General features: G+C 60.5%; 49 protein-coding genes (2 of these 49 cut by a window edge). 35 read left to right on the forward strand and 14 right to left on the reverse strand.

Annotated elements, in window-relative coordinates:
- Both ACNO8S_RS02395 and ACNO8S_RS02400 read right to left on the reverse strand, forming a co-directional pair.
- Positions 1-320: the beginning of a DUF106 domain-containing protein gene (locus tag ACNO8S_RS02395; protein WP_014039551.1), read on the reverse strand. 571 nt of this gene lie to the left of the window's left edge; only the first 320 of its 891 coding nucleotides appear in the window; it begins with the start codon at positions 318-320; its stop codon lies off the left edge, out of view.
- 87 nt (positions 321-407) lie between these two features.
- Positions 408-1058, reverse strand: coding sequence for an adenylate kinase (locus tag ACNO8S_RS02400; RefSeq protein WP_050037558.1), 651 nt, complete (start codon positions 1056-1058; stop codon positions 408-410).
- A gap of 104 nt (positions 1059-1162) precedes the next feature.
- Here ACNO8S_RS02400 and ACNO8S_RS02405 point away from each other — a divergent pair, with 104 nt between their 5' ends.
- On the forward strand, positions 1163-1615 hold the full coding sequence (locus ACNO8S_RS02405) for a peroxiredoxin (protein WP_050037559.1): 453 nt from the start codon (positions 1163-1165) through the stop codon (positions 1613-1615).
- A gap of 45 nt (positions 1616-1660) precedes the next feature.
- Here ACNO8S_RS02405 and ACNO8S_RS02410 read toward each other — a convergent pair whose 3' ends face one another.
- A complete protein-coding gene (locus ACNO8S_RS02410; RefSeq protein WP_129756039.1) occupies positions 1661-2536 on the reverse strand; it encodes a homoserine kinase in 876 nt (291 codons plus the stop codon).
- Positions 2537-2659: 123 nt separating this feature from the next.
- On the opposite strand from ACNO8S_RS02410, the gene ACNO8S_RS02415 reads away from it, so the two are divergent.
- Positions 2660-4891 carry a histidine kinase N-terminal 7TM domain-containing protein gene (locus ACNO8S_RS02415; protein ID WP_050037561.1) on the forward strand — a complete coding sequence of 744 codons (2232 nt, stop codon included), beginning with the start codon at positions 2660-2662 and terminating at the stop codon, positions 4889-4891.
- Positions 4892-4902: 11 nt separating this feature from the next.
- Entirely contained in the window at positions 4903-6261 is a 1359-nt protein-coding gene (locus ACNO8S_RS02420) for an NAD(P)/FAD-dependent oxidoreductase (RefSeq protein ID WP_420182413.1), read from the forward strand.
- A gap of 39 nt (positions 6262-6300) precedes the next feature.
- On the opposite strand, the gene ACNO8S_RS02425 is transcribed toward ACNO8S_RS02420, so the two are convergent.
- A complete protein-coding gene (locus ACNO8S_RS02425; RefSeq protein WP_050007778.1) occupies positions 6301-6909 on the reverse strand; it encodes a DUF6149 family protein in 609 nt (202 codons plus the stop codon).
- A gap of 131 nt (positions 6910-7040) precedes the next feature.
- Between ACNO8S_RS02425 and ACNO8S_RS02430 the strand changes: the two genes are divergently transcribed.
- The 10 genes from ACNO8S_RS02430 (at position 7041) to ACNO8S_RS02475 (ending at position 19134) form a co-directional block, all read left to right on the forward strand.
- Positions 7041-8291, forward strand: coding sequence for an NAD(P)/FAD-dependent oxidoreductase (locus tag ACNO8S_RS02430; protein WP_420182414.1), 1251 nt, complete (start codon positions 7041-7043; stop codon positions 8289-8291).
- A gap of 49 nt (positions 8292-8340) precedes the next feature.
- Positions 8341-8565 (forward strand): hypothetical protein, encoded by a 225-nt coding sequence (locus tag ACNO8S_RS02435; protein WP_420182415.1) that lies wholly within the window; start codon positions 8341-8343, stop codon positions 8563-8565.
- A 52-nt stretch (positions 8566-8617) separates the two neighbouring features.
- Complete coding sequence (locus tag ACNO8S_RS02440; RefSeq protein WP_151102919.1) at positions 8618-9034, forward strand: DUF7124 domain-containing protein; 417 nt, start codon at positions 8618-8620, stop codon at positions 9032-9034.
- A 74-nt stretch (positions 9035-9108) separates the two neighbouring features.
- On the forward strand, positions 9109-9957 hold the full coding sequence (locus tag ACNO8S_RS02445; RefSeq protein WP_420182416.1) for a hypothetical protein: 849 nt from the start codon (positions 9109-9111) through the stop codon (positions 9955-9957).
- 125 nt (positions 9958-10082) lie between these two features.
- Positions 10083-10616 (forward strand): DUF5815 family protein, encoded by a 534-nt coding sequence (locus tag ACNO8S_RS02450; protein WP_420182417.1) that lies wholly within the window; start codon positions 10083-10085, stop codon positions 10614-10616.
- 49 nt (positions 10617-10665) lie between these two features.
- Entirely contained in the window at positions 10666-11427 is a 762-nt protein-coding gene (locus tag ACNO8S_RS02455) for a hypothetical protein (RefSeq protein WP_420182418.1), read from the forward strand.
- Positions 11428-11514: 87 nt separating this feature from the next.
- Complete coding sequence (locus ACNO8S_RS02460; protein WP_014039561.1) at positions 11515-11745, forward strand: hypothetical protein; 231 nt, start codon at positions 11515-11517, stop codon at positions 11743-11745.
- A gap of 156 nt (positions 11746-11901) precedes the next feature.
- Positions 11902-15153, forward strand: a complete 3252-nt coding sequence (carB, locus tag ACNO8S_RS02465) for a carbamoyl-phosphate synthase large subunit (protein ID WP_420182419.1) — start codon at positions 11902-11904, stop codon at positions 15151-15153.
- Positions 15154-15260: 107 nt separating this feature from the next.
- Positions 15261-18281: a PAS domain S-box protein gene (locus ACNO8S_RS02470; RefSeq protein ID WP_420182420.1), complete on the forward strand. Its 3021-nt coding sequence runs from the start codon at positions 15261-15263 to the stop codon at positions 18279-18281.
- Positions 18282-18507: 226 nt separating this feature from the next.
- A complete protein-coding gene (locus ACNO8S_RS02475) occupies positions 18508-19134 on the forward strand; it encodes a hypothetical protein (protein ID WP_420182421.1) in 627 nt (208 codons plus the stop codon).
- A 293-nt stretch (positions 19135-19427) separates the two neighbouring features.
- On the opposite strand, the gene carA is transcribed toward ACNO8S_RS02475, so the two are convergent.
- Positions 19428-20474, reverse strand: a complete 1047-nt coding sequence (gene carA, locus ACNO8S_RS02480) for a glutamine-hydrolyzing carbamoyl-phosphate synthase small subunit (RefSeq protein ID WP_050037568.1) — start codon at positions 20472-20474, stop codon at positions 19428-19430.
- 102 nt (positions 20475-20576) lie between these two features.
- Here carA and ACNO8S_RS02485 point away from each other — a divergent pair, with 102 nt between their 5' ends.
- The 4 genes from ACNO8S_RS02485 (at position 20577) to ACNO8S_RS02500 (ending at position 24473) form a co-directional block, all read left to right on the forward strand.
- Positions 20577-20990: an Lrp/AsnC family transcriptional regulator gene (locus tag ACNO8S_RS02485; RefSeq protein ID WP_008310783.1), complete on the forward strand. Its 414-nt coding sequence runs from the start codon at positions 20577-20579 to the stop codon at positions 20988-20990.
- A gap of 96 nt (positions 20991-21086) precedes the next feature.
- Entirely contained in the window at positions 21087-21962 is an 876-nt protein-coding gene (locus ACNO8S_RS02490; RefSeq protein WP_014039566.1) for a mechanosensitive ion channel family protein, read from the forward strand.
- Positions 21963-22050: 88 nt separating this feature from the next.
- Positions 22051-23151 (forward strand): AI-2E family transporter, encoded by a 1101-nt coding sequence (locus ACNO8S_RS02495; RefSeq protein WP_151102926.1) that lies wholly within the window; start codon positions 22051-22053, stop codon positions 23149-23151.
- 134 nt (positions 23152-23285) lie between these two features.
- Positions 23286-24473: a sensor histidine kinase gene (locus ACNO8S_RS02500; protein ID WP_420182422.1), complete on the forward strand. Its 1188-nt coding sequence runs from the start codon at positions 23286-23288 to the stop codon at positions 24471-24473.
- Between the two features lie 26 nt (positions 24474-24499).
- On the opposite strand, the gene ACNO8S_RS02505 is transcribed toward ACNO8S_RS02500, so the two are convergent.
- The 3 genes from ACNO8S_RS02505 to btuC form a co-directional block, all read right to left on the reverse strand.
- Positions 24500-26962, reverse strand: a complete 2463-nt coding sequence (locus ACNO8S_RS02505; RefSeq protein WP_014039569.1) for a DEAD/DEAH box helicase — start codon at positions 26960-26962, stop codon at positions 24500-24502.
- A gap of 70 nt (positions 26963-27032) precedes the next feature.
- Positions 27033-28247, reverse strand: a complete 1215-nt coding sequence (locus tag ACNO8S_RS02510) for an ATP-binding cassette domain-containing protein (protein ID WP_420182782.1) — start codon at positions 28245-28247, stop codon at positions 27033-27035.
- A 53-nt stretch (positions 28248-28300) separates the two neighbouring features.
- Complete coding sequence (gene btuC, locus ACNO8S_RS02515; protein ID WP_420182423.1) at positions 28301-29371, reverse strand: vitamin B12 ABC transporter permease BtuC; 1071 nt, start codon at positions 29369-29371, stop codon at positions 28301-28303.
- A gap of 58 nt (positions 29372-29429) precedes the next feature.
- On the opposite strand from btuC, the gene ACNO8S_RS02520 reads away from it, so the two are divergent.
- From ACNO8S_RS02520 to ACNO8S_RS02545, 6 genes are all read left to right on the forward strand, one after another.
- The gene (locus ACNO8S_RS02520; RefSeq protein WP_420182424.1) at positions 29430-30524 is read left to right on the forward strand and encodes a PGF-CTERM-anchored ABC transporter substrate-binding protein; all 1095 of its coding nucleotides are present in this window, start codon (positions 29430-29432) and stop codon (positions 30522-30524) included.
- A gap of 123 nt (positions 30525-30647) precedes the next feature.
- Positions 30648-31355 carry a 5-formyltetrahydrofolate cyclo-ligase gene (locus tag ACNO8S_RS02525; RefSeq protein WP_420182425.1) on the forward strand — a complete coding sequence of 236 codons (708 nt, stop codon included), beginning with the start codon at positions 30648-30650 and terminating at the stop codon, positions 31353-31355.
- Positions 31356-31569: 214 nt separating this feature from the next.
- A complete protein-coding gene (locus ACNO8S_RS02530; protein WP_420182426.1) occupies positions 31570-35232 on the forward strand; it encodes an Eco57I restriction-modification methylase domain-containing protein in 3663 nt (1220 codons plus the stop codon).
- 205 nt (positions 35233-35437) lie between these two features.
- Entirely contained in the window at positions 35438-36838 is a 1401-nt protein-coding gene (locus ACNO8S_RS02535) for a hypothetical protein (RefSeq protein ID WP_420182427.1), read from the forward strand.
- Positions 36839-36894: 56 nt separating this feature from the next.
- The gene (locus ACNO8S_RS02540; protein WP_420182428.1) at positions 36895-37716 is read left to right on the forward strand and encodes a hypothetical protein; all 822 of its coding nucleotides are present in this window, start codon (positions 36895-36897) and stop codon (positions 37714-37716) included.
- Between the two features lie 63 nt (positions 37717-37779).
- Positions 37780-38343, forward strand: coding sequence for a hypothetical protein (locus tag ACNO8S_RS02545; protein ID WP_420182429.1), 564 nt, complete (start codon positions 37780-37782; stop codon positions 38341-38343).
- Between the two features lie 41 nt (positions 38344-38384).
- On the opposite strand, the gene ACNO8S_RS02550 is transcribed toward ACNO8S_RS02545, so the two are convergent.
- Positions 38385-42173 carry a helicase-related protein gene (locus ACNO8S_RS02550; RefSeq protein ID WP_420182430.1) on the reverse strand — a complete coding sequence of 1263 codons (3789 nt, stop codon included), beginning with the start codon at positions 42171-42173 and terminating at the stop codon, positions 38385-38387.
- A gap of 116 nt (positions 42174-42289) precedes the next feature.
- On the opposite strand from ACNO8S_RS02550, the gene ACNO8S_RS02555 reads away from it, so the two are divergent.
- The 9 genes from ACNO8S_RS02555 (at position 42290) to ACNO8S_RS02595 (ending at position 48878) form a co-directional block, all read left to right on the forward strand.
- Entirely contained in the window at positions 42290-42640 is a 351-nt protein-coding gene (locus ACNO8S_RS02555) for a hypothetical protein (protein WP_420182431.1), read from the forward strand.
- A gap of 573 nt (positions 42641-43213) precedes the next feature.
- Positions 43214-43432 (forward strand): ribbon-helix-helix protein, CopG family, encoded by a 219-nt coding sequence (locus ACNO8S_RS02560; RefSeq protein WP_420182432.1) that lies wholly within the window; start codon positions 43214-43216, stop codon positions 43430-43432.
- The gene (locus ACNO8S_RS02565; protein WP_420182433.1) at positions 43425-43646 is read left to right on the forward strand and encodes a hypothetical protein; all 222 of its coding nucleotides are present in this window, start codon (positions 43425-43427) and stop codon (positions 43644-43646) included. The genes ACNO8S_RS02560 and ACNO8S_RS02565 overlap by 8 nt, the downstream gene beginning before the upstream one ends.
- 131 nt (positions 43647-43777) lie before the next feature.
- Positions 43778-44002 carry a hypothetical protein gene (locus ACNO8S_RS02570; RefSeq protein ID WP_420182434.1) on the forward strand — a complete coding sequence of 75 codons (225 nt, stop codon included), beginning with the start codon at positions 43778-43780 and terminating at the stop codon, positions 44000-44002.
- Positions 43995-44444, forward strand: a complete 450-nt coding sequence (locus ACNO8S_RS02575; RefSeq protein WP_420182435.1) for a hypothetical protein — start codon at positions 43995-43997, stop codon at positions 44442-44444. Before ACNO8S_RS02570 ends, ACNO8S_RS02575 begins: the two co-directional genes overlap by 8 nt.
- Before the next feature lie 9 nt (positions 44445-44453).
- Positions 44454-44918 (forward strand): hypothetical protein, encoded by a 465-nt coding sequence (locus ACNO8S_RS02580; protein ID WP_420182436.1) that lies wholly within the window; start codon positions 44454-44456, stop codon positions 44916-44918.
- A complete protein-coding gene (locus ACNO8S_RS02585; RefSeq protein WP_420182437.1) occupies positions 44911-46020 on the forward strand; it encodes a tyrosine-type recombinase/integrase in 1110 nt (369 codons plus the stop codon). Before ACNO8S_RS02580 ends, ACNO8S_RS02585 begins: the two co-directional genes overlap by 8 nt.
- A gap of 89 nt (positions 46021-46109) precedes the next feature.
- Entirely contained in the window at positions 46110-46793 is a 684-nt protein-coding gene (locus tag ACNO8S_RS02590) for a 5-formyltetrahydrofolate cyclo-ligase (RefSeq protein WP_420182438.1), read from the forward strand.
- Between the two features lie 87 nt (positions 46794-46880).
- Positions 46881-48878, forward strand: a complete 1998-nt coding sequence (locus ACNO8S_RS02595; RefSeq protein ID WP_420182439.1) for an ATP-binding protein — start codon at positions 46881-46883, stop codon at positions 48876-48878.
- On the opposite strand, the gene ACNO8S_RS02600 is transcribed toward ACNO8S_RS02595, so the two are convergent.
- The 3 genes from ACNO8S_RS02600 to ACNO8S_RS02610 form a co-directional block, all read right to left on the reverse strand.
- Positions 48879-50279, reverse strand: a complete 1401-nt coding sequence (locus ACNO8S_RS02600; protein WP_014039575.1) for a dihydrolipoyl dehydrogenase family protein — start codon at positions 50277-50279, stop codon at positions 48879-48881. It lies immediately after the preceding gene.
- A gap of 93 nt (positions 50280-50372) precedes the next feature.
- Complete coding sequence (locus ACNO8S_RS02605; protein WP_420182440.1) at positions 50373-52889, reverse strand: efflux RND transporter permease subunit; 2517 nt, start codon at positions 52887-52889, stop codon at positions 50373-50375.
- A gap of 3 nt (positions 52890-52892) precedes the next feature.
- Positions 52893-54818 carry a COG1361 S-layer family protein gene (locus ACNO8S_RS02610; RefSeq protein ID WP_050037578.1) on the reverse strand — a complete coding sequence of 642 codons (1926 nt, stop codon included), beginning with the start codon at positions 54816-54818 and terminating at the stop codon, positions 52893-52895.
- Positions 54819-55022: 204 nt separating this feature from the next.
- Between ACNO8S_RS02610 and ACNO8S_RS02615 the strand changes: the two genes are divergently transcribed.
- The gene (locus tag ACNO8S_RS02615; RefSeq protein WP_014039578.1) at positions 55023-55655 is read left to right on the forward strand and encodes a TetR/AcrR family transcriptional regulator; all 633 of its coding nucleotides are present in this window, start codon (positions 55023-55025) and stop codon (positions 55653-55655) included.
- A gap of 54 nt (positions 55656-55709) precedes the next feature.
- Here ACNO8S_RS02615 and ACNO8S_RS02620 read toward each other — a convergent pair whose 3' ends face one another.
- Entirely contained in the window at positions 55710-56264 is a 555-nt protein-coding gene (locus tag ACNO8S_RS02620) for a response regulator (RefSeq protein WP_014039579.1), read from the reverse strand.
- Between the two features lie 124 nt (positions 56265-56388).
- Between ACNO8S_RS02620 and ACNO8S_RS02625 the strand changes: the two genes are divergently transcribed.
- A complete protein-coding gene (locus ACNO8S_RS02625; RefSeq protein ID WP_023843132.1) occupies positions 56389-56997 on the forward strand; it encodes a hypothetical protein in 609 nt (202 codons plus the stop codon).
- A gap of 76 nt (positions 56998-57073) precedes the next feature.
- Positions 57074-57361, forward strand: a complete 288-nt coding sequence (locus ACNO8S_RS02630) for a hypothetical protein (protein WP_008310747.1) — start codon at positions 57074-57076, stop codon at positions 57359-57361.
- Here the strand turns inward: ACNO8S_RS02630 and ACNO8S_RS02635 are convergent.
- A protein-coding gene (locus ACNO8S_RS02635) for an NAD(+)/NADH kinase (RefSeq protein ID WP_050007553.1) crosses the window boundary here: on the reverse strand, positions 57358-57671 show its final stretch. 538 nt of this gene lie beyond the right edge of the window; 314 of the gene's 852 nt are visible here — the last part of the coding sequence; the start codon falls outside the window, past its right edge; the stop codon is at positions 57358-57360. The two genes, ACNO8S_RS02630 and ACNO8S_RS02635, sit on opposite strands and share 4 nt — an antisense overlap.

The following is a 57671-nucleotide window of genomic DNA, read 5'->3' on the forward strand; positions in this document are numbered from 1 at the left end:
CCGAGCGTCCCGAGGCCGGCGAGCTTGTCCCACTTCGACCAGCCGCTGTCGTCGTCATCGTCGCTGGGCTCGGCGTCGGACTCTTCAAGCGCCTCGCGGACGCCCTCGGGATCGTCGATGACGAACCCCTCGCCGTCGGCGTCGATGAGCAGGCCGGATTCGATGAGCCGGCCCCACTCGCCGCTCGTGAGGTCGTCGCTCACGTCGCTCCAGGTAACGGTCCCGTTCTCTTCGGCCGCAGCGAGTACCGTCGAGAGCGCATCAGTCATTGCCTCGCCGTCTTCGGCGAGTCGTTCTACCTTCGGCGCGGTACGTGCCATTGTGTGTGCTTGAGGTGCGACGGCATATCAACGTTTTACTCTGACTGTCTCGACGATATCGGCCTCGAACGGCGGTTCCGTCGCGTCTCAGGCCGTCTGTGCGTCGACGGCGTCCTGAATGTCGCTCCAGACCTCGTCGGGCGTCTGTTCGCCATCGACGGCGACGAAGCCGTCGTGGTCCCCGTAGTGGTCGATGACCGGTGCGGTGTTGTCGTCGAACACGTCCAGTCGGTTGCGGACGGACTCCTCGTTGTCGTCGTCGCGCTGGATGAGGTCGCCGCCACAGTCGTCACAGACACCGTCCTCTTCGGGCTGATTGAACTCGACGTGGTAGTTCGTTCCGCAGTCGTCACAGACCCGCCGGCCCGTGAGCCGGTCGACCAGCTCCTCTCGCGAGACATCGAGCGAGAGAATCACGTCGAGGTCGGTCATCCCTTCCAGCTCCTCGGCCTGTTCGAGATTGCGCGGGTAGCCGTCGAGGACGAACCCGTCGGCCTGGGACAGCGCTTCGTCGACGATAGCGTTGACCACCGCGTCCGGCACGAGGTCGCCCGCTTCCATGTACTCGCGGGGCGTGTCGTACTCGGTGTCCATGTCGCTGATGTCCATGTCCTTGTTCGCCCGGAGCGCGTCACCGGTCGTGATGTGTTCGACGCCGTACTCTTCGGCGAGGTTGGCGCTCTGGGTCCCTTTGCCGGCTCCCGGCGGCCCGAGAATCAGGATTCGCGGATTCGACATAGGAACGGTTTCCGAGGGGTCAGTTAAATGGTTGTCCAAATCCTGCCGTCGGGTCGTGCTGCCGCCACCCAAAGGTGTGTAGGCCCCGCCGACCAACCGACGGTATGCTCGAACCCGGAGCGCCAGCGCCCGACGTCAGCGCCCAGAACCAGTTCGGCGAACCCGTCTCGCCCGACTTCGAGGAGCCGACGGTGGTGTACTTCTATCCCGAAGATTTCACCGGCGGCTGTACCATCGAAGCCCGCGACTTTCAGGAACACCTCCCGCAGTTCCGCGAGGGCGGTATCACCGTCTACGGCGTCTCGATGGACGACGTGGCGACCCACGACGAGTTCGCCGAGGAGGAGGGCCTGCTGTACGACCTGCTGGCCGACTCCGACGGGACCGTGGCCGAAGCGTTCGGCCTGGACACCAGTGGCGGCCGGACGGACCGCCGGACGTTCGTGCTGGCCGACGGTGAAGTCAAGTCCGTCTACGACCCAGCCCCCTCGAACCCCGAGGGCCACGCCGAGGAAGTGCTCCATGACGTTCGCAACGAGTACGTCCAGGGTGGATAGACGGCTGTAGCCTGTTTTGCCGCGACAGCATACCGACCACCAGTCTCAGAACACTTCAGCGCCGCCGCCGATTCGGGTCTGGTACACGCGGGCATCGACGCCGCGGTCGCCGAAGGCATCGAGCATCGTGCTCGCGATTTTCCGGCGGTCTTCCTCGGCGCAGGCGGCGATAACGGTCGGACCAGCCCCGGAGATGGTGACACCGGTCGCACCGGCCGCCAGCGCGGCCTCGCGGACCTGTTCGTAGCCGTCGATGAGTTTCGCGCGGGCCGGCGTCACCACGGTGTCGTGCATCCCCTGACCGACGAGTTCGGGGTCGTCGCGGTGCATCCCCGTCGTCAGCGACGCGGCGTTGCCGACCGTCTCTACCATCTGATCGACGCGGGCGGTCTCGGGGACGACGTTGCGCGCGTCCCGCGTGGAAACGACGATGTCGGGGAGACAGGCGACGAGGGGGATGTCGGCATCGACCTGCGTGACGCCCTTCTCGGTCGCGATGGTGAACCCGCCCATGATGGAGGGGGCCACGTTGTCGTCGTGGGCGTCCCCTGAGACGACGGCCTCGCCCTTGGCGGCGATGGGAACCAGCTCCTCGCGGGAGTAGCCGCGGTCGTACAGTTCGTTCAGCCCGACGGCCGCCGCGGCGGCGCTGGCCGCGGAGGAGCCCAGCCCCGATGCGGGACGGACGCCCTTGTCTATCTGAATACGTGCCGGCGCATCGAGCGCCTCGGCGACCGCGCCGACGGTGTTTTTGTCGGGGTCCTCAGGGATATACTGGCTGCCAGCGCCAGTCATTTCGATGGTGACCCGGTCGGCCTTCTCCAGACGGACGACATCGGCCGGACGCTCCAGTGCGACGCCGAACACGTCGAAGCCGCTCCCGAGGTTCGCACTGGTAGCCGGCGCCCGGACTGTCAGCATGCCTGCGAATTTCAGCAGTGTAGGCAAAAAGGTAGCGAACCGACACTGTGGCCGTTTCGCAGTACTGAGAACGCGGCCCAAAGGCATAATACAGGGAAACCTGACGTTGGAATAGGTATCGATATGGATGTCGACATCGCCACGGTCGCCATCCTCGGGAACGCGGGTGGGGCGCTCATCGGTTTCGCAATCGCTGTCGTCGCCGCCCGAAACCAGGATGTCCCCGGCGCTCGCCAGTACGGCTGGCTCGCGGTCGCTGGGGGCTGCTGGTGTGCTCTCTCGATATGGCAGATACTAGTTTCGGACCCCGCCGCTGTCAGGACAGTGTACCTGCTGTCGCGAACCGCCGCTATGCAGGTCATCGGACTCTGGGTCGTCTTCGCGCTCGTCTACACCGGCCGACAGTCGTGGCTTCGGCCATCGTCTCTCGTCCCGCTGTTTCTCGTGGTGAACGCGGACGTGCTGTTACTGCTGACGGACCAGGCACACGACCTCGTCGAAGTGGTGGCCGTGCCTGTCACTCAGCTCGGTACGACGCTGGTCGCCATCCAGCGTGGTCCCACGTTCGCGGTACTTCTCGCCGTCAGTTACGGGCTGTTACTGCTCGGATACGCACTCCTGATTGAGTTCTTGTTCCGGTCGCAGAACGTCTATCGGCGACAGACAGCGGCGATCATTATCGGAACCGGCCTTCCGATATTCGTCGCTGTGCTGTATGATTTCGGCTACACGCCGCACCCGGCCATCGACTTCACGCCGGTAGCGTTCTCGCTCAACGCGGTGCTCGTCGGCTGGGTACTGTTCAAGGACGAGTCGCTGTCTGTGACGACGCTGTCGGGTGACACCCTCGTCGACAACCTCCCCGACCCGGTCATCGCTCTCAACGACGACTGTGTCATCATTGATTACAACGCCGCGGCGGCCAGCGCACTGGATCAGCCGGACCCCGACGGAGAGTTGCTTGACGACCTCGTCCCGGGGCTCGTTGACCACATCGAGCGTGGCGAGGTGTTCTCGTTCGGAGATTCGTTCACGTACTACAACCCACAGACGACGAGCCTCACCGACCAGTCCGGGACGGAACGCGGTCGGCTCGTCGTTCTCAGGGACGTGACCGGCCAGCAGCGCCGCCAGGACCGACTCGAAGCGTTACAGGCCGCGACCCAGCAGTTTATCGAGGCCGAGACCGCCGAGGCGGTCGCGGAGATGGCTGTCGAGTTCGCGACGGCCGTCCTCGACCAGAACGCGGCGGGCGTGTTCCTCGAAGACGACGGCATCCTCGAACCGGCCGTCATTAGCGAATCGATTGCGGAACACGTCGAGGACGAACTGCTGTACGCCTCGCCGACGGACGAGCCCGAAAGCAAGCTCTGGAAGACATACGAAACCGGTGAGATACAGGCCGTCTCGCTCGATAAGGACGGACTCGACCCACTGGACAACGCGCTGATGCTGCCGCTTGGCTCCCACGGCGTGATGGCGATTACGTCCCACGACAGCACCCTCGCCACGGAGGACAGGCGATACGCCGCGATTCTGGCACAGACGACGCAGGTCGCCCTCGACCAGGTGGAACGCGAGCGCGAACTCCGCCAGAGCCGCAGTTCTGTCCAGCGACGCCGCGAGCAGATCGAGTTCTTCAACGGCGTCCTCAGACACTCGCTGCACAACGCGATGGTCGTCATTCGCGGCCGCGCGGAGCACATCAGAACCGACGTGCCGCGGTCGAAACGACGGCATCTCGACAGCATCAGCAACTGGTGTGGGAAGCTCACGGAGATGAGCGAAACGATCCGGGATATCAACAACACCGTGACGGCGAGCGAAGCTGAGCGGTTGGACGCCGTCGACCTCAACGCCACACTCCGTCGCTCGATTGAGTCGCTCCGGGTCGAGTACGATTCGGTATCGATCTCCTGTGAACTGGACGGAGACTACAGCGTGCAGGCGAACGAACTGCTCGAAGAGGTCCTCCTGAGCATCCTCCGGAACGCGGTCGACCACAACAACGCTGACACCCCGCAAGTGACCGTCTCGGTCCAGCAGGCCAGCGACTGGCTGCAGGTCCGTATCGCCGACGACGGCCCCGGAATGAGCGACGAACTGAAGACGACGGTGTTCGAACGCGGGCTCTCGCCCGACCAGACCGCTGGCGGCTTCGGCCTCTACTTCGTCTCGGTCATGATGGACCTGTACGGCGGGACGCTCTGGTTCGAGGACAACCACCCGACGGGGACCGTCGCGATCCTCGAATTCCAGCAGGCGGTGACGGGTGATGAGGCGGAAGATGACTTCGGACCCGACGACACGGAGACGGCGGCGACCGAAGCGCAAACTAAATCCCACGACCGCTGATAGGTCGGGGTATGATTGGCGTCGTCGGTGGCGGTATCGCCGGCCTCTCGGCAGCGTACCGGCTCCAGCAACGCGGCCACGAGGTCCGTGTGTTCGAAGCGAGCGAGGATCTGGGCGGCCTGGCAGCGACCTACGAGACGGCCGGGGACCCCATCGAGAAGTTCTATCACCACCTCTCGAAATCCGAGGAAACCATCGTCGAACTCGCCGAGGACCTGGGCCTCGGTGACGCGGTCGAGTGGCACATCGGGGAGAACGCCTACTACGTCGACGGCGTCGTCCACCCCATGGACAAGCCCTGGGAGATCCTCTCGTACCCGCATCTCTCGCTGTACGACACGTTCCGGCTGGGGATGCTCGTCCTCGACATCGACGTTCGCGGCGGCATCCCGTCGTTCGACACCTACGAACGCTTAGAGGACTTCGAGGACGTGCCTATCGAGGAGTTCGTGGTCGAACACACGACGCGGGGCGTCTACGAGAACTTCTTCGAGCCGCTGCTCGACGCGAAGTTCGGCGACCGGAAAGGCGACGTGAGCGCCGCGTGGCTGCTCGGGCGGGTCAAGTTCCGCGGCGAGCGGGACATCCTGAACGGCGAAATCCTGGGCTACTTCGACGGCGGGTTCGGCCGACTGCTCGACGCGCTGGTCGACGCCGTCGGCCCCGAGAACATCGAGACGGGCACGCGTGTGACCGACATCGAGACGAGCGGCGGGACCGTCTCGTCGTTGACGGCCACGGACGGAACCGAGACGACGGTTCACGAAGCCGACGACGTCGTCGTCGCGGCGATGCCGAACGTACTGGAGGAGTTGACCGGCTACACCTGCGATATCGATTTCCAGGGGACGGTGTGCTCGGTCATCAGCATGGACGAACCCCTGCTGGATACGTACTGGCTGAACATCGCCGACGACGCCCCCTTCGGCGCGCTCATCGAACACACGAACTTCGTCTCCGCCGAGCGGTATGGCGGCGAACATCTGCTGTACGTCGCGCGCTACATCCAGGACGAATCCGAGACTATCTGGCAACAGAGCGACGACGAGGTCGCCGAGACGTGGCTGGACGGCATCGAATCGCTGTTCCCCGAGTTCGACCGGGACGCCGTCAACTGGATTCGGACGGGGCGCAATCCCCGGACGGCACCGGTGTACGAGCGTGGCTATCTGGACATGGTCATCCCCTACGACCTCGGCGACGCCGTCGCGGACGGCCTCTACTACGCCGGGATGGCCTCGCGCGCCCAGTACCCGGAGCGCTCGCTCAACGGCGGTATCGTCGCGGGCTTCGAATGCGCCGACCGGATCGCAAGCGGACCGACAGCGGCGACGGACCACGATTCGCCGCTTTCGGAAGCCCAGCGCTGAGAGCGTCCTGCCGAAGAAACCCTGTAATCGCCGCCCGAGTCAGTCGCCAGCCGCGCCTTCCACGTCGTCCTCGTCGACGACCGGCGCGTCGGTCGGGCTCACGTCCTCTGGCTCCTCGCGGCCGCCGCCGACGATCATCTCGCCGTCCTCGGTTTCGACGTACACGTCGTCGGCGAACCCACCGACGGCGTGGGGGTGTTCCGGCTCGTCCAGTCGCTCCGGCGTCGACGGTGCGTCGGCAACGCCACCGGCCGGGCGGAACGTCCCGAGCGGGTCGTCGATGGTGATGTCGTGCGCGTCGAAGAAGTCCGCGTACCGCTCGTAGTGGGCTTCGAGTTCGTCGGCCGGGAACTCCATCATCTCCGTCCAGCCGTGGTTGTAGAAGTCGAAGTTCGCCTGGATGTGGGTTATCTCCCGGGCCTCTGCCTCCGAGTAATCTGCCTGGAGCGCGGCCACGTAGGTGTCCATCGTGGCGTCGAAGAAGTCGTCGAGGTGGTCACGCCGCTCCTCTCGGTGGGCTTCGTCGGCCTTCCCGAGGAAGATTTTGGTGTGGAGTTTCACCAGCCCGTAGTTGGCCACCGACCGGACGCCGGGCGTGGTCAGCGCCTTCTTGCTCGCCCAGTGGCGCGGGTTCTGGTATATTTTCATTTCGATCACCGATACGGGCCCCAGCGCCTTCAAATCCTCGACTATCGGCGTCCTTCGCGGTGTTCCGCGCAATATCGCAAACGATACGCAGATAGCAATCCACATTAAGCCCGATTTCGTATCGGCCGTACATGAGCACGTCGCACGTAATCATCGGTGACGGCATCGCGGGTGCGTCCGCAGCCGAGACAATCCGGGAAGCGGACCCGGACGCGTCGGTCACAGTCCTGACCGACGAGGGGGAGGCACTGTATAACCGGATCCTCATCAAGGAGTTCGCCAAGGGGAAGCTGCCGGAAGCGCCGATCTCCATTCACGAGCCGGAGTGGTACGACGAGCGTGACATCGACCTGCAGCTGAACACCCACGTAACGGACATCGATCCCGACGCTCACGAGATCCACACCCACAAGGGGGACACCTACGAGTACGACAAGCTGCTGGTGGCCACGGGCGGGACGCCAGCACAGCTACCGGTCGAGAACAGCGACGCCGACGGCATCCACCACTTCTGGACGTTCCAGGACGCGCGTGGCATCCGCGAGCACGCTGATGAGTCCGATCAGGGCATCATCGTCGGGGCGGGCCTGCTCGGCATCGACCTCGCGGCGGTCTGTGCTGCACAGGAAATCGACGCGAAGTACCTGATGCGTGGCAACCGCTGGTGGCGCTACGCGCTCTCGGAGGACGGCGCGGAGATCATCCACGAGGCCCTCGAAGAGAACGGCGTCGAACCCGTCTTCGAGTCCGGCGTCGACCACTTCGAAGTCGACGACGACGGCCACGTCACCGGTGCCGTCGACCCCGACGGCAACCACTACGACGGCGAGTGGGCCGGCGTCGCTATCGGCCTCGATTTCAACACCGAGTTCCTCAACGGAACGGGGCTCGAACTCGACGACGGCGTCGTCGTCGACGAGTACATGCAGACCAACGTCGAGGACATCTACGCCGCGGGCGACCTCACCAAGTTCTACGACACCATCCTCGACTCCCAGGCGCAAAACGGCGCGTGGGGCTCGGCCAAGGAACAGGGGTCGGTCGCCGGGACGAACATGGTCGCAGACGCCGAGGAGAAGGAGTTCCGCTGGGTCTCCTCGTACTCCATCACGCACTTCGACTTCCCGTTCCTCTCCTTCGGGCACCCGACCCGCGGCGACGACGAGGCCGAACGGAAGTACTCCGACAGCGAGTGGCGGCGTCTCGCCTTCGAGGACGGACAGCTCATCGGCGGCGTGCTGATCGGCGACCTCTCACAGCAGTCGGCGTTCAAACAGCTCATCCGCGAGGAGCGCCAGGTCGCGGAGAAGAAGGAACTGCTGCTGGAGAAGGAAGTGGACCTCGAAGAAGTGAAGGCACAGACGCCCGCACCGGCCGAATAAGGCTCGCCGACACCGATCTTTTTCAGCGCTGCGGACGTTAGCGATGCGTATGCGTGACGCCCTCTCCAGCATCGTTGTCCGGCTCATTCGTCGTGACAGCCAGTCGGGTGCGGCAGACGCAGCAGCCGATGACAGCGGTAGCTTCGCCGGCTCGCTGCTCGATGCGTCGGTCAATTACAGTCACGGCCAGAGCGACCGTCAGGCCTCCAGCGAGATGGCGGAGCTACAGGAGGAGGCTAACCGGCTCGCCGAGCAGGACCAGCACCGAAAGTAACTGCCAGCGGGAGAACGACGCTCTTTTTTCGCCCTAAGGCGGAGAGTCGCGTATGGATGGCGGCAGCGGCGATATGACACTCGCGTTCGACCTCGACGCCCTCAAGCAACTGGCCTACCCGGACAGCGTGTTCAACGACGCGCGCCAGTGGTCTGAGTACGTCGGCGTCATCTCCGAACAGCCCACCTACGTCGTGACCAACTTCACCCGGAAACACCGGATCAGACAGGACTTCTTCTCGGGGCCGCGCGGCCGCGAGGAGAGCCTCGAAAACGTCAAAGAGCAGTTCGACACTGACCGACACGTCTTCGTCGGCGCTGACGACGAGGACGCCGATCTCGCCGAGACGGCGGGCTGGGAGTACCTCCCCGTCACGCAGGCCGCAGAGGCGGCCGACTGGGACCTTGGCGAACCGGAGACGCCGGACGCGACAACCGACGCGGACGAGGAGCGCGACGACTGGCCGTAGGCGGCACGGCTCCGCTGTCGGCGGGAACCTTCGATTCGAATAGTTTTATATTTTCCCGGAGAGCGACTGAAGATATGGCCCTCCATACCGGTGACGCGTTACGGCGCGGTATCGACGATGTGACCAGCGAAAGCGGCCTGCTGGTCATGGGCGTTTTTCTCCTGTACAACCTCGGAAACACCGTCGCAAGCTCGTCGCTAATGGAAGTGCTGTTCGACGAGTTGATGGCACAGGGCGCCCCCAGTGGCGCGGGTGGCCCTGCTGGGGCGGGCAGTCCGGGGTTCTCGATGGCGGATTTCGTCGGACCGTTCAGCCTTGATCTGGCAGCTCCGGTTGCCGTGGTGTTGCTGCTGGTGTTCCTCGTGTTCGGACAGGTCGTCAAGTTCTGGGGTATCCGGCTGTTCGCAGACCAGAGCGAAATCAGGAGCGACAACGCGTCGGAGCGTGCCGTGATGGCGGCTGTCCTCGGTGGCGGCATCGCAATCGTGATGTTCGCAATCTCGATGAGCTCGACGTTTTTCCAACTCAACGGACAGGCTATACTAAGTCTCGTCGCGTCGCTCGGTAGCGTTCTCGCCTCTCTGGTCGTCGGCCTTGCACTCGTGTACCTGCTGCAGGCGATCGCCCTGTTCGACGGCGGCTACGTCCAGACAATCAAACACTGTGTCGCACGCTTCATGGACGCCCCGGCACAGATCATCGTGCTTCTGTTCATCCTGTTCCTTCTCGGTATCATTCCGGGCATTCCCTCGACGGCGTCCGTCATCTCAGTGGTCCTTCCCGGGTCGTTTGACCTGCCGTCCCAGTCGGTTCTGCAGGTCGCGTCGATGGTGCTGAACGCGCCAGTGCAGGCGTTCAGTCTCGCAGTGATTACGGACGCCTACGTTCAGGTGCGAGCGGACCAGGACGACGACGGGTTCTGAACACGGACATAGCGCTCCGACTGCCCCTGCTGATACCATCGCGCCAGCCATAACCCTCCGCTCGCAGGTCTGCGCCGCGATCAGAGACCGCGGTGTTTAACCACGCGAGCATACAACGACAAGCAATGGCTGAACCGCGCGTGCCCGGCGGCCGCGAGTCCGAACTCGAACTGGCCTGTGGCGAACGCGTCGACACGCATGACCTCCATCTGGGCATGCGGGAGTTCGTGTGCGACTGCGGGAAGACACACGCCGTCGTGCTCGACCCGCACCCGCTGGCACGCTTCGTTCCGGAGTTTCTCACCGAAGTGCTGCACGCGACTATCGAGACCAACGACGACTACGACGAGTTCACCACTGTCCACCTGATGGGCGTCGTCATGGAGGAGTTCCCGGAGAAAGTCGTCGCCGCCGACACCAGCGAGGACGGGTCGGTCGGCTTCTCGCTGGCGTGGGTGAGTGACTTCGATTCCCGCCGTCTTCACGAAATCGTCGTCGAACTGCTCGTGGAACTGATGGAACACGCAATCAGCCACGCCGAGGACGACGACGTGATGGCGGAGTTCGAGGAGCAGATGCTCCAGTTCGACGTCGACGCGTTCGTCGAGCAGTACCGGGACGAGCGGAACTTCGACGGGCGGTCGGACACCGCCATCTGAGGCCGACTGCGACCTGAGTACTTAGTGGGTCTGGCTCGCACACCCATGCATGGCGGGTCGTGTGGTAATCCTGCTCGTGCTCTTGCTTTTTGCGGGCTGTGGAGCCTTCGGCGGGGCGGAGCGACAGACGGTAACCCCGGTTCCGGTCCCAGAGCAGCCACAGGACAGCCGGGCAGCCTCCGCCCTGACCGAGAACACCGTCGATGCTAGGCGACTCGCGGCGGCCCATCGGCGTGCGACGTGGAACCGCTCGTACGTGCTGGAGATGCGGTTGTCGCTGGAATGGGGAACCCAAATCGTCAATCTCGTCGTCGAAGACAGGTATCACTACCAGTTTCGGACCGAAATTCTCGATCAGAACTACACCAAGCAGGTGTACACCAACGGGAACCGACGCTACGTCTACGACGTGCGAGCACAGGGGGCCTGGACCGCAACGAGGCGGCCAACTCCGGTCAGCGGGGTACTCGACCCCGACCCCGCGCGACTCATCGAAGCCTATCTCGCGACAAACGTCAGCGTTGAGCGACCCAGAGACGACTGCGACACCTGTCGCGTGACGCTGACGGCGACGGACCCACCGGCGGCGTTCGAACCGGCCGACAATTACAGCGCACGGGCGACTGTCCGGCCGGACGGACTCGTCCGGTCGCTCACCGTCTCGTACTGGGACCGCTCCAGAAACTCGCTGGTCAGCTACGAAATCCGGTACTCTGCAGTCGGCGAGACAACCGTTTCCCGACCGACGTGGGTCCGAAAGCGCTGGGGGAACGCGACAGACAGCGACCCCGAACTGTCCGACAGCCAGTGACTCGCCGCTGTCGGTCGATTTCCCGAAATCAGCCGTCTGACTGTTGTCTGACGGTGTTATATGATGGTTGCGGTGTTGTAACTGTGTATGGCTATACGTGAGGGAGAGTTCGAGCGCATCCTGACAGTGCTCGAAGAAGCTGACACCGACGGCACGCTGACGGCCCGCGAGATCTGTGACCTGCTCGAAGAGCACGACGAGGCGTTCGGGAGTGCCCACCGGGTAGCGACTGTCCTCGGTCGCCGTGCGCAGTCCGGCGAGGTCGAGGTCATTCAGGGCCAGCCCTACCGGTATCGCGTTCCCGACCGCGACAACTGACGCCTCTCAGCACCGCTGCCGTCGGAATTCTAACTTGTGGCCCCTCTATGAGACAGCCAATCGTGTGACACGCATACGTTACGATATTCGAAATTAGGCTTCGAGCTTCGCATTGTTTCGCCGGGCTTATTACGATGTATAGACTCCGCTCGTACAATGACAGCGGACGAGGACCGTACAATCCTACTCATCGGCAGCGGCCCGATCAAGATCGGACAGGCGGCCGAGTTCGATTACTCCGGCGCACAGGCGTGTCGTGCCCTTCAGGAAGAGGGTGCCCGCGTCGTGCTCGTGAACTCGAACCCGGCGACGATTATGACCGACCCGGAGATGGCGGACAAGGTGTATCTCGAACCCATCAACACCGAAGCCATCTCTGAGATTATCCGGAAAGAAAACCCCGACGGCGTCATCGCCGGTCTGGGCGGCCAGACCGGCCTGAACGTCACGGCCGAACTCGCCGAGGAGGGCGTCCTCGACGAGTACGACGTGGACGTGATGGGGACGCCACTGGACACCATCTACGCGACGGAGGACCGCGACCTGTTCAAACAGCGGATGGAGGACATCGGCGAGCCGGTGCCGCGCTCGACGACCATCACGCTCGACGAGGGCGAGTCGGTCACCGATCTGGACGAGGAATCGCTCGTGGACCGCGTCGAAGCGGCCGTCGACGAGGTCGGCGGGCTCCCCGTCATCGCACGCACGACGTACACGCTCGGTGGCTCCGGCTCCGGCGTCGTCGACGAGATGGACGAACTCATCGAACGCGTCCGCAAGGGCCTGCGCCTCTCGCGCAACAACGAGGTCCTCATCACCGAGTCCATCTCCGGCTGGGTCGAACTCGAATACGAGGTGATGCGCGACGCCGACGACTCCTGTATCATCATCTGCAACATGGAGAACATCGACCCGATGGGTATCCACACCGGGGAGTCCACGGTCGTCACGCCGTCGCAGGTCATCCCCGACGAGGGTCACCAGGAGATGCGCGACTCCGCGCTGAAAGTCATCCGCGACCTCGGCATCCAGGGCGGCTGTAACATCCAGTTCGCCTGGCACGACGACGGCACGCCCGGCGGCGAGTACCGCGTGGTCGAGGTGAACCCCCGCGTCTCCCGCTCCTCGGCGCTGGCCTCGAAGGCGACCGGCTATCCCATCGCCCGCGTCACCGCGAAGGTCGCACTCGGCAAGCGACTCCACGAGATCGAGAACGAGATCACCGGCGAGACGACCGCCGCCTTCGAGCCGGCTATCGACTACGTCGTGACGAAGGTGCCCCGCTGGCCCATCGACAAGTTCCGCGACACGGAGTTCGAACTGTCGACGGCGATGAAATCCACCGGCGAGGCGATGTCCATCGGTCGGACCTTCCCCGAGAGCCTGCTGAAGGCCCTTCGCTCCTCGGAGTACAACCCGGCTGCCGACTTCAACGAGATCGCCGATGCGGAACTCGAAACGGAGTACCTCGAAAAGCCGACGCCCGACCGCCCGTACGCGATGTTCGAGGCGTTCTGCCGCGGCTACACCGTCGAGGAAGTCGTCGATATCACCGACATCAAGGAATGGTACGTCGAGCGGTTCAAAGAGGTCGCCGACGCCGCCGACGCCGCCCGCGAGGGCGACTACGAGACCGCCGCACAGGCCGGCTTCACCGATCAGGAGATCACCGCGCTGGCCGGCGGGGAGTTCAATGACACGCACGTCTCCTGGCTCCCGGCGGACCTCGACGAGGACGGCGGCGACGAGCCGGAAGTCGAAGCGGCGACGGATGGCTCTGGTGTCACAGTGGACACTGTCGAGACGGAGACGACCGACCGCGACTTCAAACTGGTCGACACCTGCGCTGGCGAGTTCGAGGCGACGACGCCGTACTACTACTCGACCCGGGACCCACTGTCGGGTATCGACCGCGACGAACTCCAGATCGACCCGGACCTCGAAAGTGTCGTGGTCGTCGGTGGCGGCCCCATCCGTATCGGGCAGGGCGTTGAGTTCGACTACTGCTCGGTCCACGCGGTCCGCGCACTGGAGGACCTGGGCATCGACGCCCACGTCGTCAACAACAACCCCGAGACGGTGTCGACGGACTACGACACCTCCGACGGGCTGTTCTTCGAGCCGGTCACCGCCGAGGAAGTCGCCGACGTGATCGAGGCGACCGAAGCCGACGGCGTGATGGTCCAGTTCGGCGGCCAGACCTCCGTCGACATCGGCCACCCGCTCGAACAGGAACTGCAGCGCCGCGACCTCGACTGTGAGATCATGGGGACCTCCGTCGACGCGATGGACCTCGCCGAGGACCGCGACCGATTCAACAAGCTGATGGACGAACTCGGCATCTCACAGGCCGAAGGTGGCTCGGCAACGTCCAAGGAAGAAGCGCTGGACCTGGCCCACGACATCGGCTACCCCGTCCTCGTGCGCCCGAGCTACGTGCTCGGCGGCCGCGCGATGGACGTGGTGTACAACGACGAGGACCTCGAAACGTACATCGAGGAGGCCGTCCGCGTGAGCCCGGACAAGCCGATTCTCGTCGACGAGTTCCTCGCCGACGCCGTCGAACTGGACGTCGACGCCGTGGCCGACGAGGACGACGTCCTCATCGGCGGCGTGATGGAACACGTCGAGACGGCGGGTATCCACTCGGGCGACTCCGCCTGTATGATTCCGCCACGGTCCCAGGAGATCAAAGACGTGATGCCGCGCATCCGCGAGGTCGTCGAGGACATCGCCGACGCGCTCGACACCGTCGGTCTGCTGAACGTCCAGCTCGCCGTCCGTGACGGCGAGGTGTTCGTCCTCGAAGCGAACCCGCGCTCGTCCCGTACCGTCCCGTTCATCTCAAAGACGGCCGGCGTCCCGATCGCGAAGATCGCCGCCAAGGTGATGTCCGGCGCGACGCTGGCCGAACTCGACGTGCAAGAGCAGATTCCCGAGCAGGTCTCTGTCAAGGAGGTCGTCCTGCCCTTCGACCGCCTGCCGGGGTCGGACCCGCGTCTCGGCCCGGAGATGAAATCCACCGGCGAGGTCATGGGCACCGCCGGTTCCTTCGGCAAGGCCTACCAGAAGGCCCAGATGGCCGTCGGCAAGGCAATCCCGCTTGAGGGGACGGCCATCGTCGACCTGCCCATCCTCGGCTTCGAGGAGCACTTCGACGTACAGGACTTCGACGACTACGAGGACACCGACGCTATCATCGACGCCATCCAGAGCGGCGAGGTCGACCTCGTCCTCTCCCGCGACCGCGACGTGCTGGAAGCCTGCGTCGAGGAGACCGTGACGTACTTCTCGACCCACGAGAGCGCCGAGGCGGCGCTGGAAGCGATCAACTCCGCCGACCAGCCACTCGCCGTCCAGGCCATCGACGAACGGCCAAAGACCCAGCGCGAGTGGGGCGCTGAGTAACGCCGGCTAGCCTCGGGAGCAAACCGCTCACCGCGGCGGCACTGATTCCTGTCACTCGAACAGATCGGCACAAATACTTATTCGTTGGACACGCTCATATACTCTCCATGGCCGATGCAGTACGTGTCCTACACGTCGAGGACGACCCCGAGTTCGCGTCGATGACGGCGGCGTTTCTCAGCCGTACCGACGACCGCTTCGACGTGATTTCGGCAACATCGGCGAGCGAGGGGCTCACCCGGCTCAGCGAGGAGCCTATCGACTGCGTCGTCTCGGATTTCGATATGCCCGGCCAGGACGGCATCGAGTTTCTGGAATCCGTCCGGGCCGTCGACGAAGACCTCCCGTTCATTCTCTTTACCGGGAAAGGCTCCGAGGAAGTAGCCAGCGAGGCGATTTCGGCCGGTGTGACGGACTACCTCCAGAAGCAGCAAGGCACTGACCAGTACACGATTCTGGCCAACCGAATCGCCAACGCGGTCGAGCAGTACCGGTCACAGCGAGCACTGGATGCGAGCCGGAAGCGGCTCTCGCTGTTTATCGATAAGTCACCGCTCGGCGTCATCGAGTGGGACGAGAGCTTCGAGGTGGTTCAGGTCAACGAGAAAGGCGAGGAGATTCTCCGGCGTGGGGAAGCGGACCTCGTCGGCAAGGAGTTCGAGACGCTCGTCCCGGACTCAGCGCTGGATGCGGTCGAAGAGACGATCACGGCCCTACAGGAAGCCAGCGGTGGCTACTATACCGTGCTCGATATCGAGACCGGCGACGGCGAGCAGATCGTCTGTGAGTGGCACAACCGCACCATCCGAGAAGACGGGGAGACCGTCGCGATCTTCTCACAGTTTCGGGAGATAACGGAGCGCCGGCAGCGACAGCAGCGTATCGAGGCGCTGCACGACACGACCCGGAAGCTGATGCACGCTGAGTCACGCGAGGCTGTCGCCGAACTGGTCGTCGAAACCGCACGCGACCTGCTCGGGCTGCCGCTCAGCGCCGTTTTTCTCGCCGACGAGTCGGCCGACGCTCTCAGACCGGCTGCGGTGACCGACCAGGCACAGGCGATCATCGACGAGCATCCGACGTTTCGCGAGGGCGACAGCCTCGTCTGGGAGGTGTTCGAATCCGGCGAACAGCGTGTCTTCGACGATGTCTCCACTATCCCCGGCCGCTACAACCCCGACACCGACATCAGCAGCGAGATTCTGATCCCACTGGGCGACCACGGGGTGCTGATCGCCGCATCAACCGACGCCGCAGCGTTCGAGGACGCATCGGTCTCACTGATGCGGACTCTCGCTGCCAACACCGAAGAGGCGCTTTCCAGACTCGACCGGCAGCAAGAGCTCAGAACGCTCACGGAACGCCACGAACTCGCGCTTGAAGGTGCCGAACTCGGCGTCTGGGACTGGAACGTCAAGACGGATGAAGTCACCTTCAACGAGCGCTGGGCCGATATGCTCGGCTACTCGCTCGACGAACTCGAGCCGTCGGCAGACACCTGGGACGAACTGATCCACCCCGAAGACCGCGAGCGGACCTACGAAGCACTGAACGCACACTTCGACGGTGAGACGGAGATCTACGAGTGCGACCACCGACTCAAGACGGCCACCGGTGATTACCGATGGATCCGCGACATCGGTAAGGTGTTCGAACGCGACGAGAACGGCGACCCGGTACGTGCGGTGGGGATCCATCAGGACGTGACCGACCACAAAGAACGGAAACAGGCCCTCGAAGACACGAGCCGCAAACTGCAGGTCATTCTCGATACAGCGCCGACGTACATCCTGATGAAAGACACCGACAGTCGCTTTCTCTTCATCAACAGCGCGGCCCGTGACCTCTACGGGATCGACGCTGACGAGTCCGTCGTCGGGACGAGCGATTACGATATTCTCCCGGACCACATCGCGGAGCAGACCCACGCCGACGATCAGCGGGCCCTCGAACAGAAAGAAACCGTCGAAGTCGAGACGGTGATTCCTGTCGACGGGACGGAGCGGACACATCTGACACGGAAGACGCCGATACTCGACGAGGGCGGCGAGCCGTACGCCCTCTGTGTCGTTGCGACCGACATCACCGAACAGAAACGGCGCGAGCGGGAGTTGGCCCGCCTCACCGACGAGTACGAGGCGGTGTTCGAGAACACGAACGACGCCATCGCGCTCGTCGACATCGAGGACTCGGCGGACGATCCGACGTTCCGCTACGTCCGGACGAACGAGGCCTACGAACGACAGAGCGGATTCGAAACCGAGTCACTGACCGGTCAGACCCCAATCGAGGCTGCCGGCCCGGACACCGGCCGTCGAATCGCCGACCACTACGAGCGGTGTGTCTCGGCCGGCGAAACCATCACGTTCGAGGAGCGGGGCCTCCACCCGACCGGCGTCTGGGAGACGCAGGTGACACCGATCTTCGCTGACGGGGAGATCGACCGACTCGTTGCTATCTCCCGGGATATCTCCGACCGCATCGAGTACCGCGAGCAACTGGAGCGGCAGAACGACCGGCTCGAAGAGTTCGCGAGCATCGTCAGCCACGACCTCCGGAACCCGCTCAGCGTCCTCGAAGGTTCGCTCACCCTCGCCAGAGACACCGGCAACGACGAGCAGTTCGACCGCTGTTACCGTGCCATCGACCGCATGAAGGAACTCATCGAGGACCTGCTGACCCTGGCCCGTGAGGGGGACACGGTCTCGGAAACGGAGCCGCTCGCCCTCGAATCGACTGTCCTGTCCTGCTGGCAGGCCGTCGAGACGTCTGATGCCACCCTCGAAGTCACTGCCGAGAGCACGATCTACGCCGACGAGAGCCGCGTTCGCCAGCTCCTCGAGAACCTCATCAACAACGCCGTGACACACGGCGGCCCGGCTGTCACTGTCGAGGTCGGTGATCTCACCGATTCGGGCTTTTACGTCGCCGATGACGGCGGCGGTATCCCGGCTGAACAACACGAAACGGTGTTTGAGAGCGGCTACACCACCACTGACGGTGGCACCGGGTTCGGCCTCGCTATCGTCAAGGAGATCGCGGCGGCACACGACTGGTCGGTGTCCGTGACTGAGAGCGACGACGGCGGCGCACGGTTCGAGTTCCGGGGCGTCAGACAGGAGTTCTGAGCCTGTGGAGCTGTGATGACTGCTCGCCGTGGATACCTCTCTTCCTGGCCTTACAACTCAGCAGTATTACGCCAATATGGTGGCGATAGATAGTAACTATTCATATATCGGTGCCTATCTGTCTTGTTCTGGGACAATAATGGCACGTTCGTAACACTCATTCCTGCGGCTGTGGCAGTAGCTGTATGGATCGCGTTGCAATCACCGTCGCCGCTCCGGAAAGCCGATGATAGAAGACGTCACCGAGCGGGCGGAGACAGTTGCGGAGATGGCTCCCGGTAGCTCGGTAACGACGGCAGTCCTCGCCGGACACGAGAGTCGGTTCTCCGGGTCACCACCGCTGAACAACCCACCGCTGACGTACCTCGACGGCGCGGAAGCCCCGGCGTATCTCCTGACCAACGGGAAGCGCGGCATCGGGCGCGGGACGAAACGTAAGACCGACTCACCGGTCGGCGACCGTCGGACGGTCATTCTGATTACCGGCCGCCGGACGCTCTGTCTCATCGGGAAAGACGAGGACGACGAAGTCATCGAGGTCCCACACGAGGCGGTTGCCGACGTTACCACCAAGTCCGGATTCCGTGCGCACCGCCTCGCGCTCCGGACCCCACGGAAAATGTACCACTGCTGGGTGCACCGCAAGACCGACAAGACAACCCTGAACGCGGCCGCCGAGTTCATCGAAAACCATCAGCAGGACAGTCCGGACGCAATCGACGGCGACGACACCGCCAACCGGGTCATGTATCGCGGCCGCCCCGTCGCACCACAAGACACCGCAAACGAAGACGAAGACAGCGACCAGACCACGTACTACCGCGGACAGCCAATCGACGACGACAGCGACTGAGAGACGTGGCTTATGTGCGTGCGAACCGCGCTGCTCACGGTTCCTGTCGTCATCGTTCGCGTCTCGCGGTTCTCACTCGCTTCGCTCGCTCCGAACCGCGCTGCTGCTCGCGGGTCACTCCGTTCCCCGTCGTCGGGCGGCAATGCCGCCCGACTGCCTGCGGGACCAAAGGTCCCGCTCCCCGCTCACAATTCCGAGGGCCGCTCCTTTCAGTCGCGCCCCTCGCTACACCTCACGGCTCCTACCGTCGCCGTTCGGGCATTCGGAGACCCCTCGCTACGCTCGGGTTCTCCCTACTCCCCCGCCATCCCTAGCACATCATCAAAGAAGCCGAGCGAGTCGTGCGGGCCGGGGTTGGCCTCGGGGTGGTACTGACGCGTGATGATGTCCAGGTCGTCGTTTTCCAGCCCTTCCGGCGTATCGTCGTTGACGTTGACCTGGGTCACGTCGAGTTTGTCGCCGGGGTCGGCGACGGTGTAGCCGTGGTTCTGGGTCGTCATCACGACCTGGTTCGAACGCAGGTCACGGACCGGCTGGTTCACGCCGCGGTGGCCGAACTCCATCTTCTCGGTCTCGCCGCCGAGCGCGTTGGCGACGACCTGCTGGCCGAGACAGATGCCCGCGAGCGGCACGTCGCCGACGTAGGTCTCGACGAGTTCCCCAGCCTGCTCGAAGTTCTCGGGGTCGCCGGGGCCGTTCGAGATGAACAGCAGATCCGGGTCGACCGCGGCCACGTCGTCCTCGCTGGCGTCGTATGGGAAGACGTAGACCTCGGCGTCGCGTTCGACGAGCGACTCGGCGATGGAGCCCTTCGCGCCGCAGTCGACCAGCGCGACTGTCGCACCGTCGCCGCCCTCGTTGTGGACCTCCACGTCGTCGACGGAGACCTGCGCGCCGATGTCGGTGTGGTCGGACATGTGTTTGCACTCGTGGAGTTCGTCGAGCGCGTCCTGCTCGGTCACGTCCGGCCCGGCGGCGATGCCGCATTTCATCGCCCCCTCGTCGCGGATCTCGGTGACGATATCGCGCGTGTCGAGGTGGTCCACAGCGGGGACGCCCTCGGACTCCAGCCACTCGGCCACGTCGTCGGTCATCTCGCGAGCCACTGCCGCGCGCGGGTGGATGCGGTCGGACTCGAAGCGCTCCTCTCGGACGCCGTAGTTCCCGATGAGCGGGTAGGAGAACGTCAGCACCTGCTCCTCGTAGGACGGGTCGGTGAGGCTCTCCTCGTAACCGGTGTACGCTGTTGTAAAGACCAGTTCGCCACGGGCGGTGCCCGGAGCGCGAGCGCGCGCCTCGATGACGCGGTCGCCCTCGATTGCCACGTATGCGTCAGCCATTACGAGATGCGTACACTATAGTCGGCCATAAGGGTTGCTTTCGAAGACGAGTTTCGAATTTCGTAATCCTCAAGTCATGGCCGGTGATACTGTCACATCTCGATGGACGACCTCGACAGAGAGATACTCTCGATACTTCGCCGGGACGCCCGAACCCCGTATACTGAGATCGCGGACCGGGTCGGCACGTCGGAAGGGACCGTGCGAAACCGCGTCGAACGACTGGTCGAGGACGGTGTTATCGAACGCTTCACTGTCGCGACGCGGACCGGCAACGTGAAAGCGATGATCGAGGTCAGCGTCGATGTCAACGTCGACACGGCCGAGGTTTCGGACCGCATCGCTGACTGGCAGCAGGTCGATTTCGTGTGGCAAGTCTCCGGCGAGGAGGACATCGTCGTCGTCGTCGACGCCGCCGACACCGACGCGGTTAACGGGCTCATCACGCAGGCGCGCGAGCTGGAGGAGGTTGTGGGGACGAAGACGAGGCTAATTTTGAACGAGCGAGTTGGGTAACGCGCAGCACCGCCGCGAACAGCAGGCGGAGCCGTGGTCCCCACCAGCACCGACGTGGCACCCTGATTTCATATCTATTGGGCTACGACAGACAGTATGCAGTTCCCGGTGGGCCTGGATACCGACATCGTCTCGGCGTACGGACAACTCGCGACCGACGGGGCGCAGTTCCTCGCTGTCGCGGCGCTACTCTACGCTATCGGCCGGCTAATCGTCGTGCCAGCAGTTCGATGGCTGCTGTCACGAACCGAGACTAACAAGACAGTCGCCAGCGCGCTGACCAGCGCTGTCCACCTGATATCGGTCATCCTCGCGGTGGTCATCGGCGCCAGCGTCGCGGGCTTCCGGGGCGCGCTCGCGGGGTCGACCCTGCTGGCGGCGGGCATCACGCTTGCGGTGGGGTTGGCGGCACAGGACGTCCTCGGGAACTTCGTCGCCGGGGCGTTCATCGTGACCGACCCGGATCTGAACGTCGGTGACATCATCGCATGGAACGGGATGCAGGGCACGGTGGTCGACATCGACTTGCGGGTGACGCGGATTCGGACGTTGGACAACGAGCGCATCATCGTCCCGAACACGACGCTGGCGACGAGCGCGGTGACGAACCAGACTTCGACGGGTCCAATTGGAGTTTCCTATCAGTTCGGTATCGGCTACGACGACGACATCGACACGGTCCGGGCGATTATCGAGAACGCCGCCCGCGACCTCGACCATGTCTCGGAGAAACCGGCACCGACGGCCAGAGTCAGCGACCTCGCGTCGACGGCGGTCATCCTGACAGGCCGGATCTGGATCCCTAACGAACGGCGGAACCGCCTCGCATCGGTCAGATCGGACTTCATCCAGCAGGTCCAGGAGGATTGCCGCGCTGAGGGTATCGACCTCAGCGACACGAGCCAGCACGAACTCTCCGGCAACATCGGCGTCCACGACAGCATCGGGCCGGTGCGCGAGCGAACCGAGTAGCCACCGATTGGGACCATGTCCGGCCCCATGTTGTCTGTGAGGTTCCCTGCGCCCGTATGTTTATAACTGTTCATAAGCTGGTACGTATATGGACGAGAAGCGCTTCGTCGTCGCCCTCTTCGGCCTCGCTGTCGCGGTGGTGGTCGGCGTACTCGCATATCAGTTTATCGCGGCGTTGACTGTCTCCGTGTTCCTCTATTATTCGACGCGACGGTACTACAGTTCTTTGCGCAGACTCCGCCTTCCGTCGCGAGTGCGTGCGGTCGTGGTCATGGCATCGCTGGCGATTCCGCTCCTATTGCTCGTCAGCTATGCGGCCGTCCTCCTCATTGTCGAAGCCCGGCAGTTCGTCACCCAGTACGCGCTCATCGACGTGGCTGCGACGCACGTCAGTTGGCTCGACGGCGCGGAGTCCGTGCCGGACCTCACCGTCGAGGGGCTGTACAGCGCCTACCAGTCGGGACAGCTCTCACCGTTCGTCGACTTTCTCAGCGAGAACGCCATGGTGCTTACGTCGGTCGCCTCCCAGTTCGTCCTCAATCTGTTTATTACGACCATCGTCACATACTACCTCCTGGTGGACGGCCGGCGCATCCGTGAGTGGCTGCTCCGGTTCGATGACGGGGCCATTATCCGCGAGTATCTCGAAGCTGTCGACGAGGAGCTGGAAGCGGTGCTGTTCGGCAATCTCCTGAACGTGCTGGCGATATCGCTCATCGCCATCGCTGCATTCACCGGCTATAACGTCATAGCGCCGGCGGCTGTCGAGGTCCCGTATCCGACGCTCGCCGGCGCGCTGACCGGTATCGCGAGCTTGATTCCCGTAGTCGGGATGAAAATAATCTACCTCCCGTTGACCGGTTTCACCGCGCTCCCAGTGGTGCTCGACGGGCAGTCTTCGCTGCTCGCGTATGTGCTCGGATTCCTCCTCGTCGCGGTGGTCGTCGTCGACACGATCCCGGACCTGCTGCTTCGGCCACTTCTCAGCGGCGAGAGCACGCACGTCGGGCTCCTGATGCTCGCGTACACGCTTGGCCCCGTCGTGCTGGGCTTCTACGGTCTGTTCTTCGCCCCCATACTGCTCGTCGTCGGCATGACGTTTGCGAACACGGCCCTGCCTCGTCTGCTCGGCGCGAGCGAACCGGACGGTCTCCACCCCGACCAGTTACGTCTTGAAGACTTCAGCTAGCCCTCGTGGCCGATAACGGGGAGTCGAACGCGAACGGGGCTTCCGAACGGACGAGCATCGACGGCCAGGTGGGGTGTGTCCGTGTCACAGGCCTTGACGAACATTTATATTCAGGACGAAGTAAATGAGTAAAAATGGGGTCAAACTCCGACTCCCCCTGCTATCAGGCGACTCCGGAGGACCAGATCGGGGAGCTGTACGCGGCGACACGCCGGCTGATGACAGCCGAGAACCGGTCCGAAGTCGCGACTATCGCAGTCGAGACTGCGACAGCGATTCTCGACTTCCCGTTCAGTGTCTTCTGGGAGGCCACTGACAGCGGACTCAAAGCCGAGGCGATCTCTGAGCCGCTTCGAGAGCACGTCGAGGTCCCGGCCGAGCCGGGACGGAGAATGCGACACGAACGCGGGAGTTGGCTGTGGGACCATTACGAGAGTGACGAGACACAGCGGGTCCTCGTTGATGAAGAGAAAGCGGCGTCCGATGCACCCCTTCACGGCTGTATCTCCGTTCCACTCCCGGAGTACGGGCTCTTGACAGCCGGGACGGATGAACGAGCCGAACCGACCGAGCGGGAGACGCAGTTGGCCGACATCCTCGGGAAGAACGTGCTCTCGACCCTCGAACGGATCGAGCGCGAGCGGGAGCTGAAACGGCAGCGCGACAACCTCGACCTGTTGAACCAGATCGTCCGACACGACCTCACGAACCACTTGCAGACCATCGGTGGCCGGGCGGAACTGCTCCGGGACCAGTGTAGCGGTGACGCCCTGGAACACGCCGACGGTATTCAGGAAAGTAGCCAGGCAGCCGCGGAACTGCTCGAAACGGCTGGAAACCTTGCGACGGTAATGCGACAGACGGACTGGGAGACCGAGCCGGTCGCCCTCGGACCAGTACTGTCCTCGGTGTCCGAGGATATCGCAGCGACGTACAGCGACGCACAGGTCACTGTCCCGGACGAGTCCCCGTCGGTACGGGTGCGGGCCGACGAACTCCTGTCCTCTGTGTTTCGGAACGTCCTCACCAACGCCATCCAGCACAACGACTCGGCAGTGCCGTCGGTCGTCATCGACGTGATCGACGATGGCGACGTGGTCCACGTCACTGTCGCCGACGACGGACCGGGAATCCCGGACGAGCAGAAACAGGCGGTGTTCGAGCGCGGGGAGAAACGCCTGGACAGTGACGGTACCGGGGTCGGCCTCTACCTCGTCCGAACGCTGGTCGACGCGTACGGCGGTGACGTGTGGGTCGAAGACAACGAGCCGACGGGGACGGTAGTCGGAGTCACGCTGCGGAAGGCAGCGGGCGACGCCTGAGGCGGTTTTTCCACCGGGCGGTCACGCTACTGCTCTACCAGCCCGTCCAGTAGATGTATCGCGCCGTGTTTGTCCAGTGGGTCGTTTGCATTCCCGCAGTGGGGCGACTGCACGCAGGCCGGACAGCCGTCGGCACAGTCACACGAAGTCAGCATCGACAGCGTGGTGTCCATCAGCGGCCCGATGTCGTGGTAGCCGGCCCGCGTCAGACCGATGCCGCCGGGGTAGCCGTCGTAGATGAAGATGGTCGGCTCGCCGGTGTGGGGATGACGCGGCGTCGACAGCCCGCCGATGTCGCCACGGTCACAGAGGTACTCGAAGGGGAACATCGAAATCATGGCGTGCTCGGCGGCGTGGATGGATCCCGGGAAGTCACCGGGTTCGCTGCCGCCGTCGGTCGCTGCATCGCCGTGTTGACCGCCGCCCCCGCCACCGCTTCCGCTCTCGCTCCCGCCACCGGAGTCGCTTTCGGCTCCGTACGCACCCTGCCGAATCTCGCTTTCTATGTCCGATGGCACCGTATGGTACAGCGCCTTCGTCTCCAGCGTGGTCTCGGGCAGATCCAGCAGTCGCTGTCCCAGCACCTCTCCGGAGGAGCCGTCGCGGCGCTCGTAGCCGGTGATCTGCTTGCGCATCGTCACCGACGCGAACCGGACCGGCACGTCCTCGCGGGTCGGCAGTCGCCGCTCCGCCAGGTCCGCCTCGACGGTGATGGTCTTGTCGTGCAGGACGCGGGTGAAGTAGTCGGCCCACGTCCGGTCGAGTTCTGCCACACCCGCGTTGAGGTCGAGGTCCGTCACCTCGTAGCGCCGGCCCTGATGGTGGTAAATCGCGCCGGGGTGGGCGTCCCGCAATGCGTCCTCGACGGAGAGTTTGGCTATCACGTCACCCTTCGCCACCAGTTTCACCTCGCCGTCGTCGACGGTCCGCAGGTTCATCTCGTGGTGTGGACTACCCTTGCCGAGCCAGCGCATCCCCTGATCGGTCTGGCGGCGGTCGAGCTTCCCGGCCGATTCGAGGTCCGCGACCACGTCGGGGAACGGCTCGCCGAAGTGGCGGTCGTCGTCCGGCGAGAGCCAGTTCTCGCAGGCGGCCGCGTGGACGTGATTCGGAAGCAGTTGCTCGTTTTCGGGGTTTGTCACGGCCTGCTCGGCTCCCGTCTCGAACAGCGCGTCGGGGTTGCGCAGGACGTACTGATCTAGCTGGTCCTCGCCGCCGACGAGCGCGACCAGGGCGGGGTCCGTGCCGCGACCGGCCCGCCCGGCCTGCTGGAAGGCCCGCATCCGCGTGCCGGGGTAGCCGTCCAGCAACACGGCGTCCAGCCCGCCCACGTCGACGCCCAGTTCGAGCGCGCTGGTCGACCAGACGCCCCGCAGGTCGCCAGATTGGAGGCCCTGCTCCAGTTCGCGCCGTCGGTCGTCGGTCAGTGCGGCCTGGTACGCGCCGACGCTGTCGGCGAGGGCGTGCTCGCCGCGGCTCCGGAGTTCGTCCGCGCTGTCGCTGGCGTACCGTTCGGCTGTCTGGCGCGACCCGGCGAAGACGACCGTCTGGAGGCCCCGCTCGACGAGGTCGACGAACAGCTGTTTCGTCTCGACGTGATTGGACTTCCGGCGGCCGCTCCCCCAGCCGTCGCCCTCGTACTCCGGCGGATTCCACAGCAGCCAGTGCCGCGGCCCGCTGGCGCTCGCGTCCTCGTCGACCAGTGCGAACGACGGCTCGGGCTGGCCGGTGACGGCCGCCGCGTGTTCGACCGGATTGCCGATGGTCGCCGAGCAGCAGACCCACTCAGGGCCGCCCGCTGTTGCGCTGTCGCCCCTTCTGCCGTTGCTTTCGCTGCTATCGCCGCCGGCGTCGAACCGCTCGGCGATACGCTGGAGGCGGCGCATCACCAGCGAGACGTGGCTGCCGAACACGCCGCGGTAGCCGTGGACCTCGTCGACGACGACGGTTTCGAGCCGCTGGAAGAACCAGTCCCACAGCCGGTGGGCGTGGGGGAGGATGCCGTAGTGGAGCATGTCCGGCGTGGTCAGCAACACGGTGGGCTGGCGCTCCCGGATGGCCTCTTTCTCCGACTTCGACTGCCGGCCGGTGTACTGGGCGACGGAGACCCCGGAGGCGAAGCCCAGCCCCTGCGCGAGTTCCGACAGCGTCTCGGTCTGGTCGTTGATGAGCGCGACCTGTGGCGCGACGTACAGCGTCGTCGCCCGGCGGTCCAGCGCCCGCTCGAAGGCCGGCACGGTGTAGGCGAGGCTCTTGCCGCTTGCCGTCTCGGTCGCGAGGACGACGTTCTCGCCGCCGCGGACCGCCTCGATAGCGTCCACCTGATGGGTGTAGAGGTCAGTGATGCTTTGATCTTCGAGGACGCCAGCGAGGCGGTCCGCAATCTCGCAGTCCGCGGTCCGTGCGTCCCGACCGGGTACCGTCCGCTGGTCGACGATCTGTCCCTCGTAGTACGGCCGGTCCCGGAGCCACGAAATCGTATCGTCCACAGGCCGTATACGTGGACGAGAGGTATCGGTGTTGCTGTTTCTGCCGGAACTGGCTCGGCTGGCGGTGGACTCAGTCAGTGGTCGACTGATTGAGTGGCGGTGTCGCGTCGGGCTCCGCCGCGGACGGCAGGGACGCGACTGCCGCAGGGAGCGCAGCCAGCGGCACGGTGTCGTGACCGTTGCTGGTGTAGGCGCTCTCGTCTGTCTCGACGGCGAGACGGGGGCTACCTGCCTCAATAACCGCACTGTTTCCGTCACCGGTTTCGCCCGCTATCACGACGGCATCGGCCGCAGCGGCGAGGTCGGCGGCGCGCTGGCGTGCCGCGTCGTCGATGCCGGCGAAGGCCGGGACCGTGACCGCCTCGCAGTCGAGATCGGCGGCCCGCTCGGCAGCTGTGTCACCGGCGGGGACGACGCCGATGCTGACCCGACAGCCGGCCCCGACGAGCTTCGAGACGGCGGCAGCCGCTGGCGTGCCGGTCCCGACGACGTGGACGCGACGGGCGACCGACTCTTGTTCGGCCAGCGGGGTCACGAGCGGCGCGTCGGTGCCGGGCTGGGTCGTCACCAGCGTCTCCGCGTCGAAAGCGTCACGGAGCGTGTCGCTCGTGAGCACGTCCGCGGGGCGGCCCGCGGCGCGGACCCCGCCGCCGGCGAGCAACACCAGTTCGTCGCAGTACCGCGCGGCCAGGTTGAGGTCGTGAATCGCGGCGACGGCCGTCTTCCCGTCGTCGACGAGCGCTCGGACCAGTTCGAGCGTGCGGACGGCGTGGTTGATGTCGAGGCTCGCCGTCGGCTCGTCGAGCAGGAGGGCCGGCGTTTCCTGTGCAAGCGCCCGGGCGAGGAGGACCCGCTGGCGCTCGCCGCCAGACAGCGAGGTGAACGGCCGGTCGGCGAACTGGGCAACGCTCGCACGCTCCATCGCCGTCTCGACGGCGCGCCGGTCGCCGTCGTCCATTCGGTCGAATCGGCCGAGATGCGGTGTCCGCCCCATCTCAACGGTCTGTCTGACGCTGAAGTCGAACGACAGCGCAGTGCCCTGTGGCGTGCTCGCGACGAGGCGGCTCACTTCCTTCGCGGACTTCCTGTGGATGGGTTCGCCGTCGACACGGACTGTGCCGGCGTCCGGGTCGAGCGTCCCTTTCACCGTCCGCAGGACGGTCGTCTTGCCCGCGCCGTTGGGACCGACGAGACCGACGAGCGACCCGCGGTCGACGCTGAACTCGACGCCCGAGACGACAGACTGGTCGCCGAAGGACACCGCGAGGTCGGACACGTCGAGCATTGGCCCGGAGCGGTCCCGTCCCAGGTTCCCGCCGTTCGATGTAGCCGGCCCGCTCACAGCTCGTGCACCTCCCGCTTCCGGAGCAAGTACAGGAAGAACGGCGCGCCGAGGACGGCGGTGACGATGCCGACTGGGACCTCGGCGCTGCCCGAGCGTGCTAGCGTGTCCGTCGCGACGAGGAACGACGCGCCGGCGAGCGCCGCCGTCGGGAGCAGTATCCGGTGGTCCGGCCCGACGAGCAGCCGCATCACATGGGGGACGATGAGGCCGACGAAGCCGACGATGCCGGCGACGGCGACGCCCGCCGCCGTGATGACTGCCGACAGCGCGAGCAGGACCCGCTTGGTCCGTTCGACTTCGATACCGAGGCTCTGAGCGTCCTCCTCGCCGAGTAGCATGACGTTCAGGTCGCGTGCGTACGCGAGCAACACGACGAACGGGACGGCGACGAGCACGACGCTGCTGGTCACTTCAGGCCACGACGCGCCCTTGAGATGGCCCATCAGCCAGTACAGCGCCCGGCGGATGCTCTCGCCGCTGTGGAGCAACAGGAAGGAGACGACCGCGCCGAGAAACGTCTGTATCGCTACGCCGGCCAGCAACAGCGTCGCGACCGGCGTGCGGCCGTTTTGCGTCGCGATGAGATAGACGCCGAAGGCCGCGACCAACGCACCCGCGAAGGCCGCGCCGCGGAGGCCGAGTCCGAACGGGATCACGACCGGCGCGACGATGAAGCCGACCGCGCCGACCGCCGCGCCGGAGGAGACGCCGATAATAGAGGGGTCGGCCATCGGGTTCCGGAAGATCCCCTGCATGATCGTCCCCGCGGCGGCGAGCGAGAAGCCGACGACCGCGCCCAGCAGTATCCGGGGGAGCCGGACCTGCATCACAATCTGTGTCTGGAGGTCGCTCACGGCGTAAGAAAACACATGGGCCGTAGTCACGTCGACGGCAGGGCCGGAAACCGAGACGCCAGTCGGGACGACGACGGCGTTTAGCAGCACTTTCCCGACGATTTCGGGTGGAATCCACACCGGGCCGATACCGGCGCTCGTCGTCACCACGGCACAGAGGACGGCGACGAGCCCCGCCGACCACCCGACGGTCCGACCCGCGAAACGCATGTATGAAAGCCCAGTTGCAGTAGATAAGTATTTATTGCTCCTGACACCCGCCTAGAGCATGCGACGACTTTCTCTCGTCTGCGTCTTTGTCTTGCTCGTGGGCTCGTCCGCAGGTGTGACTTCGGCCGCAGCAACAGCCGACACGCAGGCGGACGACTGCTCGTTCCCGGTCACGATGACCGACGCGACCGGGACCGAGGTCACTATCGAGGAGCGCCCGGAACGGGTCACGACGACCAATCCCTCGGCCGCCCAGACGATGTGGGAGATCGGCGGTCGTTCTCAGGTTGTCGGGCTCACACAGTATGCAAGCTATCTGGACGGCGCTGAGAGTCGGACGAACGTCTCCGCGAGCTTCGGCGTCAACGTCGAGCGCGTCGTCAGCACGAACCCGGACTTGGTGATTGCACCGAACGCCAGCGCCGGTGACGTAACCCCGCTCCGGCAGGCCGGGGTCACCGTGTATCACCTCCCCGCCGCGACAACTATCGAGGACATTCGAGCAAAGACAACGACCATCGGTCGACTGACCGGCAACTGCGAGGGTGCGAGCGAAGCGAACGCCTGGATGGACGCAAACGTCGACGCTGTCCGGCAGGTCACCGCCGATGTCGAGGACCGACCGACCGCGCTGTACCCGCTGGGTGGGGGGTACGTGGCGGCGGGCAACACCTTCGTCACGTCGCTCATCGAACTCGCGGGCGCGGAGAACGTTGCGGCCCGTAACCACACACAGTACCCACAGCTCAGCGACGAGGTCATCCTTCAGCTCGACCCGGACGTGCTCTTTGTCACCGAGAACACGGCGAACATCGCGGAGACCGAGCCCTACGCCAGTACGACCGCGGGCGAGACCAACTCGACGGTCGCCGTACAGGTGCGGAACATCAATCAGCCCGCCCCGCGGAGCGTGGTCTCGTTCGCACACAACGCCACCGCACAGCTCTATCCGGACCGCTACGACGCCGACAGCTACGTTCCCCGGTCGGCTGTGACGCCGGCCGAGACCAAAACGAGCGAGCCCACACCCGCGGACCACACGCCGAGTACTGACCAGTCCACGACCGACGCCAGCGGTCCCGGATTCACCGCCGTCGGGGCGCTTCTCGCAGTACTCGCCCTCGTCTGCACGCTCTCACGCCGGAGGCCGTAGCGCCATGGACAAGCAAACCATCCGCGAGACGGTCTGGGACGCGCTGGAAGAGCGCGGTATCGCCCGGTTCCCGTTCCCGCCCTAAGGTGAGGATATACTAGTGCGGGGATGCAAGATTGGGATATGGAGAAGCAGGAATTGCGCGAGCAAGTGTGGGACGAACTCGAAGAGAGTGGAGACGCCCGTTTTCCGTTTCCGCCACATGGGCGAATTCCCAATTTTGCTGGTGCGAAGCAGGCTGCTGAACGTCTCACCAAGACCGATTCCTGGAAAGATGCCGATGTCATCAAATCGAATCCGGATTCGCCACAGCGGGCGGTTCGACGACGGGCACTGGAGGCGGGCAAAGTCGTCTACATGGCCGTTCCACGCTTGCAGGATGAGAAGTGCTTCCTGCGGCTGGACCCACACAAAATAGATGATATCGACCACGCAACGACAATTGGCGGCTCTTCCGAACTAGGGGAGCAAGTTGGCCCAGAGGAGATGGAACCAGTCGACTTGATTGTTTCTGGCAGCGTCGCGATGACTGAGAACGGTGGACGAGTTGGGAAAGGCGAAGGATACAGCGACCTGGAATTCGCAATTCTCCGGGAAGTCGGACTAGTCGACGACGAGACGACTACCGTCACCACTGTTCACGAGATTCAGGTCGTAGATGAAGAGATTCCGACGACAGCACAAGACGTTCCGATAGACTGGCTCTTTACTCCGGAACGGTCAGTTCGTACGGAGGAAACTGACGGCAAGCCAGCCGGAATCGAGTGGGCTGTACTCAGTGAACAGCGACTTGATGATATACCGATTCTAGGACGCCTTGAGCCGACATAGCGGGGAAGTTCACTCATTTCGGTCTCACGTTTTTGTAGGGCAAATCTGAACCAGTTGTGTAGCTCTTCCCCGTAACAGCCTGTTACAATTCGTTCTGGAGGAGTTGGATGGCGAAAAATCGCCCCGCGTAACATTCGGTTGCTCTATAGTATACCAATCGTCGAAACACCCGGACGGCAAAGAGTTGAAATAGTGGCCGACCAACCGTAGGGCCATGACTCTCCAACAAATCGTAGCTGCAGATATTGCCGGCTGGGATTCTCTCGAAGATATCGCTTCTTCGTTTGAGGATCGCGGACTTAAACCCCGTCCAGATATGGGTGAAGACTACCAACTTCCTCTGCAGCTCTCCGACGACGAATTCATCATCCTCGTTGAGGCCGGTCCAGGGGAGAACGCGCGGGATTTCAAGCCGGATACTATGGACCGTCATACCAACCTTGTCGCAACGAACGATTTTGAGTCGTTCACATTCATAACGCGGGTTCGTTCGTGGGACCAGCAACACGGCCGTATCAAGTACCAGAAACTTTCCTTCGAGAAGGAGCAGTTCGAGCGTGACAGTGGCGAAAAGCGTACGATTCTGCAGAAATTGAACTCCATTGAGTACGGTTCGTCTGCAGCTATCTACGGTGACCTCTATGATACCAAGCGGGTGGTCAAAGAATTCTACGACCAGTTTGAGGACTTGCGTACGGACTTGGTTGAAGAGGTTGCAGGTATTCCTGACAACCAGAAGGATTCAAAACAACGCTATGTCCAGGTCGTTCTTGACCGGATGATTTTCTTGTACTTTATTCAAGAAAAGCGACTGCTCGATTATGACACGGACTATCTTCGTGACAGACACGACGAGATTGCAGCCGAAGATGGTGATGTCTATGAGGAGTTCTATGATCCGTTATTTTTTGAGTTGCTTGCCGAAGGTAAGGATGGTGGCGATTTCTTCGGCAAACTTCCGTATCTCAACGGCGGACTATTCTCTAAAGGTCCTGTCGAAAAAGAGTTTGAGAATGCCCGGCTTGGAAAAAAAGCCGAGGAAACCAACGCACTGTTTGACCAAATCTTAGATTTTCTCTCTGATTGGAACTGGAACGTTGATGAGCGGTTAGATATTGTTGACCCCAAAAACCTCTCTCCTGAGGTACTCGGTCACATTTTCGAGCAGACGGTGAATCAGAAGGAGATGGGGGCGTACTACACTCCCGAAGAAGTAACCGGATTCATGGCTCGACAGACGATTCACCCATATCTACTGGATCAACTAAATGAGACTACCGATTCAGAATACACTGGAATTGATGATGTGTTCGGTTTTCAGGAATCTGGTCCAGACACAGATTCCTTAGCGATTGCTGATGGCGGGACGATTACACAACAGGCTGCAACGGAGAATGTGGATACTAAACACATAGAGACACTCTATCATGATATCCTGAAAGACATCAAGATTCTAGATCCTGCCGTCGGGAGTGGAGCATTCTTACTTGCAGCTCAGGAGGTGCTGTTGGACATCTATATGCAATGTATCGAGTTTTTCCAGCAACTCAAAACCGAAGGTGAGGCTTGGCGGCTTGAATCGCGAACTCGTGAAGAGTTAGATACCATTATGTCTGGAAGAGGAACTCCGATGCTATACGCGAAACGGGCGATTATTCTCAATAATCTCTACGGTGTTGACATTGATGAGGGCGCGACTGAAATCTGTAAGCTTCGGTTGTGGCTTTCAATGGTCGCCGATATTGAGGATGAGCCGGGTGAAGTTGAGCCGCTTCCCAACATCGATTTTAATATTAGGCCAGGTGACTCGCTTATCGGGTTTAACAGTCCAGAAGTAGTCGTCGATGAGCAAAAACTCCTCATCACTGAACGACTTAAAGATGATCTCAAACAATATCGAGAGAGCATCAGGGAGTACAAATCTGCAGAGACAGAAATTTCAGACCGACGTGGAGAGTTAGATGACCTCCACGATGAAATGCAAAAAAAGCTTGACGACTGGTTTGCGGATCTACCTGATATCGAGGTGGAAGACGATATCTCGGGAGCAGAGGAGCTTCGAGAAGTCATCTCGTCATCGACTGAGAAAATAAAACTCAAATTAAAATTCAGTGATCCTATTGACGACGACCTCGATCAAAAGCTGAATGAGATGGGATTCCGGACTTGGAAAACTGCAGCCAATCTTGAGATGGGTAATGACGATGTCTTAGCAGGTAGGCCGGAAGAGATATTCGCGACTGTTGACCAAAATAAGCTGAGCCGGGTATTTGTCCAACGAGGACTACTTCGTGGTGACATTGAAAAGCTGAATCCCTTCCACTGGGTAATGGAGTTCCCCGAGGTATACGGGGCGGTCGGTAATGGCGGTATGAACCAGGACAAGAGTGGATTCGACGTAATTCTCGAAAACCCACCGTATGTCCGCATCGGCTCAGTAGACGAGCTCAAACGGGACATCTACAAGGACTTGTACGAGACTGCCACAGGCCGCTGTGATCTCTACGTCCCATTTCTTGAACGTACCTTTGACCTACTGTCTGACTCCGGCCGGACCAGTGTAATCACGTCGAACTCGTTCATGCGGACAGAATACGGTGAACCCCTCCGTGAGCATTTACTGAATAACTATGGGATGGAAAAAATCTATGATTTCACATCATACTCCGCCTTCGAGGATGTAACTATTTACAGCGCTATCCTCTTCGGAAACCAATACGCTGGTATGTCTATTGATGGCGTCTCCATCCGATCGAAAGCCGCAAAAGACGAAATAATCGATTCCCGATTCGATCCCGAAGACAGGGACGACATAGTGAAATTCAATTATCCGCCAGAAGAGCTCGGATCGGATCGATGGTTGATGCTGACTCAAGAGGAACGAACGGCCCGAGAGAAAGTCGAAGAAAACTGTAATCTCCATCTTGATGATGAGGAGGAATTCACTATCGGGAGCCCGCTTATTACTGGACGGAAAAGAATTCTCCAGAAGGATGTTATTGATGAGTCGGAGAATTCATTCACGATTGAGGGCAAAGATGGACACTGTGAGGTTAAAAAGGGGATATGGAAGAGAACGATTATACCAGAACACACTAAAAGATGGACTCTAACTCTCCCAGATAAAATAACGTTCTTCCCATATAAGACAATAAACGGAGAATATGAACTGATTGATGAGACAGAGTTCAAGTCTAACTATCCAGAGACATATGAACTACTCGAAGGATACAAGGAAGATCTATTGAGTCGGAAAGACTCCAGACGGACCTGGAAAGAACTAGGTCGGCCGTGGTATTCGCTTGTTCGCCGCGGCTCCCCAAAGTATTTTGAGCGAGATAAAATCGTGACTGACATGGTGGTCAATGGACCTCGCTTTTGTCTTGATACCAAAGGTCAACTCTTCAGGAGAGGACCGAGTATCGGTATTACGCCACACAGTATGGACCCATACTATCTAACAGGCCTGTTGAATTCACAAGTTATCTTCTCGTATCTTAAGCCGATTTGCTCGCCGATGGATAACGGCTACATGAAAATTGAGAGTGAGCATCTGAATGAAGTGCCGATTTATCGGCCAGATATAACGGATGAGTGCAGCCAGAAGGCGGAGGCAGTGTTAGATGATTATCAAGGAGACTATCAGGCTCTTAGCACAAAAATTAGGGATGAAGGGATTTCTTCAGTTGTCAGTGTAGATATGCACGAGAAAAAAATCGCGGCAAATATAGTCAGAGAGCTATCAAAAAGATTGGTTATAACCCCTGATACGCTTTCCGCCAAGGAGGTTAGCAATCTTGAACGTTTGAACGATTATCTTGTTGGCAGACTCTTTGAGCTGGAGAAAGCTGAGGTGGATGCGCTAGCAAACATTTAATTTGAGATATTGCTATCTCAGCCCCAGTATGACCTGTTCATTCTTCCATATATCTCCACTGTATTATAAATAGGCCATTCCAAATTTTGGCGCTGTCAAAACTTATTATTCACACTCAAAATATTATATTAATCGCTTTACTGATTAGACATCTGCAATTGACCACCGTGGAATCTTTACCCCCTCCTGTACCTATGCCTGTATAATGAATAAGAGTGCAATTGGGTTTGATCCTGAAGACCCTGACCCAAATTCAAAATTGGCAGATATTGTCAAGATGATAGACAATCAGGTAATTTGCGATAGTTCTGAAGAACAACATCCATTCTTAGGTGTGAAGCGTCAAGATATCCTTATAAATATACTTGTTGAAACAATCGCGGAAGATTTCGATCTGGAGATATCTCACGAATACGCGGAGGATCGAGTCCGCAAAACTCTTGCAGATATGTCAAGCCAGATAGAATCTCCAGGTGAGGGGTATGAGGATCCAGTTAGCCGTTTCCGTATAGATTGGCCGGAACTGAGCGAGGAAAATAATAAGAGATTTTCTGTATTTATCCCACTTCCTCTCCGACCAAAGCCAAAATCAATACCAGATCGCATGCAATATGGAGAAAATCTACTTTGTAGAGCTACACCAGATGATTGGAGAAAATACTTTGAACTCGCCAACGAGTCAACTCCTACTCAAACCCGGGGGTATCCCAACTCACCAGAGGAATTCATTCAAGGATCAAACCTCAACGGTATCAGCCCTGGGAGGTACACCTTCTGGAAATTCGAATCCACAGGGAATGATGCCGATTTTGTCATCCATGAATTAGAGTCCATCCTAGATGTCTTCCTCGGGAAGATTAACTATGCTACCAATGAGTATCATCAGCTCGAATTTGATTCTACTGGCAATCGAATCAAACGAGCCGGTCGGACGATAATCGAATACCCACCGATGTATATGATGTTCCAAGATGGAGCTTTCCACCGTCTTCAACCGAAAAATACGGATATCTTTTCACCGATTCCCTCCATTCAACCTGTTGGACAGTATGATACTGCACTCGACTCCTTTCCTGAGCTTGTAAATCTCGGAGACGCTGAGGACCCCATATTTGCGGAGGATAAAACAATACTCAACAAGTCGATAGAGAATCAACTCGGAGCGTCTTTCAGAACTATCGGACAGGCTCTGACAACACGTGATCCCGAAACGGCGTTCCTTTCCTTGTACCGAACTCTTGAGCATGTGACGTTTACCCGTAACGCTCAGTCTATTACGCCGCTTGAGCGAGCGCTCCGACTCGTGGATGCGAATGGCGACCAATATCTGGACTTGGTTGTTAAATCAATCAAAAACCGGCGTAATACGCTCGTCCACGAAGGTACAGATGTCGGTATCACTGTTGGCGACTTGAACTTCCTCAAGGGTCTCTGCATTACGTCTATGCGAACGCTTGGTCAAGTTGCAGACGAATATAGCCGGGAAGAGATTCTCACTTACATTACTACCGAAGATGTCGACTCGAAGATTCAGGACTTGGAAACGGAGATTGAGGATCTTGAGGAGGAATTAGAATGTTACGAGTGTATAAGCGATTGGAGATAAGCTAGCGCTCGTCTTTACGCGCCAGACTTTAGTCGGTAATTAGTGACACAGTGAATATGACTCGTGATTACACTCTACGCGACATCAAGACCTACATGCGGGAACGGTACAAAGAGACCTCAACGGGAGGGTTCTTCGAATACAAAAAACAGTCTGACTGCCGCGAGGAATTAGAATCTCTGAGTATTTCTCCAGATTCTGGCAAAGGTCTTCTGTTCACATTTGCTACCATTGCAGGCGGTTGGAAGCTGGACGTTGGAAGCCGGCTAGTAGGTGGGAAAATTGATGGCAAAAAGCTTGAGGATGATTTTGAAACTATCTCGAACGTTGATTTAAAGCGTGTAGACGAAGCTGGCTACGGTGGTCACCCGCACCGGCACGCGAACGGGGCATACCCTTCGAAAGCACTCAAGTCGCTGTCGACGCTCAATGTAGAGAACCAATCGGTTTCCTCTATGTCTGATTTGTTTGCATCTATCTTAGAAAGTGAACAGAGTGATGCAGAGCCCTTCGATGTCGCTTATGAGACGTTCAAAGATGTGAAAACCTTCCGCGGGTTAGCTGCCTTCGATTATCTTGAATTTGCCGTCAGGGTCAATGGGCAGGATGAATTGGTCCCAGATCAACTGAAGGTTGCCTATGTTGACCGGAATGGGCCAGGGAAAACCTTGGCACGCATCATCGAAAATCGGGAAGATGCTACCTCGATCTCTCAGTCCGAGGAAGCACCCAAAATTCTACACGAGCTTGTTGACTTCGCTAAATCTGAACTCGGTCTATCGCACACTGCGGCATTTTTCGATGTGGAGAGTTGTCTATGCACCTACCATGGTGAACTCGAAAATGAAGGCCCGGACTGGCGCGGAAGCTGTACTTGATGGCTGGGTTTTCGTTCCCTCATAGTAGCTAAATTGACGTTACTTGGTTTTAATTCGGTACGTATGGTTTCAGAAGCACAAATCGGGGAACTTCTCGTCGGTGCCTATCATAAGCTTGTCACCGACGCAGAGGTAGTTAGCTACAATCAGCGCTCCACAGAGCAGGGCGAGCAGATGGAAATCGACGTAGTAGCCATAGCATCTGAAAATGATAGACAGACTGTCTATGCTTGCGAGGTCATCACGCATCTGCACGGGACGCTTTACTCTGGGACTCCCGATAGCGATCGATGGCAAGAGTATGGCAGTGACGGGTATCAGTACACTCTTGAGAAACTCTGGAATAAGTTCCACTCCGACCACGACTATGTGAAGGCCGTTTTCGACGACGCTGACGAGTACGTCTTCCAACTCTGGTCGCCGTACATCCCAGATGGGATGCTCACCAGTGGCTTGGATCAACTGGCAGATGAGTACAATGATGAAACCGGCCACGAAATCGACATCTTCGTCAATGAAGACTACACCGAACGTATCGAGGCACTCCAGGAATTAGCATCTGAAGACAAGAAGAGCTACGGAGAGCCGGCATTTCGATTCCTACAGATATTGGAGCATATGCGCTGAATGAGGATCTACGCAGACCTGTATCTCGAATCTGCGTATCTCTACCTTCGGCCGACAACGCCCCAGCAGAGCAACCGGGCTTCGACTTCACTCTCACCTGCCAGCGTGCTCTGGTACTCCAGCCCTGCCTCGATTTTCTCGCTGAGGAACTCGTCAAGTTCGTCAAACAGTACCTCGACGGGCCACTCGCCAATCGAATCGTAGTTATCGTTGTGGCGGAACCGTTCCCGGAGCAATTTGTCCTCGTCGGTGTGTTTTAGTTTCACACTCTTCAACCGGTCGCGAAGGTCGCCAGCGCGTTTGCCAATGGTGTCGTGCTCTTCCGTCGGCTCGTTCAGGGGTTTGTCTCCGCTCTGCATCTCCAGGTGCTGCAAGTAGCTGAGTAGGGTTTCTTGTTCCATCGAGTAGTCTTCGCCCTGCTCGAATGCCGCCTCGACCTGACCTTCCCGAATACGTTCGAGACGGTCGTCAATATGCTCTTCAATCTCGTTACGGACTTCCATCACCTGCTCTGGATCGTCACTGAACTGCTCCCCGTCCAAATTCGGTGGGAATTGCAGCATTCGAACTGGACGTTCCTTCACTGCATCTCCGAACGCCCGATAGTAGAACGCTCGTCTAGTTCGTCCAAGTGGGGCGTCTTCCCCGTCACCGAACCATAGGTGTGCCAGACCGAAGACTCCCGGGCGAGGACCCTTCTCGTGCCCCAAAGCGTTTGTGTACAGCATCTCTCGCTCGGCCGGGGGTGTATCGAAGTAATCTTCAGCGAACTCGAAGTCGTCTGATCCCAGTCCGTATGTCTGGTTGAGTTCCCGCTTGAGGTGGTACCGTTCCAGTGCTTCATCCTCATTGCTGCCGGCATTACGGAGCAGCGGGTTTTTGCTAGTGTCGTCGAGATCGTTATAATCGTCTACCTCTCGTGACTCGCGAATAGTCGACTCGATCTCCTCAATTTCGAGCTCGCCGATGGTCTTCTTGGTCTCAACTCCGGCCTTGTCTAGCAGCTCGTCTTCGTTCGGGTCGAGTATATTGTTCTCCTTGCCGACGATGAGCGCGATGTCGTTAATCTTCGCTTGCAGGCGTTTGAGGAGCTTGATCGCAGCCTCGATATCTCCGTCCGGGAAGAAGTTGTGAACGTGCTTGTCGGCTGTTGACCCGATACGGTCGATGCGTCCGACCCGTTGAACGATTCTCATCGGGTTCCATGGGAGATCGTAGTTCACGACAACGTTGATATCCTGCAAATTGACTCCCTCGCTGAGGGTGTCTGTCGCGACCACGTACTGGAGCTCTGATTCTCCGGACTCGGCCAGTGTCTCTTGATACCCTGCAGCTTCAGGCGCGAATCGCCTGATAATCTCCTGTTTATTATCATCGCCGCCCTTGACCACGGCACTGTTGGCTGCAGTCAGCGGTGAATTCGGGTCGTCACGAAGCGAGCGGTAGACGTAGTCCGCAGTTGCGCGGTACTGCGTGAACACGAGGACCTTCTGGTCGTGCTCGTGAAGTACTTCGGCCATTTCGTCTATCTTCGGGTCACGGAACGACCGCAGGGTGAAGACGGACTCGTAGAACTCTCTGGTTGCTTCGTCTACGTCACTCAGGTCGCTGTTGGGGTACAGAGTCGGATTGAGTTCGTCCTCCGGAACATCCGGTATTCCGTTCGCGCCTCGTTTAGAAAGCCACTGACGGGTCGTCACGCTATGGTCTCGAATATCGTCGTCCCGTTCAGCTACGTCACCGATGAACATCGACAGGAAGTGTGCTACTAGGGCCAGGTCTTCTCTGATATAATTTCGCACTTCGCCAACGGTCGCATCTGCCAGCTCTTTTTCAGTTGATTCACCCTCATCATCTGCTCGCAGCGCACCGCTGTCAAATCCGAACTCTTCGAGCGTTTGTTCGAGGTCTTCTGCAGCGTCTTTCCCCTCAACGAAGTCGTCTAACGATTCTGGATGCTCTTCGTTACCCATTGCGCGGAGAGTATTGATATCGGTGTCCTCTGGGAGCCCTTCGAGCAAGCCGAGCAATTGGCTCTCGCTCCGGTGTAGTGTCTCGATGGACTGAACGAACGCGTAGGTCGACGATTCGAGCCGTTTCAGAAGGTTCAGCTTGTACAACGCTTTGAGTGTACTACCTGCTTCGGGGTTTCGAATCGTGATATGCGGCAGGTGGAGCGCGTCCATCACGTCCGGTAGCGAATCGTAAACCGGTCGATATGCTGGTGGCAGCGAGTACTGCTCTTTGTGTACCTTGGGCGGCTTGAAACTCATCTCGAAGTCCTCATCCTCTTGGATCTTCTCTTTAACGTGCTTGCGTGTCCGCAGCACCATCACCTCGTTCAGAATGTTAGATATCTCTTCGGACCTGTTCTGCAACTGTTTCAATAGCTGCTCCTGTTCCGCTTCTCCCATCTCTTCCTTATCAGCGGCAACTCGCTTCCTAGTCTCTGAAAGCTCAATATAGTCGTCGAAGGCACCGAAATCCAGATTCGCTTTGTTCCGAATCTCGTTCTCGTCGGTAAACAACGAAATGAGGTTCTTGAGGTCAGTAGCGCTATTATTGATTGGCGTTGCCGTCAACATGATCATCGTCTTCCCTCTCAACTGGCGGAGGTTCGCGTGACGGCGCGTTCCTTTGTAGTCGTTGTTGTGACTGGGCTCAGGACGCCACTTGCCGAAATTTCGGAACCGATGGGCTTCGTCGAGGAGTACAACGTCAAACTGTTCACGAAGGTCACGGACTTCCTCGTGGGCCAAGTTCTGGAACTTACTAATCGATATCACCCGGAGATGGTCTCCGTCAACGTCAAGCCCAAAGAATGGATTGCCATCTTCGTCAGTCTGGTTTTGCAAGATATCTGCCCACTGCCCAGTGAGGTTAGCCGGAACGATTAGCAGACACTTCTGGTTCTGATTGCGGTAGTCGTAGAGCAACTCCCCGCCGATGAACGTCTTCCCCAACCCGACAGAGTCAGAGATGATACAGCCGCCATACTTCGAGAGTTTTTCCCGGGCACTCTCGTAGCCGATTGTCTGGAAGTAGTAGAGAGGACTATCCCGCTCACTGACACTGCCACCGAGCGCATCGTACGACAGTAGTTTGTAGAGTTCGAACGGTTCGATGTACGTCCCAATTTCCTCATCAGTTCCCGATTCCTGTTCCTCTTTCCACTCTTGATACCTTTCGTGATTCTCGATGATTCGAATAATTTCTTCGCTGAATTCCTCGGCGTTGGCCCATTGGTTATCATACCACTCCTCAAACGCGTTACCCCGATCAGGGTCGTCGGAAGTGAGATTGAGTTCTATGTTGCTCCGGTGGCCGCTTTGAGAAAAATTCGACGAGCCTACAATCGTCGTTACTGGTCGTTCGTCACTCTTGTCACCCTGAGAACCCCCTTCAGATGGTTTTCGAAACGCCGCACCTTTTGCGTGAAAGTATCCCTCTTCGGGTATCCGCACACGAATTGCGACTTGTCCTTCGGCAATGAAATCACGCAGTCGGTCCAGCCTGCCAAGTTGTGCATTGTTCAGCTCTTCGATGTCCTCCACGAGACTTTCTTTGAGTCGGTCTCGGAGACTCTGACCCTCTTCGATTTCGTCTACGGTTTTACGATTCGTTTCGTGTCCCATAAGGATCCGAAACGGTGCTTGATCCATTTCACCAGGGTCGGCTAGCCCATCCAAATCATCGCTGTACAGGTCGAACCCGGACAAATAGAAGTATCCAGTCGCTATTCGGACCTCTTCACTTTCTCGAATAACCTCGCGGTATATATCCTCAAGATCCGATGTCGAATTGTCGATGAGAGGGTCCAAGGAATCCATCTTAATACCCAGAATACTGTCCCTTACTGAATTAAACGTGTGGTCGAAACGCGGTCATCTCAATCCAGAGGCTGTGTACTGAGATTTAATTACGAAAACGGAACCAATCGCCGTAGATGCCTGAACTAACAGATCTCCCCACCACGAAATCGGGGCATGTCCGAAAACGGGACGCTATGCAATGGTTGTCCGCCCTCCCAGAGCCGACGGAGGATTCACTCAAGCAAGCCGTTGTTCCGAAACCGCCTCAGTTCTCAGGAAGCAAGTATGCAACCGAGATATCGGGTATTCGGGTCACTGGAGATCCAGACTTCATAGAAGCAGTGGCTCGTCGTCTGAAACCATTCCAGGACTTCGAAAACGACTCTACTCGAATCGAACTTAAGCTCCAGCAGACGGAGAACAACGAAACAGGGGAGTTGACAGATAACTTCGCGCTCTATATTTCGGTTGCAGAACGTGGATAGCTGTCTCTGCTGCGTTGATGATGGCAACTTATCCACTAGATCGAGACCTTCGGTGACCGACCGCTCAATTTATCGGAGTATGAACCAGCCACCGAAACTGCGGGCGTGTAACATCGTGTAGACGCTATATTTGATTTGCTCGTATCAGAGCCGTTTGGGATTTTGAGGCAACTATCGTATCACATGTCGACGACTCTCGTATAATCAAAAGAGTTGATATGTGTATCCCAGTTCGGTCGGTAACAGTCTGTTACACAACTACCACACCGGCTAGTAGATCTTATATCCTACCGAGCGAAAGCTGCTAGCTTGGATTACTGTAACTCTTTCAGAGGTCGACCGTTGGGGAAATCACTAAACGAACTGTGAGTTCTTCGCGAACTCCTGGCCAAGAGATGCGTCCAAACTAAATACTGTGTAAATATCTGGTTCTCAGAAGGCGATTGTCGGGAATGCATCTTCCACTACAATTCCTCGCAGTAATTAATTGGTGGTTCTGCCAATTTTGCTGAATTGGCGCCAACCACCAATTAATTGGATAGTATATATGATTGGACTGGATGCGCTCAGGTGATGGGTGACCCATCTTCAAAGGCGTTCGCTACGCGCCTCCCGGCAGCAGAAGTTGAACAGCTAGAGGCAGCACTCGAAGAAACAGGGCAATCAAAGTGTGAGTTCGTTCGGGAAGCGATTCGGTACTACGTTTCGAAGAATCCGGACGAAATCGCAGCTCTCTACCCTGAGAACTCGGTTGGCAGATTCATAGCCGAACTGGGAGATAGCGATGCGTAACGAAATTCCAGCAATCGTCCAGCCGAAGCAGCCACGGGGGCGGGAATCCCGGATCGCTTGCAACAGCGACGATACCCCGCTCGGTGTCGCAGTGTACCTTACAGCCGAAGAACTCTCGGAGTTCGGCATGGATCCCGAAGTCGCCGACGCTGTAGAACTGACGGTCCAAGACGGTGAGATTTCGCTTACTCCGATTAGTTGGGGCCAGTCATGAGTGACTGTGTTTCGATTAGAAAAGTCGCCGCATTAGATATAACCATATATGGCAGCGTTACCATATTCGGTAACTTTATTTTCAGGAGACCGCATATGGTAAGGTGCAAGGCAACGAGTGCTCTCCCACGAATGCCAGACGACCGCAGAGGCCTCTTGACCCCGAGAGAGCGAGAGATTCTCTCTGGGGAGGCAGATGTGTCTGACGAGTACTACTACTCGGTCGTCAGTCGCGTCCGTAGTAAGATTCAGAAGGTGGAAGAAGACGCACAGCTCCTCCGAAGGAACCATCCTGACCTCCTTGAGGAGTTGATTGAGTCGATCACCGGGGAGTCCGGTGGGGACGAAAATGAGTAGCGATTCACAGATGGCCGCGACGTACGTTCCAAATCAGCAGTACACCCGCTGGAAGAGCCGCGCCGAGTCGCTCGATATGAGCGTCAGCGAGTTCATCAAGAGCATGGTGGAAGCGGGCAATAAGAAATTCAAAGCTACTGTCGAACCTGACGAGACGACCAGTGAACTCCGCGAACAGCGAAACCACTACCAGCAGGAATTAAAAAAGGCTCAGGAACGGGTATCCAAATTGGAGGTTCGCCTCGACCAGGGTGAACGAGCGGAAATCCGTCGATTCATCGAATCGAACCCAGGCGTCACCTTCGAGGAGATAACTACCCATCTCATCGAAACTATCCCTGAGAGGACTAACGAACTTATAGAGACTTTAGAGGGCGATAGCATCTCTGTGGAGGGAGACGCTTATTACCCCGTTTCAGAAGCCGAAGGGGGGCGAGACTGAATGCCCAAGATGACTACCGACCCTGGTGAGCGGGCCGGGGTCTACAAGCTTATCGATGATGTCCCCGACCGATACCGCCTGTACCAACACGCATCAGCTTACGAAGGACGGGACGTATGGGAGGAGTACCTGACTGAGTACTTTTTCGAGAACTTCGGCACGGATTACACGAGAGAATACACGCGACGGGCTGGGAGCGACTGGAAAGACCACATGACAAACCGGGGTCGTCATCATGCGCTTGCGACTCCTGAAGACGTTGAGACTTGGTGTATCACTCTTCTCGAACGGATGAAGGCGGCCTCTGCGTACCAGAACTACTGGTCGAAATTGGAACGGCTCTATTCTTGGCTACACACGCATACCGAACATCCACACGTTTACCATCCATTTCGGATGGCCGCCGCAGAGTATCCTAACGCCGGAGACATTTGGACGCAAAAAATCGATTCGTGGGAGGGCCGTGATGAGTGACCCCAGACAATCGACAGACACCCAGCGAGCCGAGCTAGCGGCCGCATTCGGTCGTGACCTTGACCCACTCGAAGAGTTTCAGGCAACGTTCCGCCAACGAGATATCGACCCTTTCCTCCTCTTTGAAGCTGATGTCCTTGAGACGAAGGACCTCGGCCGCCGGACACTCGACGGTTATCACAGCACCTTCCGGGACTGGCGTGAGTTCATGGACGCGCAAGGTCGCCACCCAGCCTGTCCGAACGAGGAGCACGTGAAGGCGTTTGCGAGGTTCGAAATGGACGAGAAAGGAAACGCGGCATCGACAGTCACGAACAAGTTTCAGCGGCTTAATACGGCCTACAAGTACTGGCAGGATGACCCCGCGTTTCCGCATCCGCAAGACTACAATCCATTCCAGCTTGCTCGCTCGAAACTTGACCTCTCAGATGACGGGAAGAAGGAACCGCCTCGGCTTCCGGTCGAAAAATTACGCGAGGTTCTTTCCGACGTGAACCACGTTCGGGATCGAGCCGTCATCGCTTGCCAGCTAAAACTCGGTCTGCGGGCGACGGAATTGTGCAATATCAAACTCTCCGAGGTCACGATTGAGAACGCGGAACTCAATCGGCATTACCCCGAAATGGGTACACACTCGGCGTTAGAGGAAATCCAGAATGCGGTCTACATCCCCCACGACCGTGATGGGAATAAGTCACAGCGGCCACGGTTACTCCCGTTAGACGATGAGATCCGTCGAGTGCTGCTTCGGTATCTCCTCACTCGTCCAGATAACGGCTCAGAGTGGTTATTCTTATCTCACACGACCTACGCTCAAATGCACCGTGATTACGTCGCGGACATTTGGGAAGAAGCGTTCCAACCCGAGTACGATGAGTCAGAGAACCATGCGGCGGTCACGAGTCACTTTGGTCGACATCGGTTTACGACCTACTGGCGGGTGGAGCGAGACCTGAACCGAGAGCTAATCAAGTACATGCGGGGAGACACCGCAGGGGCTGGGAACATACAGGAGCGGGGCGCAATTGACGAGTATATTCATACCTACTATGAAGATATTGAACCGACTTATCGGAAGAATATCTACAAACTCAGCGTCTGATTTCGTTCATGGATTCGTGTGGCGTATTAATTAGCTTCCTGTAATCGTTCTCGGCGTCCCAACGGGTATGATTGGTCAGATACAGAGATATGAGTACTAGCAGAACTCTACAATTCCCGCCCCACGACCGGATTCCGAACTTCGAGGGCGCAAGCGAGGCCGCACAGCGCCTGACCGAGACGGCGGTCTGGGACGCCGCCGAGACGGTGAAGGCGAACCCGGACTCGCCACAGCTCCCGGTCCGACGGGCGGCGCTGCGGGCCGGCAAGACGGTGTATATGGCCGTGCCACGGCTCCGGGACGAGCGGTGCTTCTACGAACTCGACCCAGCGGAACTGGACGATATCGAAGCGGCACCGGCGGTTTCGAACGTCGCGGACCACGCGCGACAGGTCGGCCCCGAGGCGGTCGGGAGCGTCGACCTCGTGGTGTCGGGCTCAGTCGCGGTCACCGAGGACGGCGCGCGAATCGGGAAGGGCGAAGGATACAGCGACCTCGAATACGCCGTCCTCCGGGAACTGGGGCTGGTCGACGAGACAACGCCGGTCGTGACGACGGTCCACGAACTCCAGATTATCGGCGGCCCCGAGGGCGTCGTCGACACCGCCGTGCCCGTCGACGACCACGACGTGCCGATGGACTGGATCGTGACGCCGGAGCGAACTGTCGAAACGGCGACCACGCACACGACACCAGCGGGCGTCGATTGGGACGCGCTTACCCCGGCGCGCATCGACGAGATTCCAGTGCTTTCGACCCGCCGGCCCGACTGAGATTGTGGCCGCTATAGCTGGGTTAGAACCCTGGTAATGGAAGCTTACCGGCGGTACAACTTTAGCCCCACACGCCTTGGAACGCATATGGATACGCCCGTGGCTACGCCGAACCGTCACGGGGCCGATGGGACCGCCGGTCGAGTGCGTGTCCTCTACGTCGACGAGGACTGCGACGACATCACGGCGGTCAAGGAGGCGCTGACTGGTAGCACTGACGAGTTCACGGTGACAGTGTGTGAGACGGCGGATGACGCGATCAGAACTATCGAGAACGCGTCGTACGACTGTGTCGTTAGCGAGTACCAACTGCCGGACCGAGACGGAATCGAACTGTTACGGGCCGTCCGGGACCGGTCCTTTGACCTCCCGTTTCTGCTCTTCACTGACGACGGCGACGAGAGCGTGGCCAGCAACGCAATCTCTGTCGGCGTCACGGACTACGTGACGAAGACGCCCCTTTCGGAGCAGACGGAACTGCTTCGACAGCGAATCACTGCTGCTGTCGCCCGCTATCAGGAGGACGCGGACATTCTCGACCGGATGACCGACGCGTTCTTCGCGGTGGACGAGAACTGGGAATTCACGTATGCCAACGAACGTGGCCGGCGCGTCATCGGCCGTGCGATGGCGGTGGACGGAGATACCACCGACCTGCTGGGGCGAAATCTCTGGGAGGCGGTTCCGTCTCTGGAAGGCACGGAGTTCAGCAAGCAGTACCGGCAGGCGATGACACAGCAGGAGCCAGCATCCTTCGAGGCGTACTTCGAGCCGCTGCAGACGTGGTTCGAGGTGTCCGTGTACCCGTCCCCAACTGGGATTTCGGTGTACTTCCGCGACATCACTGAGCGCCACAAGCACGAGAAGAAGATCAGGGGCAGAGAGCGGACGCTCCGAGAGATTTACCGGGTCATCTCCCGCAAGGACCTCGATTTCGAGGACAAGGTCGAGCGCCTGCTCGAAATCGGACAGAACGCCCTCGGGACCGAAACGGCCGCCCTCTCGCGCATCGATGGCGACATGTACGTCTTCGAAATCGTTCGCGACCGGACGGGGGCCATCGAGGCGGGCGATGCAGTCCCGCTGGACGCGACGAACTGCGAGCGGGCCGTCGTCGAGGAGAAGACGCTGGTGCTCGCTGATATCGCCGAAGACCGGCCAGAACTGACCGACAGAGCGGGCTACACCGAGATGGGCGTCTCCTGTTACCTCGGAACGCCAGTTGTCGTCGACGGGTCGGTGTACGGCACGTTCTGCTTCTACGGCACGGGGCCCCGTGATTCCTTTTCGGAGTGGGAAGTCACGCTCGTGGAGTTGATGGGGAACTGGGTCAGCTACGAACAGGAGCGCGAACGGCGCGAGCAGGAACTCACACGCGAGCGAAACCGTCTGGAGGAGTTCGCCAGCGTCGTCAGCCACGACCTCCGGAACCCGCTCAACGTCGCGTTCGGCCGGCTCACGCTCGTCGACGAGGCGTACGACGGGGACCCGGAGCACGTCGAGGCGCTCCGGCGGTCGCTCGAACGGATGGACGAACTCATCGACGACGTGCTCGCGCTCGCCCGTGGCGGCCACAAGGTCATCGACGCGACCGAAGCGTCGTTAGACGATATCATCACGGCCGCCTGGGACACCGTCGAGAGTTCGGACGCGACGCTGGAACGGCGCGACACGGACGTGCGAATCACGGGCGACCAGACCCGCCTCCAGCAACTGTTCGAGAACCTCTTCCGAAACAGTGTGGAACATGGTTCCACAAGCAGTCGGACGGAGTCCGACGACAGCGTGGAACACGGGCACAGTCTGACGGGGGCCGACGACAGCGACAGCGACGAACATGTGACCGTCCGAGTCGGGACGCTCTCGGACGGACGGGGGTTCTACGTCGCCGACGACGGCCCCGGAATTCCCGAGGACGAACGCGACGAAGTGTTCGAGCGCGGCTACACCACGAGCGACGACGGGACCGGGTTCGGGCTGGCCATCGTCTCCGAGATCGTCGACGCGCACGGCGCTCGGATCACCGTCTCGGAAAGCGAGGACGGCGGCGCGCGCTTCGACGTGACCGGTATTCAGGTCGAGTGACTACAGCTGGTCGACGCAGTCCCGGATGAGGCCGTCGACGTTTTCGGGGAGCGTCGGGTGGTAGGCCCGGTCCGGCAGGTCACGCACGTCGAGTCCCAGCTCGACGATAATCTGGAACGCCTTGGCGAAGCTGTCCGCGTGGTAGTGCATGCCCTGCCAGCCGAGCACTGTCCCGTCGTCGGCGTCGACGACGAGCTTCGCCAGCCCCTCGGGCACGTCCTTCGATTTGAACACGCCGTCGTCGCTGGCCTGTCGCGTCGCCGTGACGACGTCGTAGCCAGCCTCTTTCGCCGTCTCCTCGTTGTGGCCGACGCGGGCGAACGGGTAGACCCCCAGCCCGGAGAAGATGACGTGGTGGTGGACGTTCCGGTAGTCCTTGAGCGAGCCCCCGGCCTCCTGCCGGACGATGTTCTCGGCCGCGGTGAAGCCCTGCTCCTTGGCGACGTGGAGAATCGGCTCCTTGCCGTTGACATCGCCGACGGCGTAGATGTGGTCGGCGTCGCGGGTCTGCATCGTATCCTTTGCCCAGTCGCCCTCGACCGAGACGGACGTGTTCTCCAGGCCCAAACCGTTGACAGTCGGCCGGCGGCCGGTGAAGAGGAACAGCTGGTCGGCCTCGAACGTCTCCTCGCCCCCGTCGTCGTACTCGACGGTGAGGCGGACGCCGCCGTCCTCGGTCTCTTCGAGTTCCTGCTCGTAGCAGTTTGTCGGGATGGTCACGTCCCAGTTGTCCTCGTAGATGTCGAGTGCCGCGTCGCCGAACTCGGGGTCGCCTTCGTCAATTGGCCGGTCGTCGTGCTCGATGACGGTGAGTTCCATCCCGCCAGCCTCCGCCAGATACGGGACCATCTCCATCCCGATGTATCCGAAGCCCATCACGATGCCGGAGTCGGGGAACTCCGTGGCGTCGAGCACTTGGTCGCTGGTCATGAAGTCGACTTCGTCGATGCCGGGCGTGTCCGGGACGTTCACGCTGGACCCGGTCGCGATGACGACGTAGTCGGCCTCGTGCTCCTCGCCGCCGGCCCGGACCGTGTGCTCGTCGACGAACGTGGCAGTGTCGTGGATGAACGTCACGTCGTCGCGCTCGGCCATCTCGTGGATGGAGTCCCGCCGGTGGCCGGCCCAGTCGAGTACATGGTCGTCCTTGCGCTCGACGACGGCTTCCAGGTCAACCTCGGGCACGTCACCGACGAGCCGTTCGTCGTGGCGCGCCTGGAAGCGGTGGGCTCCCGCCGAGAGGACTTCCTTGGACGGCATACAGCCACGAAGAATACAGAGGCCGCCGCCGGGCTCGCCGTTGTCGACGAGCGTGAGTTCGATGTCTTCCTCCTCGACGAGGTCGCCGGCGACTGCGGCCCCGGCACTCCCATACGCGCCGATAATAACGACGTGAGTCATACCAGTGCTAGGACGATGCCAGCAAATAAAGGCTTCAGTGGCGTGTTTTGCTCGAACACGACCGGCGGTAGTTCTGCCGCCAGGGCCGCGGACTCAATCGTCGCCTTCGACGGGCGCGGGCGGACGCGACCGCCCGAACCCGAGTAGGCCACGAACCGACCAGTCAGCGTTGAACACCCGGTCCCAGACGACAAGTGCGGAGGGGATCACCAGCAGGGACGCGAGGAACGCGTACCCGATCGACAACGCCGTCAGGATACCGAACTGGCCGATTGCGGGGAACACAGCCAGCCCGAGCACGCCGATGCCGAACGTCGTGGTGAGCATACTCCCGAACAGCGCGCCACCGGTCCCGCGAACGGTCCGGTCCAGTGCCGTTTCGAGGTCGTTTTCGTCGAACTCGTCGGCAAACCGGTGGGTGACGTGGACTGAGTAGTCGACCCCCAGTCCGATAGTTATCGCCAACATCGTCGCTGTCAACGCGTTGAACGGGATGCTGAGCACCCGCATCGTCCCGCCGAGCCACGCCACCGTGACGACGACAGGAATGATGTTCACGAGGCCGAGCGACGGCCGCCCCTCCAGCATATTGTAGATGAGGACCAGAAACACTGACGCGCCGATAAGCGCAATCGCCAGGGACTGGATTGCGGACTCCAGAATCAGGTCCGAGACGGCCTGGAACACGACGACCGAGCCGGTTGCCGTCGCCTCGTACCGGAAGTCGTCGGCAACGTTTCTCGTATCGGCGGTCACCTCTGCGTCGGTTGCGTCCGATTCGACTGTGTAGACGACACGCGCGCTCCGGTAGTCCTCGGTGATGTACTCTAGCGCCGTACTACGGGCCGGCGAGTCGAGCAGATACTCGTAGATCTCTTCGAGGTTATCGTCCGGGACGCCGTTGTCGTTCTGGTCGTTGCGCTCGACCATCCGACGGAACTCGGGGTCGCGTTCCGCCTGGTCCTGAATGACTGTCACGATGGATGTCGAATCGGCGCGCCCGTCCTCGCGGACAAACGAGTCCGGCGGGTTGTTACCCGCCCGATACATCTGTTCGAGCGCCGCATCGTTCCGCATTGGCCCCTCTACGTACACCGTCGCCTGACTGGACTGGGTCGTGTCGAATCGCTCATCGAGGAAGTTCGTCACCTCCGTTACGGTGTATTCGCTCGGGGCGAACGGCTCCGGCAGGGCCTCGACGAAGTCCGGGTTCTCCTCGGGCGGCAGGAAGTCCTCCTGACTGAACGACGTCGAGACGCCGGTGGCGTAGTAGCTGGCGCCGACCGTGGACACGAGGATGAGAACGAGGAAGATGATCGGGGCGCGGTTCGCGATGACGACGCCGCCGCGCAACACGTCACTGAGTGCGGAATCCTCTGCACCCAGCGGCGTCTCGCTGAACGTCGGGATGGGGTAGGACTGTCTGAGCCGGTCCAGCTCCACCTTCGCGGCGGGCAGGAACACCCCGAAGATGAGGAACGTGAAGGTGATACCGACAGAGGCCACGTAGCCGAAGTCCTGAATCGGCGGCAGCGCGCTGGTGAGGTTCGCGGCGAACCCGATGACTGTCGTCCCGGTAACGATGAAGAAGGCGACAAGCAACTGGTCGGTCGTGATTCGCATCGACTTCTGGATGGACGCCCCGGTCTCGCGCTCCTCGCGATACCGGTTGACGGCGTGAATACCGAAGTCGATCCCGACCGCCAGCAACAGCGGTGGCACGGCGATGAGCATCTGCGAGAAGGGGATACCGGCAAGCCCCATGAAGCCGAACGTCCAGACGACGGCCATAAACAGCGCGAGCAGGCCAAGCGCCATGTCCGCGAGGTCGCGGTAGGCAATCGTCAGGAAAAACAGGATGAACAGCACTGCCGCGGGCACGGTCAGGATGAGCGAGTCGCCGACGACGTTCGAGAACTCGTCTGCGACGATACCGCTGCCGAACAGGGTGATGCCACCGTGGTCAGCGCTGGAGACAGTGAACCCGGCCTGTTTCTGGATGCTCGTCAGCGGACTCGAACCGCCCTGGCCTGACCCGGAGGAGATTCCGGCTGGGACCTCGTGCGTGACGACCCCGATGGTCGCCGACGCCGAGGCGGCTTTGCGGTTGAAATCCTTGCTCAGTAACGATTTGAACCGGGGGCTCTGCTCGGCCGCGCGCCCGACAGCGGAATCGATCTCACCCGGCGTCGCTGATTCGACAGCGTAGATCTGTTGTTCAGTCGTCGTCGCTTCCGGGTCTAGCTGCTGGGCGACAATGCTGGCGGCGCTTGCGGTCGACGTGACACGGAGTGCTCCGTGCTGTTCCAGCCGATGCTGTGACCTGAGCATCCGGAGCAGCGCCGGCTTCGAGAGCACGTTGTTCTCCTGCTGGATGAGCTGTGTGCTCCCTGTATCCGGCGAGAAGGTCGGCGAGAACTTGTCGTTGACCTCCTGCAGTGCCTCCTCGGCCGGAAGCCCGGTCGTAAACTGTGACGTCCCGGAGTTGGTCGAGACGCTCCCGAGGCCGGCGCTGAAGACCACCGTCACGATCAGGAAGAGGAGCACCACCTTCCGTGAATCGTGGACGATTCGGTCGTCCGCCCAATCGATGTAGCGCTGGTAGTCCATGCGTTAGCGGAACCTGAAGTAGCCGCCGATGGCCAGGGCGGCCACGAGTGCGACGCCGATAATCGCCGTCAGCGGCGAACTGCCACCGCCGGAGTTAGTCACGGAGACCGGAAGGCGGTAGGTGTCGGACACCGGCGTATCTCCGTCCGGCTCCTCGTACTGGAAGTCTACCGAGACGGGGTAGTTTTTCGTCATCGCGGCACCGCTTGCGCTGATACCGAACTCGATGGTCGTCGACTCGCCCTGGTCGAGGCTGTCGACGTACGCTTGGTCGTCCGACACGGAAATCGGTGACTCGGCGAACAGCTTTGCCTCGATATCGGTCAGTCGCTCGCCGGCGTCGTTGGTGATCGTCACTTCGAGTGTGCTGGATCCGCCAACGTCGACGGACGCGTTCGTCGTCTCGACGATGAACTCGTCAGCGCTGCCGTCGACGCTCTGCCGGATTTCGAGCGTGTCGCTCTCGCGCTGGTCGCCCTCGCTGTTGCGGTAGTTGGCGACGAAATCGAACTGTCGTGGGCCGGAGTTCGCGTTGTCCGACACGTCGGCGTCGAACGAGACGGTCGTGGACTCGCCCGGTTCGAGGTCGCCGACCGCGTACTGGGTCTCCTTCGGCGAGATGTTGTCGTGGGTGCTCGCCCAGTTCAGGACGACGTTACGGACTGTTCGGTCGCCGGTGTTGGTCAGTGACGCTTCGATGGTTCCGTCATCGCCCGCCTGGAGGGTCGACTCCACGTCGCCCATGGCGAAGGACTGTTCCGGCTCGGGCGTGAGTCCGAGCGAGATGTCGTCAGCGACGCCGGCATCGCCTTCGGGGTCGTCGTAGCTTACCGACGCCGACAGGGCGTAGCTCTGTGTCTTGGCGTCGTCGCTGGCGCTTGCGTCGACGCTCACCGTTCGCGTTTCACCGGGCTCCCAGGAGCCGACGAACTGCGACGTGGACTCGGACTGTCCGAACGTAATCGCGGTGTTCTGCGTGGCAAGCGACACTGTCGCGTCCGAGACCGTGACAGGACCGTCGTTGCGCAGGGTCACGTTGTACGTCCCGGAATCGCCGACAGCGACGTCACTGTCGGTGCTTTCGACGGTGAACGTTTGCTCGGGGTCGGGCGTAATACCGAGGGAGGAGGCGGTCGTGCTCTTTCGCACCCCGTCCGTGTCGTCGAAGTCGACCTGGAGGTCGAACTGATACGGTTCGGCTCTCGTATCACCGCTCGCACCGACGCGGTACCGGAGGGTACGCTGTTCACCGGCCTCCCAGGTGTCGATAAACCGGGAGCTGCTGGCGTCGCCACCGACTGTGAGTTCGGAGTTCGTCGATTTCAGCGTTACCGAGGATTCTCGGGCCGGCTCGTCACCGGTGTTCTCGACAGTGACTGCGACCGTGCCGGTCGAGTCGACGCGCGCGTCGGAGTCGACGCTTACCACGTCAAAAGCCGCGTCGTCGTCGATGTCGAGTTCGAGTTCGATTCGTTCGGTGGTGGTCTCTTCGTCCCGTGCACCGTCGCTTTCCGAAATGTAGCTCGTGTACTCGTATTCGACGATGACAGGAACAGTGTAGCTCCCGGGACTTGCGTCGTCAGCGACGCTGATGTCGAATGAAATGGGTTGGGTCTTCCCTTCCGGGACGGAACCCACAGCCTGTTTGCTCGTTGTCACCGTAATCGGGGCGTCACCGTCGTTGACTTTGACTGTGGTCCCGCGGGCGGTCGTCACCTCGCTGCTCTGGACACCCTGGGTCGAAGACCCGGAGTCGATCGTGCCGCTGTTGACGAGGACGACGTCGAGTGTCGTCTCCTCACCGGGCGTGACGGTATTATCGACGAACGTTGCGTCGAAGTCGGGGCTCCCGGTCACGGCGGCGATCGCCGTTCCGGATGCCATGAGCAATGCGACAACAGCCAGCGTCAGTAATGTTCGTGGTTTCATGCGTAGGGACACTTCGGACATTCCTTGCCGTTGTTTCTGTCCGGAACGGACGTCATGCTTGGGAGATCGGGATATGTACCCACATACGTCTGTGCAGACTCCCGCCCGAACCGTGTACATCGAACGAACGTTCGGTCGCCTATCAACGTTGTGGTTCAGTAACAGTGGGAAGATATTTACTGCCCGAACGAATATTCGGTCGGGATGACTGATGGAATTCCGTTCGCCGGGGAGCCAGCGGACTCGCACGAGGCGATAATGCGGGCCACGTTCCGCGCCCTCCGGGAATACGGGTACGCCGGACTTTCGATACAGCGAATCGCGGACGAGGCCGACCTCAGCAAATCGACGTTCTATCACCACTTCGACGGCAAGGAGGACCTCCTGCTGTCGTTCCAGGAGTTCATCCTCACGGAATTTAACCGCATCTTTCAGGTCGAATCGACCGGCGACCCCGAACAGGACATCAAGACGTTTGTCAGCCTCGTTCTCGACGATTTCCCGGACTGCGTCGAAACGCCGGACAAGAACGCCGTCCTCGGGTCGTACGTCGAGATGCGCGCCCAGGCGGTTCAGAACCCGGACTTCCGCGAGAAGTTCACCGAGACGGACGAACTGTTCGCCCGGCAACTCGTACAGATCATCGAGGACGGCATCGAACAGGGCGTCTTTGCCGACGTCAACCCCGAGACCGTGTCGCGGTTCATGATCACGATACTCGATGGCGTGATTCTTCAGAGCGCAACTCGTAACGACAACCCTGTCGCCGAGGTTCGGGACACTATCGACGAGTATATCGAAGAGACGCTGATTCTCGGTACCTATAGTAGCCATTGAAAATCAATGCACACCTGATCGCGCGACGGCAGTGCGATCAGTGTGTACATCGTTTCAATTGTTACTATAGCTTCGGCTGATCGACTGGTACGTCTCCTTCAGCTCCTCGAAATCGTCGTTCTCGGCGTGCAACACCCACTCCAGTTCTCTGGCCCGCTCTTTCAGCCTGGTGTACTCGTCGCTCGCCTCCAGTTGTGACGTGGATTTCTCTCGTTCCAGCACGGAGAGTTTCGAGGAGATCCGGAAGTACTCGTCGAGCCTGTCGTCCTCGTCGGGCCTGTCGAGGTGCTGGTCGAGCGCCGACAGAAGCGTCGACTGGTCGACCGGCTTCTGGAGGTAGTCGTCGAAGGGCATCTCCAGAATGTTCAGGTCGGCGTCGACCGCGGTCAGCATGATGATGATGCCGTCGTACCCCCGCTCGCGCAACCGCGAAAGCACGTCGTCACCGTGCACGTCGGGCATGCGCCGGTCGAGCAACACGGCGTCGAACTCCGGGCCGGCAGCGTCGAGCGCGGCCTGGCCACTGTACGCGACAGTCGTCTCGTAGCGCTCGCCGAGTTTCAGGGCCTGCGTGTCGGCGACGTCGTGCTCGTCGTCGACGACGAGCACCCGCGGCGGGCCGCCTGTAGTTCTTGACACGGTATTACACCGTTCTAGGGCTGGCAACTGTATATGTTTTATCGGCAGCCGCCTCTCGAAAAGCGTTAACCGATGGCCCATCGAGTGTGTACTGATGAGCAAGTCGTCGGCGGGCACAGGCGGTCGACATCGCCTTGGGAGCCTCGCGGCCGTGGTCGGTTGGATAGGGGCAGGAGCGGTCGTGCTCGCCACCGTCGCGCTGGTGGTGCAGTCGGTGTTCTCGCTCGGGCTCTCGGAACAGGTCACCGTGGGCCTCGGCCTGGCGCTCGGTGGAGGACTGGGTGGCGTCTCCTATCTCCTGGTGACTGATTCGCCCGGCGAGACGACCGACGAGACGATGACGGTGTCGGCAGATGTCGACCGAACACCGGAGCCACAACCGGTCGATCTCTTCGACGGTCATCCGGACCCGGTGTTGTACTTCGCCGACGAGGGCCACGGCCCGGTCGTGCGTGCGGCCAACGAGGCGTTCGGGACCACGTTCGACGTGCCGTCCGACCGCCTCGACGGAACGGCGCTCTCCGAGGCGCTGCTCGTGGCTGGTATCGACGAAGTGGACGCCGAGACAGTCAGTACAACTGACCTCGATGTCGTGGCCCTCTCGACGGCACTCGACGAACCGAGGCAGTTCCGGCTGCGGACGGCCGGCGTCCCATCGACCGGCTACCTCCTGCTCACACCATTGGGGACGGCGAGCGATTGAACGGTCGAACGCCGCCCGCAGGTCGGCGGCGTAACGGAACTTTAAAGATTCCATCCCGGCGAAATTCTGGATAGGAATGCTCGCGTCACCGCTGCAACTCATCGATAGTTTCCTGCTGAACTACACCATCGGTGATGTCCTGCTACTCGGCTTTGTCGGTGGGCTCGTCGCAATTCTCCCGCAACGGTCGCTCCGGATGCTGGGGCTGCATACGATTGCGCTGGGCGCACTGCTCGTGATTACGCCGGCGTCGGCGATGGAACCAAGCAGTGCGAGCGTCCTCGCGTCGTCGTTCCAGTACAAACTGTTCGGCCTGGTGCTGCTCGTCCTCGCACCGGTGCTGTACGCCGTCGGTCGGCGTTAGGCTAGCTTGTCCAGTGCGGTGAAGAAGTCAAGCGGCGGCCCGGCGAGCCGGACCGGTTCGCTCGCACGCGAGACCGTAATTCGCTCCGGCGGGACCACGTCTTCTCTGACCCGTCCGTCGCTGACGACGACGCCGCTGTCGGCGTCCGTGAGTTCGACGACGATTTCGCTGTCGACGTCGACGACCAGCGGCGGCGTCCCCATTTCGTCTGCCATCCCGGTGATGATGAGGCCGGCCACGTCGGGATGGACGAGCGGGCCGCGTTCGCTGAGGTTGTACGCCGTCGAGCCGGTGGGTGTCGCCACCAGCA

The sequence above is a fragment of the Haloarcula sp. KBTZ06 genome, from assembly GCF_048595605.1.
GTDB lineage: Archaea > Halobacteriota > Halobacteria > Halobacteriales > Haloarculaceae > Haloarcula > Haloarcula hispanica.

Bases quoted from the DNA above. Each gene is read 5' to 3' on its own strand.
- ACNO8S_RS02405 (WP_050037559.1), top strand. From the start codon at position 1,163: ATGCTCGAACCCGGAGCGCCAGCGCCCGACGTCAGCGCCCAGAACCAG.
- ACNO8S_RS02550 (WP_420182430.1), bottom strand. From the start codon at position 42,173: ATGGATTCCTTGGACCCTCTCATCGACAATTCGACATCGGATCTTGAG.
- ACNO8S_RS02545 (WP_420182429.1), top strand. From the start codon at position 37,780: ATGGTTTCAGAAGCACAAATCGGGGAACTTCTCGTCGGTGCCTATCAT.
- ACNO8S_RS02500 (WP_420182422.1), top strand. From the start codon at position 23,286: ATGGGGTCAAACTCCGACTCCCCCTGCTATCAGGCGACTCCGGAGGAC.
- ACNO8S_RS02600 (WP_014039575.1), bottom strand. From the start codon at position 50,279: ATGACTCACGTCGTTATTATCGGCGCGTATGGGAGTGCCGGGGCCGCA.
- ACNO8S_RS02445 (WP_420182416.1), top strand. From the start codon at position 9,109: ATGGCCCTCCATACCGGTGACGCGTTACGGCGCGGTATCGACGATGTG.
- ACNO8S_RS02580 (WP_420182436.1), top strand. From the start codon at position 44,454: ATGACTACCGACCCTGGTGAGCGGGCCGGGGTCTACAAGCTTATCGAT.
- ACNO8S_RS02625 (WP_023843132.1), top strand. From the start codon at position 56,389: ATGAGCAAGTCGTCGGCGGGCACAGGCGGTCGACATCGCCTTGGGAGC.
- carA (WP_050037568.1), bottom strand. From the start codon at position 20,474: ATGGCTGACGCATACGTGGCAATCGAGGGCGACCGCGTCATCGAGGCG.
- ACNO8S_RS02430 (WP_420182414.1), top strand. From the start codon at position 7,041: ATGAGCACGTCGCACGTAATCATCGGTGACGGCATCGCGGGTGCGTCC.
- ACNO8S_RS02535 (WP_420182427.1), top strand. From the start codon at position 35,438: ATGAATAAGAGTGCAATTGGGTTTGATCCTGAAGACCCTGACCCAAAT.
- ACNO8S_RS02410 (WP_129756039.1), bottom strand. From the start codon at position 2,536: ATGCTGACAGTCCGGGCGCCGGCTACCAGTGCGAACCTCGGGAGCGGC.
- ACNO8S_RS02590 (WP_420182438.1), top strand. From the start codon at position 46,110: ATGAGTACTAGCAGAACTCTACAATTCCCGCCCCACGACCGGATTCCG.
- ACNO8S_RS02560 (WP_420182432.1), top strand. From the start codon at position 43,214: ATGGGTGACCCATCTTCAAAGGCGTTCGCTACGCGCCTCCCGGCAGCA.
- btuC (WP_420182423.1), bottom strand. From the start codon at position 29,371: ATGCGTTTCGCGGGTCGGACCGTCGGGTGGTCGGCGGGGCTCGTCGCC.
- ACNO8S_RS02525 (WP_420182425.1), top strand. From the start codon at position 30,648: ATGGAGAAGCAGGAATTGCGCGAGCAAGTGTGGGACGAACTCGAAGAG.
- ACNO8S_RS02615 (WP_014039578.1), top strand. From the start codon at position 55,023: ATGACTGATGGAATTCCGTTCGCCGGGGAGCCAGCGGACTCGCACGAG.
- ACNO8S_RS02420 (WP_420182413.1), top strand. From the start codon at position 4,903: ATGATTGGCGTCGTCGGTGGCGGTATCGCCGGCCTCTCGGCAGCGTAC.
- ACNO8S_RS02490 (WP_014039566.1), top strand. From the start codon at position 21,087: ATGCAGTTCCCGGTGGGCCTGGATACCGACATCGTCTCGGCGTACGGA.
- ACNO8S_RS02485 (WP_008310783.1), top strand. From the start codon at position 20,577: ATGGACGACCTCGACAGAGAGATACTCTCGATACTTCGCCGGGACGCC.
- ACNO8S_RS02570 (WP_420182434.1), top strand. From the start codon at position 43,778: ATGCCAGACGACCGCAGAGGCCTCTTGACCCCGAGAGAGCGAGAGATT.
- ACNO8S_RS02475 (WP_420182421.1), top strand. From the start codon at position 18,508: ATGATAGAAGACGTCACCGAGCGGGCGGAGACAGTTGCGGAGATGGCT.
- ACNO8S_RS02610 (WP_050037578.1), bottom strand. From the start codon at position 54,818: ATGAAACCACGAACATTACTGACGCTGGCTGTTGTCGCATTGCTCATG.
- ACNO8S_RS02575 (WP_420182435.1), top strand. From the start codon at position 43,995: ATGAGTAGCGATTCACAGATGGCCGCGACGTACGTTCCAAATCAGCAG.
- ACNO8S_RS02415 (WP_050037561.1), top strand. From the start codon at position 2,660: ATGGATGTCGACATCGCCACGGTCGCCATCCTCGGGAACGCGGGTGGG.
- ACNO8S_RS02555 (WP_420182431.1), top strand. From the start codon at position 42,290: ATGCCTGAACTAACAGATCTCCCCACCACGAAATCGGGGCATGTCCGA.
- ACNO8S_RS02460 (WP_014039561.1), top strand. From the start codon at position 11,515: ATGGCTATACGTGAGGGAGAGTTCGAGCGCATCCTGACAGTGCTCGAA.
- ACNO8S_RS02540 (WP_420182428.1), top strand. From the start codon at position 36,895: ATGACTCGTGATTACACTCTACGCGACATCAAGACCTACATGCGGGAA.
- ACNO8S_RS02435 (WP_420182415.1), top strand. From the start codon at position 8,341: ATGCGTGACGCCCTCTCCAGCATCGTTGTCCGGCTCATTCGTCGTGAC.
- ACNO8S_RS02450 (WP_420182417.1), top strand. From the start codon at position 10,083: ATGGCTGAACCGCGCGTGCCCGGCGGCCGCGAGTCCGAACTCGAACTG.
- ACNO8S_RS02510 (WP_420182782.1), bottom strand. From the start codon at position 28,247: ATGCTCGACGTGTCCGACCTCGCGGTGTCCTTCGGCGACCAGTCTGTC.
- ACNO8S_RS02630 (WP_008310747.1), top strand. From the start codon at position 57,074: ATGCTCGCGTCACCGCTGCAACTCATCGATAGTTTCCTGCTGAACTAC.
- ACNO8S_RS02440 (WP_151102919.1), top strand. From the start codon at position 8,618: ATGGATGGCGGCAGCGGCGATATGACACTCGCGTTCGACCTCGACGCC.
- carB (WP_420182419.1), top strand. From the start codon at position 11,902: ATGACAGCGGACGAGGACCGTACAATCCTACTCATCGGCAGCGGCCCG.
- ACNO8S_RS02530 (WP_420182426.1), top strand. From the start codon at position 31,570: ATGACTCTCCAACAAATCGTAGCTGCAGATATTGCCGGCTGGGATTCT.
- ACNO8S_RS02470 (WP_420182420.1), top strand. From the start codon at position 15,261: ATGGCCGATGCAGTACGTGTCCTACACGTCGAGGACGACCCCGAGTTC.
- ACNO8S_RS02595 (WP_420182439.1), top strand. From the start codon at position 46,881: ATGGATACGCCCGTGGCTACGCCGAACCGTCACGGGGCCGATGGGACC.
- ACNO8S_RS02425 (WP_050007778.1), bottom strand. From the start codon at position 6,909: ATGAAAATATACCAGAACCCGCGCCACTGGGCGAGCAAGAAGGCGCTG.
- ACNO8S_RS02585 (WP_420182437.1), top strand. From the start codon at position 44,911: ATGAGTGACCCCAGACAATCGACAGACACCCAGCGAGCCGAGCTAGCG.
- ACNO8S_RS02455 (WP_420182418.1), top strand. From the start codon at position 10,666: ATGGCGGGTCGTGTGGTAATCCTGCTCGTGCTCTTGCTTTTTGCGGGC.
- ACNO8S_RS02520 (WP_420182424.1), top strand. From the start codon at position 29,430: ATGCGACGACTTTCTCTCGTCTGCGTCTTTGTCTTGCTCGTGGGCTCG.
- ACNO8S_RS02605 (WP_420182440.1), bottom strand. From the start codon at position 52,889: ATGGACTACCAGCGCTACATCGATTGGGCGGACGACCGAATCGTCCAC.
- ACNO8S_RS02565 (WP_420182433.1), top strand. From the start codon at position 43,425: ATGCGTAACGAAATTCCAGCAATCGTCCAGCCGAAGCAGCCACGGGGG.
- ACNO8S_RS02400 (WP_050037558.1), bottom strand. From the start codon at position 1,058: ATGTCGAATCCGCGAATCCTGATTCTCGGGCCGCCGGGAGCCGGCAAA.
- ACNO8S_RS02495 (WP_151102926.1), top strand. From the start codon at position 22,051: ATGGACGAGAAGCGCTTCGTCGTCGCCCTCTTCGGCCTCGCTGTCGCG.